Source organism: Flavobacterium sp. LB2P53, from assembly GCF_003970305.1.
Lineage (GTDB): Bacteria > Bacteroidota > Bacteroidia > Flavobacteriales > Flavobacteriaceae > Flavobacterium.
Map to the genome: position 1 here is coordinate 1 of NZ_RYDG01000005.1, position 57,671 is coordinate 57,671.

Genomic DNA, 57,671 nt, shown 5'->3' on the forward strand with positions numbered 1-57,671 from the left:
CGAATTCGACCTTTAGTGCTTAAAAATCAAAAAGATGCAATATAAAATTCCTTAACTTAATGACATTGCGCTCGCGCTAGCGGGGGAATTATGCAAATTATTTGAACGATTTTTTGTACAAATTATCTAACATAGAGAAAGGAGGTATTAGACAGTTTGACGTCCCAGCGCTTTGCGAGGTTGCGGACTAAATAAGCCTTAACTTTTAGGTTATTACTGAACTTTATTGATATGCCAAAACTTTGAATTAATCACTTACCCCGCAATCTTGCAAAACGCTTGTTATACCACGTTATACAAAAAAGTGAACTCCATAATTTATGAAATTCACTCTTTATTATAAGTTAAAATTCAGATTTAATCATTCAAAGTACATTTTGTGCAAGAACCAGCATCACAATATTTTGCACCCATAAATGATTTTTTTACACAACCAGAACCACTACTACAACTGCAAGTAACAGCTGCATCATCAATTTCAGAAATACCTAATTCTGTTGAAAAAGAATTTGATTTTACTGGAACCATTATTTCATTACCAAATAAATTAACTTTTGAAAATGAATAACCCGCAGGTGGATTTTTGTTTTCAGTAATAAAACTTGGTATATTTTTATCATAAATTACAGAATAAAATTCCAAAAGTGCTTTTTTAACTTCTGTTTTATTTAAAAAATGCTCTGAAATACTTTTAGAAATAATTTTGTTTTTCGATGAAGTTAAAAGACTTTTTGATTCAGATACAAAACTAACCCCCATATTATAATCAATTATTCCAAGAATTTTAATATTTTGTTTTGTTCCAATTCTAGCTGTTGACATCGTGCATGTTGTACAACCACTATTCATTACACAATAATATTCACCTTGAGCTTTTACAGGAGAACAACCTGAACCTTTTGTGCATGAACATGTAACACTTACATCAGAAATTTCAGCGATTGCTCGATGACTTGAATTACCATTTGAGTCTAATTCTGAAATTAAAAAGTAAAAATCTTTTGGCAAACGTATTTCAAAGTTATCTTCGGATTTTTTAAAAACTTTGCTACCTTCAGGAAATGGAATGCCTTCAGTTCCAGAATTTATAATATCTGCAATTCTTTTTGCATCTTTACTTGAGTCAAGTGTTTCTACTTTTATCTCATTTTCTTCATTGGAACAGCCAATAAAAAGAATAGATAATGCCATAATGATTACTAGATTTGTAAAATATTTTTTCATTTTTTATATAGTTTAAATTATTAATTTTAAAAGTATAAAATTTATTTGATTTGTTCGCAAGTAATTAAATTATAATTACTTGCGAAAATTCGGAAAGATTTTTTATCTTTTTTTCATAACGTTATTCAATAATGTGGTATAACGTCCCGCTAGTAGGCGATGGTCGGGCTAAATAAAGCTATTATTTCGGATAATCACTATTTTTCAAGTACAAAACCAACTTCAAATTAAGCCTAATTCCCGACTATTGCTTACTAGCTGTTAGCGGTAGTGCTTAGTTCTCTTTAAATTCTATTCCGTTAAATTTCGCCCCATTTTTTGTCATGTAACCTTCATATTTTTTTTATCTAAAACATCTTTAATATCACCATTTTCTCCAACTTCAACTATTGGTGGGCAATCACTACATTTATATTCAACAGCAACAAAACTCAATTTATTTCCATTCTTTTTAACCGCTCCTTTGTAACGATACATTTCACCAGTTTTTTTGAAAGCTGATTTTTCATCTGTTGTTATCGAAACTGAATTTCGTTCAACTATTACGCTATCATTTTTAAAAGTTAAATTTGTTTGAAAGTGCTGGTTTGCAGCATCAAAATATTCATCTTCCTCAAGTCCCGATAATGTTTTTCCATTGAGCGAGTTATTTTGACAAGACGATAAAACTAAACATAAAAAAGTCAAAATAATTTGGTGTGTTTTTTCCATAATAGTGTTTTTGCGTTATTTTTTCAGAGCATTACCGCTAACTTGTATATAGGCGATACAAACTTTCGCATATACACCCATATATGGGTAGATTGGCGAAGGTTTCTTTCGCTTTATTAATTTCCAAATATGTAAATAATTCTTTACAAATAATCAAATGCGTTTTTTATTTATTGTACGTTTTTTTGTAAACGTGTATTTGATCGCTACTCTTTTATGTATCGCAAAATCACTAGCCCCGACAGCAGCGGAAAGCCTATGCCGGTTGAAAAACATTTTTTTCTGGTGGTGGCAGAGCGACCAAAGGAAGCTACTGACAGCGGCTAGAAAAAGGGTTTGAAACCAAATAGCTTGCAGCGTAGGGCGGGAATGGCTCCAGAAATAAATTAAGAACAAAAAAAATTCCCCAACTACTTTCGTAATTGAGGAATTTAATTTTAAGGAATTGAAACGGTTTAGTTAACAATAACCCATTGTCCTGAAGCGATTAGGCTTTCGGCTTTTTTGTATTTCATTTCTTGAGTTTGTCCGTTGGCCACGTTCTGAATCGTAACAGTATCATTGCGATTAATTTTTGGCATATCTCTCACGATAGTTTCGGTAACTTGACGTTGTTGCGTTTGTCCCGCTTCACGATTTTGTGTTGCTAATTCATCAGAATTCAGCACCTCGTCTTTGCTCAATTGAAAGTCTTCTTTCTGACGTACTTCTTTTGCCTCCTGAATTTGTTGGTTTTCTTGAGCCGGTAAATCACCTTTGAACAAGAATGAAATTACTTCTTTATTTACATTGTCAATCATAGCTCTAAACAAATTGAAAGCCTCGAGTTTGTAAATTAGCAATGGATCTTTTTGTTCGTGAACCGCAAGTTGTACCGATTGTTTCAACTCATCCATTTTACGCAAGTGTTTTTTCCAAGCTTCATCAACAATAGATAATGTAATATTTTTTTCAAAATCAGCAACAAGTTGAGCTCCCTCAGTTTCGTAGGCTTTTTTCAAATCAGTAACTACATTCAACGATTTGATTCCATCTGTAAATGGAACAACAATGCGTTCAAATTGGTTGTTTTTGTCTTCGTAAACATTTTTTATAATAGGAAATGCTTCTCTGGCGCTTCGTACTGTTTTTTCGGTGTAATATTCTAATGTAGCTTTGTATACTTTACCTGTTAATTCCATTTCGCTGAGTTTTATGAACTCACTTTCAGTAACCGGTGATGTAATAGAGAAATAACGAATTAATTCGAATTCGAAGTTTTTGAAGTTATTTGCTGCTTTGTTTTGGTCCACAATCAATTCGCAAGTGTCATAAAGCATGTTGGCAATATCGAGTTTCAAACGCTCACCAAACAAAGCATGACGACGGCGTTTGTAAACCACTTCACGTTGTGCATTCATTACGTCATCATATTCCAATAAACGCTTCCGAACACCAAAGTTGTTTTCTTCTACCTTTTTCTGAGCACGTTCGATAGATTTGGTCATCATAGAATGCTGAATCACTTCGCCTTCCTGTAATCCCATTCTGTCCATCACTTTTGCCACTCTTTCAGAACCAAACAAACGCATGAGATTGTCTTCCAGAGAAACATAAAACTGAGAACTTCCCGGATCACCCTGACGTCCTGCACGACCACGCAACTGACGATCCACACGACGCGAATCATGACGTTCCGTACCTACAATTGCTAATCCACCTGCGGCTTTTACTTCGGCAGATAATTTAATATCGGTACCACGACCCGCCATGTTTGTTGCAATTGTTACCACACCAGGTTTCCCTGCTTCTTCAACGATTTGCGCTTCTTGTTTGTGCATTTTTGCATTCAAGACATTGTGTGCAACACCTCTCATTTTCAACATTCGGCTTAACAATTCTGAAATCTCTACTGAAGTTGTACCAATAAGAACCGGTCTCCCTGCTTTAGATAATTCTGAAACGTCTTCGATTACGGCATTGAATTTTTCACGAGTAGTTTTATAAATAAAATCTTCTTTATCTTTTCTGGCCATTGGTCTGTTCGTAGGAATTTCTACCACGTCCAGTTTGTATATTTGCCACAACTCACCTGCTTCAGTAGAGGCTGTTCCTGTCATTCCTCCCAGTTTGTTGTACATTCTGAAGTAATTCTGTAATGTAACTGTTGCAAATGTTTGTGTTGCTGCTTCAATTTTTACATTTTCTTTGGCTTCAATGGCTTGGTGTAAACCGTCAGAATACCGGCGACCGTCCATTATACGTCCCGTTTGCTCATCAACAATCATGATTTTGTTGTCCATGATTACATATTCTACATCTTTTTCGAATAAAGCGTATGCTTTCAAAAGTTGTGTCAGGGTGTGGATGCGCTCACTTTTGATTCCGAAATCTTGAAATAATTTTTCCTTCTCTTCCGCTTCTGCATCTTTATCAAGTTTTCTTTTTTCGATAGCGGCAATTTCGGTTCCAATGTCCGGAAGTACAAAAAAGTCAGAATCAGTATCTCCGGAAAGGAATTGGATACCATTGTCAGACAGTTCTACCTGATTGTTTTTTTCTTCAATAACAAAATACAATGCCTCATCAATCTTGTGCATTTCTCTTTTGTTATCCTGCATGTATTGATTTTCGGTTTTTTGAAGCAATTGTCTAATTCCTTCTTCACTCAAAAATTTAATCAATGCTTTATTTTTTGGTAATGCTCGGTAGGCTCTTAACAATTGGAATCCACCTTCTTTAGTGTTTCCTTCTTTTATTAATTTTTTAGCTTCAGATAGGAAGCCGTTTGCCAATTGACGTTGTAAACTAACCAAATTTTCAATTTTTGGTTTCAATTCATTAAACTCATGGCGATCTCCCTGAGGAACTGGACCTGAGATAATTAATGGTGTTCTTGCATCATCAATCAAAACAGAATCGACTTCATCGACAATCGCATAATTATGTTTTCTTTGCACTAAATCTTCTGGAGAATGTGCCATATTATCTCTCAAGTAGTCAAAACCAAACTCATTATTGGTTCCGTACGTGATATCAGCATCGTATGCTTTTTTTCTTCCTTCTGAGCTTGGTTGATAATTGTCAATACATTCTACTGACATACCATGAAATTCAAATAAAGGTGCTTTCCATGTACTATCTCTTTTTGCCAAATAATCGTTGACAGTCACTAGATGTACTCCGTTTCCTGTCAATGCATTTAAGTAAAGCGGCAAAGTTGCCACTAATGTTTTTCCTTCACCTGTTTGCATTTCTGCTACTTTTCCTTCATGTAAAACCATTCCGCCAATTAATTGTACGTCATAGTGAATCATGTCCCAAGTAATTTCTTTACCCGCAGCACTCCAAGAATTTGCCCAGATCGCAGTGTCTCCATCTAGAGTTATATAGCTTTTTGTTGCCGAAAGTTCACGGTCTTTTGCAGTGGCAGTTACAATTACTTGTGTACTGTCTTTGAAACGTCTAGCCGTTTCTTTGACTACAGCAAAAGCTTCCGGAAGAATTTCTAACAACGTTTTTTCCGAAATATCATAAGCCTCTTTTTCCAGCGCATCAATAGCGACGTAAATATCCTCTCGTTTGTCGATATCTTCAATACTTTCAACTTCTACTTTCAGAGCACTAATTTTAGCATCTTTTTCAGAACGGTCTTGTTTTATTTTTTCTTTGAAAAATGCAGTACGCGCTCTAAGCTCATCATTAGATAATGCCATTAGAGGAGTTTCAAAAGTTTTAATTTTGTTAAGATACGGCTGTAAAGCTTTCACATCTTTTTGAGATTTATCCCCAACAAAGACTTTGATAATACTATTTATAAAACTCATAATATGTTTTTATTTCTGTTTGTGTAATTCTGTAAATTTAAACAAAAAAAAAGCCTCTTTAGAGACTTTTTCTTGGTTTACTTTTTAATATTCATCCTCATTCCAAAGATAATCTTCGTCTGTAGGATAATCTGGCCAAATTTCTTCCATTGATTCATATATCTCGCCTTCATCTTCTATAGACTGAAGGTTTTCTACTACTTCTAATGGAGCTCCAGCTCTAATAGCGTAGTCAATAAGTTCGTCTTTGTTAGCAGGCCACGGTGCATCACTTAGATAGGATGCTAATTCTAATGTCCAATACATCTTGTTGTCTGTTTAGTTTTGTGCAAAAATAAATTTTTTACTGAAAAAGACAAGTAAAAAATCATTTATTTTAATAAAAAGTTAAGAACGTTTTTTTTGATTTAAATTTTGCGGTTAAAAAGTTTGCATTTTTTCACCATAAATACAACTGAAAAAGACCTTAAATGCTGCAAATTATTTTCTAGGAATCCATTGAACTTCCGTAGCTTTCAGATCATGAGACAACTTTCGTGCCAACACAAAAAGGTAGTCAGAAAGTCGGTTCAGGTACTTTATTGCGATTTCTGCAACCGGTTCGTTGTGGCTTAAATGAACTGCTAAACGCTCCGCTCTACGGCATACGCAACGTGCTATATGACAATATGACACGGTTGTATGTCCTCCAGGAAGTACGAAATGAGTCATGGGTGGTAAGGCTTCTTCCATAGCATCGATTTCATTTTCCAACAGTTCAATATCTGATTCAATTATTCCGAGTTTTTTTAATCGAAGTTCACCGTTTTTTAACACCTCTTTTTCTGGAGGAGTTGCTAATATTGCACCTACTGTAAACAAACGATCCTGAATCTCGATTAGAATTTCTTTGTAATGGGAATTCATTTCCTGATCGCGGATTAGTCCAATGTGAGAATTCAATTCGTCTACCGTACCATAACTTTCTATTCGTGCATGATCTTTTGGGACTCTGGTTCCGCCAAAAAGTGCCGTAGTTCCTTTATCTCCAGTCTTTGTATATACTTTCATCCAAGGTTTGTGTTAATTTATGATTTGTTTGATGGAAACAAATTTACTGTATTAATTCCACTATTGCCGTAACAAATCGTTCCAGTGAACCTTCACTTAAATTGAAATATAAATCAGGTTCAATGCATTCAATTTCCATTAAATAAAGTTCATTATCAATCAGTATCCCATCTACCCTGGCGTACAGTAAGTTCTCTTGAAAAGTATCAACAACTTTTTGTGCTTTTTCAATCAATTCTGAACTGGGATGTACCAAATTATAGATGCCACCAAATAGGGATTGTACTCTAAAATCTCCATTTACCGGCTTTTTGTTAACCGCATGAGAGAATTTTTTATTGAAAAAGATAAATGAAGTTTCACCTAGAGTCTGAATCTCCGGCATAAATTCCTGTAACAGCAAGTCTTTCTCTGCAGCTATGGTCGCATATTTCTGGTTTATTTCTTCACTATCTGATGTTTCAAAAACTTCAGTGAGATACGATCCTGCCGAAAATGCGGGTTTTATGACTGCTTTTTTCCAATGGGAAGGTAGGTGTTCAGCTAGATTCAGAGTGTCTGTTTTGTCAATAAATACGGTTGGTAATATTGTGATTCCTTGCTTTTGCATTTCACGCAAATAAAACTTGTGTATGTTTTGTTTGATTATTTCAATCGGGTTAAGTGTTTTGATACCCAGTTTTTCTATTTGGTGGAGCCAAATATTAAATTCGGTTTCTTTTTCGAAATAATCCCAAGTATTGCGAAAAATCAAGTAATCAAAATCAGTCCAGTTAATGGTTTTGTCACTCCAAATCACCGCTTTGGCGTTAATATTATATTTTGCTAGTGCAGGAATTATTTTTTGATCTTCAGGATTTAAATCGGGAAGTTTTTGGCAGGTTAGTATGGCGATATTCATTTTAGGTACTAGTTTTTATTTGGGGGTTTAAAAGATATTTGTGAGTGGGATTTTTTAGCCCGGATAGAAGCGGTATCCTCTTTCTTTTTTCTTTTTAAAAAAGAAAGAGATACAAGCGTATAGCCGGAAAAAGCTCCTAAAAAAAATTATTTGGTCGTATCGCTTTCAATAATTCCGTCACGCAAACGTATAATTCGATGCGCATACGCGGCAATTTCTTCTTCGTGCGTTACTAAAATAACGGTGTTCCCATTGGTATGGATGTCTCCAAAAAGTTTCATGATTTCAAGAGAGGTTTTGCTGTCTAAATTTCCTGTAGGTTCATCCGCTAAAATGATGGACGGCTTATTGACCAAGGCACGTGCAATTGCCACCCGCTGGCGTTGACCTCCTGAAAGTTGGTTGGGTTGGTGATCCATTCTGTCAGCAAGATTTACTTGTTCTAAAACTTCCGTGGCGCGTTTATTTCTATCAGATTTAGAGAAACCGGCATAAATCATGGGTAAAGCTACATTGTCTAGTGCGGTAGTTCTGGGTAAAAGATTGAAAGTTTGGAAAACAAATCCTATTTCTTTATTGCGAATTTCGGCTAATTCATCATCTTTCATCTGGCTGACATCCTTCCCATTCAGGATGTAACTGCCAGAAGTTGGCGTGTCTAAGCAACCTAATAAATTCATTAAGGTAGATTTTCCGGATCCTGAAGGTCCCATTAATGCTACGTATTCGCCTTTATTTATTTCTAAATCAATGCCTTTGAGAACATATACAATTTCATTTCCAAGCACAAAATCTCGTTTGATATTGGTTATTTTGATTAGCGGGTTTGCCATTAGAATGTATGATTTTTTGACCTTCGACGGTGCGTAGGGTGCTATTAAATTAGATTTTAAAAGTACAAAAGACTTTTGAATTATTAATAAGTAGATGTTTTTTAAATTTGTTACATTTTGAGCTTAGATTTATGCGGTCAGATAATTTTTTATTAATGAAGCACTTGCGTTTTTTTTCTATTTTCTTGGTAAATGTATTTTTTAATACGTTAAATCATTCTATTAAATTTTATGTTATTATAGTATAAATTTGTATAATTTACACTTTATTGGTATTTATTTCATAATTATTTTAATTATTTATAACATTTTTTGGTTATAATTGATAATATAATAATATTACTTATTTTTGTTAAAAGTATTAATCAAATCAAGAAGTTATGAAAAGTACAAAAATGGTGTTAGGAATAGCGGTAGTCGCTTTAGGATTTGCCTCCTGTAAAGATGAAAAAACAGAGCAAGCGGAGAAAATAGTGGATTCTTATGTGATGTATGTGGATTCATTAGGGAATGTTTCTTCCGAGAATGCTAAAGCAAACTGGCAAGGAATTGAAGCTACGTATCAATTAAAAAGTGGTAATGCAAAGGCAGCATTGGCAAATATGAAAGACAATGCGGAGGCGCAGAAATACCTTGATGAAGCAAATGCTAAATACGAGGCTTTGAAAGCAAAATACGAAGCCAAAATAGAGGCTCAAGATAAAGCCGCCGCTGCTGCAAACCCAAAACAACAAATGAGAAATACTTTATTTGGTGAAGGGAAAGTGGGTGAGGATATGAGTTTTGCTTGGGTGGATAAAGACAATATTCTTAGCGTGTACCAGCAATTTGTAGATGCAGTTGAAACGAACAAAGATAAGTATTCTCGTGAAGACTGGGACGAAATCAAATTGATGTATGAAGCATTGGACAGTAGAAAAAATACAGTTGAAAAAGAAGGACTTTCAGTGGATAATAACAGAAAAATTTCGGGTTTAAAATTAAAATTTGCACCAATTTATACGCTAAACAGGATGGGAGCAAAATCTGGAGAAATGAAAAAAGCTAAAGAATAAAAAGTAGTTATTCTATATTGAAAATGGCAGTCAGCAATGGCTGTCATTTTTTTTAGGTTCGAATCACAAAATGTTCTTTTGGTTGTTCTCTCCTAAAAAATACCAATCCCCACTGAAATGTGTCAATTGTTACCGTTACTTTGGGATGGTTTTTTATAATTTCCCAAGCTTGTTCCATTTCTGGCGACCAGTGAATGTCATCGAATATCCAAAGGGTTTCGTTCGTAATGGTAGGAAGTAATACTTCAAAATAGTCTAATGTTGCTTTCTTGGAGTGATTGCCGTCGAAGTAAATTAGGTTATGGGTTCTAGGCTTTAGGCTTTCGGTTTGTAAATAAGTACTGAACTCAGTTATTACACTTTCTACATTATTGCAATTGATTTTTTGCAATTGATTTTTTGCCAGTGCCATTGTATTAGGACATCCCTCAAGCGTTGTGATTGTTGCTTTTAAATTCCCTAAAGCTAGGGCAGAAGTCGCCAATCCCAATGAAGTTCCAATTTCTAAAATAGAGTCCGGTTGAAAATAATTGGTGATTCTAAAAAGTAATTCAGCTCGCTTGGGAGAAATCCCTGCTGTTTTGGCAATCTTGGCAATAACTCTGGAATTCGATTTAAACACTTTGGAACCCGCACCAAAATCAGTGACTTCAATGGTATTATTGTTTGCTAAAAGCGAGTTTCTATATTCTCTTAAAATCGTATATTCCGGTTTTGATTTTTTATCATAAAAGCATCTCGTCAATAAAGTAAACACAAATGGCGAATGCACCGCATGCTCATTTTTTGAGTGCCAAAGGAATTGTAAATACGATTTGATTTGAAACAGCATGGAACTTTTTTGTTACACAGAGATTCTCAAAGAGAAAACACGAAGATACACTGAGTTTTTCAATTTTGTGAATCTTTGCGGTTGCTTCGTGCATCTTGGTGAAAGAACATTGTGGGTGCGAAGATAGTAAGATAATAGTCGAAAGTCAAAATACAATTCTATCATCTTTGCGCTTCGACTTCCGACTGTATTGCTTCGAAACATTACGACTTTAAAAAGGCTATATTTGCAGCCTTGGAATTTACACAAGAATAGTATCCATTTTTTTTACGATGATGATTGAACAAATAGAACATAAAACTACGATAAGCTCTGAAGAAATTGACCGCTGCATCGCTATTTTAGCACAATTGAATACGGATACGGATCAAATATTTGATATTCCAAAAGAGCAACGCACCGCTTTAATCAAAGCGGCAGGTATGTTTTCCAGACCCGATCGTGACGAGCTTTCTCGGAGAAAAAAAGACGGTAAAGTGGCTGCTAAACGCAAAATGGAAAAGCGAGACCGAACCGCCCGTAAGGTAACCGGAATCCGCCATGCGCGTGAAGCAAGTGTTTTTATGGCGCCAAAACTTTTGGCTTACAATGATCTTGTGAACAAAGAACAATTGGAACTGGAAACTCCACGAAACTGTTACGTGTGTAAAACGGAGTTTACTAAAATGCACCATTTTTACGATACAATGTGTACCGATTGTGGCGATTTTAATTATGCCAAACGTTTTCAAACCGCAGATGTAAATGGGCAAGTTGCCGTTATCACAGGTTCTCGTCTAAAAATTGGATATCACATTACGTTGATGTTGTTGCGTGGTGGAGCAACCGTTATTGCAACAACTCGCTTTCCGGTGGATTCCGCATTGCGTTTTTCTAAGGAAGACGATTTCATGGATTGGGGACATCGTTTGAAAATTCACGGATTGGATTTGCGACACATTCCAAGTGTAGAGATTTTCTGCAATTTTATAGAGCAAAAATACGATCGTTTGGATATTCTGATTAATAATGCGGCGCAAACGGTGAGGCGTCCTGCGGGATTTTATACGCATCTAATGGAAAATGAGGAGCGTTCTATCGCTTCTTTGCCGGAACAAGCACAAGAATTATTGCTGGATCATACCAATTGTTTGGATGAATTAAAAGTGTTGACAGCAGGGGCTTCCTCCAATCAGAATATGCCGGTGACTTGGCACGGACCAGAACCTGGAATTGGGTTGCGGGCTTCCGCTAAATTGTCTCAAATTCCGTATTCGTTTGATAATGCTTTGGTGGCAAATGAAGTTTTCCCGGAAGGGGAACTTGATGCCGATTTACAGCAAGTCGATTTGAGAAAAACCAACAGCTGGCGTTTACGTTTGGGACAAATAGAAACCACAGAAATGATCGAAGTGCAACTGGTGAATTCCGTGGCGCCTTTTGTATTATGTAACCGCCTTTCAGAAGTGATGAAGAAAGAGAACACTGGGAAAAAGCACATCATTAATGTGTCGGCGATGGAAGGGAAGTTTCATCGCTTTTTCAAAGAAGACCGTCATCCACATACCAATATGGCCAAAGCTGCTTTGAATATGCTGACACATACTTCCTCAGGAACTTTAGCAAAAGACGGCATTTTTATGAATGCGGTTGATACCGGCTGGGTAACCGACGAAGATCCTGCAGAATTAGCCAAAAGAAAACAGGAAGAAGAGGATTTTCAACCGCCATTAGATATTGTGGATGGAGCAGCACGAGTGATGGATCCGTTGTTTGACGGTATTAATACAGGAAAACATTGGTGCGGGAAGTTTTTGAAAGATTACAATCCGATTCCTTGGTAGAAATCCCCCTAACCCCCGAAGGGGGAATTAAAAAAGGATATAGAATAAAACAACCACAGTAGAATTGGATTTTGCTGTGGTTGTTTTGTGACTACTATTGTGAGCGCAAAGTCAGAGACATTTGCGCAGCATAATCAAGAACTATTGTATGCTTTGAAGAGCGGGGCTGCTAAAAAAATAAGGAAAAAATCTGAAATTATATTTAAACCAGACTTTTTTTCAGGGTAATAAAATACTTAGAGCCTGTTTATATGAGCTAGGAAGGGAACTTTTGATTTTTATTAAAACTTTCGGATAGCTGTGAAAATAAAACTACAAAGCATCAAATGGACTTTTTATTAATTCTAATATTTCTTACTAATTTGTAATCACTGTTTTTCCTAAAAAACAAAACCCCAACATTTCTAGCGTTACCGCTAAAAGTGTTGGGGTTGTAAATAGTATGCTATGTTCACTTCTATTCCCCCTTCGGGGGTTAGGGGGATTTTATCCCTCAATCTTCGCACTCAGCTCAAACCAGCGTTCTTCTTTTTCTTCAATTTTATTGATGATGTTTTTCAATTCGTTCGCTTTTTTTTCAATATCAGTGTCAGCAATTTTCCCGTCTGAGAATAATTGCTCAATAGCTATTTTCTGAAACTCTAAGTCCTTGATTTCTTTCTCGGTTTTCTGAAATTCTTTTTGCTCGTTGAAAGTTAGGTTACCGGTTGGATTGTTTTGTTTCCAGTCTTTCTTATCCGCTTTGTTTTCCTCTTTTTGAGCAACATCAGCACTGTCTTCATAAGCTCTAAAATCAGAATAGTTTCCAGGAAAATCTTCCACTACACCTTGTCCTCTAAAAATGAATAAGTGATCCACAATTTTATCCATGAAATACCTGTCGTGAGAAACCACTAAAAGACAACCTGGATAGTCCAAAAGGAAACTTTCCAAAACATTCAGTGTCACAATATCCAAATCATTCGTCGGCTCATCCAGAATCAAGAAATTCGGATTCTGAATCAAAACCGTACACAAATATAACCGTTTCAATTCTCCACCGCTCAATCGATCCACAAAATCGTATTGTTTTTTGGCATCAAACAAGAAACGCTCTAACAACTGCGAAGCTGAAATCAATTTCCCTTTCATCAATGGAATGAATTCTCCGTATTCCTTAATTACATCAATCACACGTTGACCCGGTTTTGGGTTTATTCCGCTTTGCGTGTAGTAACCCACTTTTATCGTTTCGCCAATCACCACTTTACCGCTATCAAGCGAAACGTTTCCGGTCAATAAATTCAAGAAAGTAGATTTACCAGTTCCGTTTTTCCCAATGATTCCAATGCGTTCGCCACGTTGAAAATCAAAACTGAAATTATCCATAATGACATGATCCTTGAATTTCTTGGAAATTTTGTGAAGCTCGATAATCTTGCTTCCCATACGTTCCATGTTAATTTCAAGCTCTACTTTGTTTTCACGGCGGCGGCTTTGTGCTTTTTCTTTGATGTCATAGAAGTCATCCTGACGGGATTTAGATTTGGTCGTTCTCGCTTTTGGCTGACGACGCATCCATTCCAGTTCTTTTACAAAAAGGTTTTGCGCTTTATCCACACTCGAATTTTCTGATGCAATGCGTTCCTCTTTTTTCTCTAAATAATACGAGTAATTTCCTTTGTATTGGTATAATTTTCCGTTATCCAGTTCGATGATTTCGTTACAAACACGCTCCAAGAAGAAACGGTCGTGCGTCACCATAAACAACGTAATATTTTCTTTAGTAAAATAGCTTTCCAGCCATTCAATCATCTCTAAATCCAAGTGGTTGGTAGGCTCATCCAGAATTAATAAATCGGGACGATTGATCAAAATAATAGCTAATGAAAGTCTTTTTTTCTGTCCACCAGAAAGATTTTTTACTTTCAGTTTGAAATCTTCCAACTTCAGTTTGAACAGAATTTGCTTGTATTGTGTTTCAAAGTCCCACGCATTGTGCTGATCCATTCCGTCAAAAGCTTTTTGGTAGGCTTCTTCGTCTTCCGGATTTTCTAATGCTTTTTCATACGCTTCAATCACTTTCAAAGTCTCATTATCCGATGCGAAAATGCTTTCTTCAATCGTCAATTCTTCCTGCAAATTGTTATTTTGCGAAAGGAAGGCCATTTTGATACCTTTTCTGAGTACAACTTGTCCGGTATCTGATTCTTCCAAACCGTTAATGATGCTCATGATAGTCGTTTTTCCAGAGCCATTTTTGGCAATGAAGGCGATTTTTTGGTCTTTACTAATTCCAAAAGAAATGTTTTCAAAAAGTGTTCTTTCTCCAAAAGATTTAGAGATATTTTCGACAGATAAGTAATTCACTTTGTAGGGTATGAGTTATAAATTATAAGAGATGCATGCATTACTAAACATAACTTTTTTGCAAAAGTAATTCATTTATATTAGGTTTCAAGTTTTATCGTTTAAGTAATGTTAAAACTAAACATGATAACCTATTTTTCAGGAGCGAATGACTTGGTTTTAGTTGGAACTAAAGGTCCAGCTTTCATTCTAAATGAAATTCACTGAACACCGATGAAAATATTAACTTGGTGAAGTACTCTTTTAGTCCTTAAAGAAAGAACAAAAAAAATTTTTCCCTTCCTTCGGGGCTAGTGGAGAAACATGTTTTTTTTAATTTTCAATAAAATGACGTAAATTTGAGTGGTTAAAAATTTGTATCATGAAAACGGAGACTTTAAAAATCAGCATCACGCAAAGAATCTTAAGTATTAACGACAATAAGATTCTTAGTAAAATAGCAAAACTTCTTGATGAAGAAAATATAGTTGGTTATGACGCAGATGGAAACCCAATTTCTGAAAAAGAATATACTAAAGACATTCATGAGGCTTTACATCAATTGAATGAAGGAAAGTTAGAAACCTATTCTAGTGAAGATGTCAGAAAAAAAATTCTAGGTTAATGAGGGTGCTTTGGAGTAAAAAAGCATCAAATGAACTAGAAGCTATTTATAAGTACATAAAAAAAGAAAGTCCTCAAAATGCTATTTTAGTATTTAATGAAATTTATGATTTGGCAAATTCTCTGCCGAATTTTCCTTATAAATTTCCGGTTGAGCCAATAATTAATATCCAAAAAGTTAGATTTGTGGCCATTTGGAGTTTTAAAATTATCTATTCCGTAGAGAAAGAAAGTGTTGTAGTTTTGAGAATTTTCAACACGAAACAAAATCCCAAAAAACTAAAACAATAAGCTTTGCAACTATCTGTCATCATTCTCAATTACAACGTTCGCTATTTTCTGGAGCTCTGTGTTTTAAGCGTTCAAAACGCATTAGAAACCATTGACGGCGAAATTATTGTAATTGATAACAATTCTTCGGATGACAGTTGTGCAATGATGCAAAAGCTTTTTCCTAACGTAAAACTCATTCAAAACAAAGAAAATATTGGCTTTCCCAAAGGCAATAACATTGGGGTAGCCCAAGCGCAAGGCGAATACATTTGCGTTCTGAATCCCGATACTGTTGTTGCCGAAGATACGTTTATGAAAGTATTGGCTTTCGCCCAAAAACAATCGGATTTAGGAATTGTGGGTTGTAAACTCATCGATGGAACCGGAAGATTTCTGCCCGAAAGCAAACGTGGCGTTCCGACACCTTGGGTCGCTTTTACCAAAATCACAGGTTTATACAAATTATTTCCTGGAACATTCGGGAAGTATTATGCGCAACATTTAAGTGAAAACCAAACCGGAAAAGTAGCCATTCTTGTGGGTGCTTTTATGGTTATGAAAAGAGATTTGTATCTTGAAGTAGCCGGATTTGATGAAGATTGTTTCATGTATTCTGACGATATTGATTTGTCGTATCGAGTCCTGAAAGAAGGAAGATTCAATTATTATTTCCATGAAACGACCGCAATTCACTACAAAGGAGAAAGCACGGTTAAGGATGAAACGTATATGAAACGGTTTCAGGAAGCGATGAATTTCTTCTACAAAAAGCATTTTAAAAGTGTTTTATTTTTCTCCCTTTTTATGAAAATTGGGATTGTCTTTTTTTCTTTGGCGAAAATGTTTCAAGGGAAACCAGGAATAAAAATCATTCCAAAATCATATCTTTTGTATTCAGCTAACCAAAAATTAGCAGATAAGCTCCATTTGGTTTTGCAAAAAAAAGTCCTGTTTCACGATTTGAAAACAGAAAAAACAGTAATTTCGTCTTCTGTTAAAAGTAAAATAGGTGCAGAAATTATTTTAGATAACGAATTCATTTCTTTCAAAAAATGTATCGCAATTCTCGAATCTTCAAGGAATAAAGGATTTACCTTTAAAATTATACCAAAAAACGCTAATTTTTTAATAGGAAGTAATAATAGTAATGAGAGAGGTGAGATTATAGAAATAGAGTAAAAAATTACATTTAATGTAATTTATGTTTGAAATATTTAGTAATTTCGCAAACTGAAAATCAATATCACCTTTTAGGTTAACAATATGGCAAGATTTGAATTAAAACTTCCAAAAATGGGAGAAAGCGTTGCAGAAGCAACCATTACAAACTGGTTAAAAGAAGTTGGCGACAAAATTGAAGCGGATGAAGCAGTACTTGAAATTGCTACTGATAAAGTAGACAGTGAAGTGCCAAGCGAAGTTTCGGGAATTTTAGTAGAACAACTGTTTGGTAAAGATGATTTAGTTCAGGTAGGGCAAACTATTGCTATTATTGAGACTGAAGATGGAGCGCTTGTTCCAATTGTTAAAGAAGCTGTAGCTCCTGAGGTTATTGCTGAAGTAACAAAAATGGTTAATCCCGAAGCTTTAGGATCCAACGAAAGTGTTGCGACTCCGGTAGATTTGTCTTCCGATTACTCGGAATCTGAAAAATTCTTATCGCCTTTGGTAAAAAATATTGCTAAAGAAGAAGGGGTTTCTGTGGCTGAATTAGCAGCAATTTCGGGAACAGGAAAAGAGGGAAGAGTGACTAAAAATGATATTTTAGAGTATGTAAAAAACAGAACTAGTCAGCCTGTAGTTGCAGTTCCGGTGGCAGCAGTTCAAAAACCGGTTGCAGTGCCAGCAGCTCAAAAAGCAGCTCCGGTATCCGTAAGCGGTGGTGATGAAATTATAGAAATGGACAGAATGCGCAAGCTAATTGCGGGATACATGGTCGCTTCGGTACAAACTTCGGCTCACGTACAATCGTTTATCGAAGTCGATGTGACGAATATTGTGAAATGGAGAGAGAAAAATAAAGTTGCTTTCGAAAAAAGAGAAGGGGAGAAGTTGACGTATACGCCAATTTTCATGGAAGCGGTTGCTAAAGCGATAAAAGATTTTCCAGGAATGAATATTTCTGTGGATGGCGATTATATTATCAAGAAGAAAAACATCAACTTAGGAATGGCTGCTTCGTTACCAAACGGAAATTTAATTGTTCCCGTTATAAAAAATGCGGATCAGTTGAATTTAGTAGGAATGGCTAAAGCGGTCAATGATTTAGGAGGTCGTGCAAAAGCTGGAAAACTAAAACCGGACGATACTCAAGGCGGAACCTATACAGTTACTAATGTGGGAACTTTTGGAAGTGTTTTTGGTACGCCAATTTTAAATCAGCCTCAAGTGGGTATTTTAGCCCTTGGAGCAATCCGTAAAATGCCGGCAGTAATCGAAACCCCTGAAGGAGATTTTATCGGGATTCGTCAAAAAATGTTCTTATCACACAGCTATGATCATAGAGTGGTAGATGGAGCTTTAGGCGGTAGTTTTGTAAAAAGAGTCGCTGAATACTTAGAAGCATTTGATGTAAACAGAGATGTTTAAAAGCTAATATTTAGAATAAAAACCCGATTGATTTTTAAAAATCAATCGGGTTTTCTTTTTTTTGAGGTTTTCTGGAACTTTAAGTATTGAACTTTAAATGAAATTAAACCCAAATTTCTATATTTGCAGTCACACAAAATTTAAAAATGGAACTCAAACTCAATAAACCAATTTGCTTTTTCGATCTTGAAACCACAGGAATTGACATCGGAAAAGACAGAATTGTCGAAATCTCAGTTTTAAAAGTTTTTCCGAACGGAAATAAAGAAAGTAAAACGTGGTTGGTCAATCCAACAATCCCAATTCCACCTCAAACAACCGATGTTCATGGTATTACCGATGAAAAAGTGGCCAATGAACCTACTTTTAACGAACTGGCGACTCAAGTGTATAATATGATTAAAGACAGTGATTTGGCTGGATTTAATTCGGATCGTTTTGATATTCCGTTATTGGCTGAAGAAATGCTACGTGCCGGAGTAGATTTTGATATGAAAGGAAGGGTTTCTGTTGATGTGCAAACCGTTTTTCATAAAATGGAAGAGCGTACATTGAGCGCAGCTCACAAATTTTATTGTGGAAAAACACTTGAAAATGCACACTCTGCAGAAGCAGATACCATGGCAACTTACGAGATTCTGAAAGCGCAACTGGATCGCTATCCGGAACTTGAAAACGATATGAAATTATTGTCCAAGTTTACAACAAGAAAGAAAATTGCTGATTTCGCAGGAATGATTGCTTTTGATAAGGATGAGGAGGAGATTTTTACTTTTGGAAAACACAAAGGAGTCAAAGTGGGTAAAATTCTGGAAACAGAGCCCGGTTATTTCAGTTGGATTCAAAATGCCGATTTTCCGTTGTACACCAAGAAAGTTTTAACGGCAATTAAACTACGAAAACTGAATAATAAATTAAGTTAATTTTTGAATTTTTCAATCATTAAATTTTTTAATTAATAAAAAATGAAAATAATCTGTATCGGTAGGAATTATACCAATCACATAGAGGAATTACAAAACGAGCGGCCCACGGAACCTGTGGTTTTCATGAAACCGGATTCAGCCGTTTTATTAAAACAACATCCGTTTGTAATCCCGGAATTTTCGGAAGAGGTGCACCACGAAATCGAAATTATAGTCAAGATAAGTAAAGTAGGGAAATACATCGAGCCTAAATTTGCTCATAAATATTATGACGAAATTAGTGTGGGAATCGATTTTACCGCTCGGGATTTACAAGACAAATTAAAAGCAAAAGGGCTGCCTTGGGAAAAAGCCAAAGCATTTGATGGCTCGGCAGTTATAGGTGAATTTGTATCAAAAAATCAATTTAGTTCTGTAGAAAATATTACTTTTGAATTAAAGAAAAATAATGAAACGGTTCAAATGAGTAATTCGAGTTTGATGCTCTGGAAAATTGATGAGCTGATTTCATACGTTTCTCAGTTTTTCACATTAAAAATTGGCGATATCATTTTTACAGGAACCCCGGAAGGAGTGGCAGCGGTAAAGCCGGAGGACGTTTTAGAAGGATTTTTAGAAGGGCAACAACTATTTAGAATACAAGTAAAATAATGGCAATAAACTACAACCTGTCAAAAGTGTACGCACTGTCGGACAACGACCCTGAATTTGTAAATGAAATTCTGACTTTGTTTGTGACTGAAGTTCCGGCAGATCTAGAGCAAATTAAAGAAGGAATAAAAAAGAAAGACCACAAGCATGCCTATGCTTATGCACACAAAATAAAGCCAACCCTGGATTTGATGGGACTTAATGTTGCTTTTGAAGAAATTCTTCAAGTTGAAGCCTGGACAAAGACTGAAGGTAAAAAGAAAGAAATTAAAGAAACGTTTAAGAGTGTAAAAAATCAGGTGAAAGAAGCCATTAAAGAAATTAAAAAAGACTTTGATTTGTAAAATTTGGGCGTGACCACGCTTTCACTTACGTTAAAGCGTGGTCGGGCTATCCGTTGCAAACGAAGTTCACTGAACCCCTATTGAAATAATTGTTAGGTGAAGTAATCTTCCGAAAAAACGGAAGGATTTTCACTGTTATCCCTCACGCAAAAAAAGGAATCTGCCAATTTACACTTTCCTTTTTTAAATACAGTTTTACAAAATAAGCAGCACCAAAAAAAATGAAAGCAACCATAGTTACCATAGGTGACGAAATTTTAATAGGCCAAATTGTCGATACAAATTCTGGTTTTATAGCCAAATCGTTAGATAAAATTGGTGTTGAAATCAACGAAATGATTTCGATTAGTGATGATAAAAAACACATTTTTGATACGTTTACAGCACTTCAAAACAAAGTCGATTTGGTTATTATAACTGGAGGTCTAGGACCAACAAAAGATGATATTACCAAGAAAACATTTTGTGATTACTTTGAAGATGAATTAGTTGTTGATCAAAAAGTGTTAGCTCATGTCACGCAACTTATAGAAGGTTTTTATAAGCGAACCATTACGCAAATCAATAAAGATCAGGCGCTGGTTCCTTCGAAATGTACGGTACTTCACAATCAGGTAGGTACGGCACCAGGAATGTGGATGAAAAAGGAAAACACTGTTTTTATTTCGCTCCCTGGAGTTCCCTACGAGATGAAATATTTGGTTGAACATGAAATCATCCCAAAAGTAGTTCGGGAGTATGAGCGCCCTTATATAATTCATAAAACAATTCTGACCTATGGTCAGGGCGAAAGTCTGGTGGCAGAGCGCATCGAAGACTGGGAAAATAACCTTCCTGAATTTATTAAGCTGGCTTATTTGCCTGCTCCGGGACGCGTACGATTGCGTCTTTCGGCACGTGGTACAGATAAAGATAAATTAGAGGCTGCGCTACTTGAAAATGTAAACTTGCTGGACGCAATTATTCATGATATCATCGTTGGTTATGATGAAGACGAAACGATTGAAGTTGCAGTAGGGAAACTTTTGACCCAACAAAACAAAACCATAGCCACAGCCGAGAGTTGTACAGGAGGTAAAATAGCAACGCTTTTAAGTGCTGTTGCCGGTGCTTCCAATTATTTTGCAGGAAGTGTAGTTTCGTACTCAACCCAGGCTAAAATAGATGTTTTGGGTATTCCGGAAAGTCTGATAAAGGAATATTCCGTAGTCAGTAAGGAGGTGGCTTCTGCAATGGCTTTGAGTATAAAAAAGAGAATGAATACGGATTATGCAATTGCGACAACAGGAAATGCCGGACCAACAAAAGGCGACTCAGATGTAGAAATTGGCACTGTTTTTATTGCAATAGCAACACCAAAGGAAGTAATTGTTGAAGAATTCAATTTTGGTCAACCCCGTGAAAAAGTGATAGATAGAGCGGTAATAAAAAGTTTAGAACTAGTACAGAAAGAAATTTTAAAAAATGTGCAGTAAATATGTTGCTTAATAGGTTTATTTTTCTTTTCTTTGCACCCTGATTTTGAATAACGATAAAAGATAAGTATAATGTCAAGAGTTTGTGACCTTACAGGTAAAAGAGCGATGGTAGGAAATAACGTTTCTCACGCTATGAACAAAACTAAGAGAAAATTTTCTGTAAACTTAGTTAAAAAGCGTTTTTATCTTCCAGAAGAAGATAGATGGATTACTCTACGAGTAGCTGCATCTACGGTAAAAACAATTAATAAAAATGGAATCGCTGCAGTTTTGAAAAAAGCAAAAGCAGAAGGATTTATTAAATAATCCCTTCCAAAATAAAAAAATAGCAAGATGGCAAAGAAAGGTAATAGAATCCAGGTAATTTTAGAATGTACTGAACACAAAACATCAGGTGTTGCAGGGACTTCAAGATACATAACAACAAAGAACAAAAAAAATACTCCAGACAGATTAGAGATTAAAAAATTTAATCCAATCTTGAAAAGAGTAACTGTTCACAAAGAAATTAAATAATAATTAGAGATTTTAATAGAAATCTAGAAATGGTCACATTTAGAGATTTTATTTAAATTTAAATAACATTTGAATCATGGCAAAGAAAACCGTAGCATCGTTACAGACATCTTCTAAGAGATTATCAAAAGCCATCAAAATGGTGAAATCTCCAAAAACAGGTGCATATACATTCGTAGAATCTATTATGACTCCAGAATCAGTTGATGAATTCTTGAAAAAGAAATAATTTACAACAGCAGTATATAGAAAAGCTACTTTCATTCGGAAGTAGCTTTTTTATTTTCTATATTTACCATTAGAAATTGTATTTGTTCTTTGGACTTAAATACTTCATTCTTAATACTATTTACACAATGAGTTTTTTCAAAAGAATATTTTCAGCAGACAAAAAAGACCCGAGCCTAACCGAACAGGCGAAGCAAACATTAGATAAAGGTCTTGAAAAATCAAAAACAAATTTCTTTTCTAAGTTAACCAAAGCGGTTGCCGGAAAGTCAAAAGTGGATGAGGAAGTCCTGGATAATTTAGAAGAAATTCTGGTTGCTTCCGATGTTGGTGTCAATACGACTTTGAAAATCATTAAAAGAATAGAAAGTCGGGTAGCAGCAGATAAATATCTGGGAATTGAAGAACTCAATCTGATCCTCAGAGAAGAAATTGCGGCTTTATTATCAGAGACTAACTCCGGTGAAGCCACTGAGTTTGTAATTCCAACTCAGACTAAGCCGTATGTTTTGATGGTAGTGGGTGTAAATGGAGTTGGTAAAACTACTACTATTGGTAAATTAGCCTTTCAGTTTAAAAAACAAGGATACAACGTTGTGCTGGGCGCAGCTGATACTTTTCGGGCCGCTGCCATTGACCAGTTGCAAATTTGGGCGGATCGAGTAGGGGTTCCTATTGTTCGTCAGGATATGGGAAGTGATCCGGCTTCGGTGGCTTTTGATACCTTGCAATCCGCGGTGGCGCAAAATGCGGATATCGTTATCATTGATACCGCAGGTCGTTTGCATAATAAAATTAATTTAATGAACGAATTGACCAAAGTAAAACGAGTGATGCAAAAAATTGTTGGAGATGCGCCACATGATGTACTGCTAGTTTTGGATGGTTCAACGGGTCAGAATGCTTTTGAACAAGCCAAACAATTCACTGCCGCTACTGAGGTTACTTGTTTAGCGGTTACAAAACTTGACGGCACTGCCAAAGGCGGTGTGGTGATAGGAATTTCAGATCAGTTTAAAATTCCTGTAAAATATATTGGTGTTGGAGAAGGAATTGAGGATCTTCAGGTTTTTAATAAATATGAATTTGTAGATTCATTCTTTAAATAAAAGACAATTATGGATTTTTCTTCTTTAAAAAATGTACCACCACTATACCTTTATTTTGGGAGTATAGTTTCTTTTATAACGGCTAATCTTATTCGAGATATAAGTATCAGTCTGTATTATTTTTTGATACTTATGGGATTGGTTTTCTTTGTTTTAGGGTTTCTTAAACGTTTGAAAACCAAATAGATTTACTGATATAAAACACTAGTTTTCTGCTGTAATATTTCATCAAAATCAGATAAAGCTAAAGTTGGATTGTCAAGGTTTACCACCTCTCCCATTCTGATAACGACCATTTTCTTGCTCGGAATGACATAAATTTTTTGATCGTTTTTGCCTAAGGCCATAAACATGTCGGCAGGAGCTGTTGGTATTAAACTACCGTTGAATTCCAATTGGCGTGATGACCATTGAAATGATTTTCCATAACAATTCGGCCGTTGACAAGAATGATACTAGATTTTGTTACCCAAGTGGCGCCGGTTAGTGGAAGGAAATAGAGTGTATCTGTTGGAGTAGGCGTTGGTTCTGAAGTTTCAGAACTGTAGCTTATGCAAAATATTGTGAGGACGATACGGTAGATTATTTTTTACATTTCGCTCTAATTTAGTTCTAATTACCTTATGGTTAGTGATATATAAAATAGTTTAATGTGTTCTACTTTTTTTGTTTTCTGTGAATTTAATAAGAGTAACTTTGTTGTATGCAATTTAAGTATGGTTACTTCAAAATACCTAGCCCTGATTGAAGCGGAAATCCTTTTTTAGCCGTTTTTTCGGCGGATAAAAAGATTGAAGTGAAAAGCAGGAAATAGCTCCTAAAAATATTAATTATATGAAAAATACATTTAGCTTTCTTTTTATTGCATTCCTTTTTGTGGGATGCCAGCAAGAAATTATACCTGCTGATATTGCCAACATAAACGGCTATTGGGAAATTAAAAAGGTTGTTTTTGATAAGGGGGAAAACAAGGAGTATAAGATGAATGAAGTGTATGATTATTTTGAAGTTGACAAAAAGAATAAAGGGTTTCGAAAGAAAGTCATGCCACAACTAGACGGTACTTTTATGGTGAATGATGCGTATGAAAAGGTTTCAATTCGATTTGCAGATGACAAGGCGTTTGTGGATTATTCAACACCTTATATGAAATGGAGTGAGGAAATAATTGCAGTGTCAGCGGAAGAATTAGTATTACTGAACAAAGAAAAAACAGCATATCATTACAAGAAAGCAACACCAATAAATTTACTGGGCGATGGCAAAGAGACTAAATAATCAAAGTACGATAGGGGATGTTTTGAAACAAATTATCCAAGTAAATAAGCTGCAGCCCGGAATGGATCAAATGGACGTAAAATACGCTTGGAAAAACTTGATGGGTAACGGTGTGAACAGTTATACCAATAATGTAGTTTTGAAAGGAAGTACGTTGTATGTAGAGTTGACCTCGTCCGTTTTACGAGAGGAATTAAGTCATGGTAAATCAAAAATTGTGGCTATGATTAATGAGGAACTAAGACGAGATGTGGTGAAGGATGTGGTTTTAAGGTAATGATTTTAGATTGTTGATTAACGAATTTAGATTTCAGATTTTTGATATAAAAAAATCCCGTTTCAATTTTGAAACGGGATTTCTATTTTATTATAATTCGTAACTGTCAATTGCGACTGAAAACCGATACTAGAACTGCTCTCTTCCGGCAAAATGGAACGCACCTTCGATAGCTGCATTTTCATCGCTATCAGAACCGTGAACTGCATTTTCTCCAATAGAGGTTGCGTATGCTTTACGGATAGTTCCTTCAGCAGCGTCAGCTGGGTTTGTAGCTCCAATTAGAGTTCTGAAATCTTCAACAGCGTTGTCTTTTTCTAAAATAGCAGCAACAATTGGTCCTCTTGACATAAACTCTACTAATTCACCATAGAAAGGTCTTGCAGCGTGCACTTCGTAAAAAGCTTGTGCATCAGCAACAGTTAATTGTGTCAATTTTAAAGAAACGATTTTGAAACCTGCCGTAGTAATCATTGCAAGTATGTTTCCGATGTGTCCGTTAGCAACAGCATCCGGCTTGATCATGGTAAAAGTTCTATTAGTAGCCATTTTTATTTTTTTTAATTTTATGCAAAATTAGCATTTTTTTATTGAATATTTTTACAATTAAGACATTCAAATAATCGTAATCTGATTAAAGTACAATAATTTCAAATTTATTATCCAGCGGTTGGAGTTGTTTGACTAATGTAGGAATCAGATTGTCTCCGTATTCCAAATAAAATTCGGAAAAATTAGTTTGTCGTTCCTGTAAACTTTGGTTGGGAAACAGCTCATTTTGCAAGTAGGTGATGCGTTGTAAAACGTCACTTAGTTTTCTTTTTTGTGCTTTTAGCAATCGTTTTTCCAGATTTTCTAATCCTTTGTTTTGTTTTGTTTCCTGGGCTTTTACCGCTCCAATAAAAGATTTATCGGTTTTGGTCGCAACATCATAAAGCTCCTGAAATTGTTTTTCCAATTGGATTTTGAGATGCGTTAAATCAACTGGGAAATCTGATAATTCTTTGGTTTTAGTAGGTACTAAATTCGCCTGTTTCGAAAATAAATTTTCCCAATTCAATTCTAATTTGTCTGCTTTTTTAGCTTGCTTTTCGGTTGCTAATAGTACGGAATTTCTAAGCAAAAGTATTGGAAAAGTTACTTTTGCAGCGGCAAAAAACGATTGTAGTTCTAGCCAATAGGCAATCTCTCCTCCTCCGCCAATGTAGCATAAGTTGGGGAGAATCACTTCTTGATATAACGGACGCATAATCACGTTAGGACTGAATTTCTCTGGATGATTTTCTAAAAGGGATAGAATTTCTGTTTCAGAAAACTCAATTTTAGTATGGTTTACTTTGTATCGATCATTTTCAAAGATGATGCGTTCTCTGATACTATCTTCAATATAAAACAAATTGATTTCACGAGGATTCACTTGAATCGTATACTCTTTTAATTTTTCGGCAGTTTCTAGTACTAATTTATGCGAGGATTGGTGTAGTAATTCTTCTTTTGCAAAAGGAATAAAAGCTCTTTTTAAGTCTGAATTATCCGCATCTAAAATGACTAAACCATTTGCACCAAATAATGCATTTGCCAAAAATCGTGTGGCATCGGCTAAATTATCGTGATTCAGATAAGAGTCTTTGAATAATTTTTTTAGAGTATCTGCATTCGTACCGGAACCTAATTCCAGCGCATATACTTCTAGAAAATCGGATAAACCTTTAGTAGACAATCGTCCAACAGGACCTGTACTTTCTTTGTTCCAACGGAATTTTTTGCCTTTAAAATTAAAATAATTGATTTCTTCAAAATCATGGTCTTCGGTAGCCATCCAGTAAATTGGGACAAAATTATAGGTGGGATATTTCGCTTTTAATTCGGTTGTCAAATTAATTGTCGAAATAATCTTGTATAAAAAATATAAAGGTCCACTGAATAAATTTAGCTGATGGCCAGTGGTTACAGTAAATGTATTTGGAAGGGCTAAAGTTTCAATATTTTGTTTTGTTAAAACAGAAGTTGAAATAGCCGAATATTGTTTTTTTAAGACTGAAACTAAAATATTTCTTTTATTGTCATTGACAATTTTTTTATCCATTTCGACTCCCTCTCCTTCGGGGAGGGCTGGGGAGGGGAAGTTATTTTGCTTTTCAAGGATTTGCTTTTCAAAGTTTTCCAGCGTTGGAAATCTATTGTATAGAGAATGTAAATTATTTTTTTGATCTAAATAATCGTTCATCAAAGAAGAGAAATATCCTGAATTTTGATAGCTGATACAGTCGGTTGGCATATGGAATTTTATTTGAGGCTAAATTACCGAAAAATATTGGAACTATAATATTTGTTACTTTCGAAAAATAGTATCAATTTTATCAAAAAAAATTAACAATTTTATGAAAGATAATTTAAAGCTTACGAATAAAAATTCTTTAAAACATGTTCTTTTTGGCAGTTTAATTGGTACAACTATAGAGTTTTTTGATTTTTATATTTATGCTAATGCAGCAGTTTTAGTTTTTCCTCAATTGTTTTTTCCTTCAACAGATAATACTAATTCTGTTTTATTATCTCTTGCAACTTTTTCGATTGCTTTTCTTTCCCGACCTTTAGGTTCCGCAGTCTTTGGCCATTATGGTGATAAAATTGGACGTAAAACCACCTTAGTAATTGCATTATTAACAATGGGGATTTCAACTGTTTGTATTGGTTTTTTACCAAGTTATGCCAGTATTGGAATTACAGCTCCTTTATTACTTATGTTGTGTCGCTTTGGTCAAGGAGTTGGTTTAGGTGGCGAATGGGGTGGAGCGGTTTTATTGGCAATCGAAAATGCTCCGCCTAATAAGCGTGCTTGGTATGGTATGTTCCCGCAATTGGGAGCTCCAATAGGCTTGTTGCTTTCAGGTAGTACTTTCTTGATTTTGACAGACACAATGAGTGCCGAAGCTTTTCTGGACTACGGGTGGAGAATTCCGTTTATAGGGAGTTCGTTATTGGTTGTTGTAGGTTTCTATATCCGATTAAAAATTGATGAAACTCCTGCTTTCAAAAACTCTAAAAAAGAACAACAAGAGGTTAAAATTCCCTTTTTTACTTTATTAAAATTTTATAAAAACCAATTGATTTTTGGCACATTTGCGTCGATTACAACTTTCTTGGTTTTTTATCTCATGACGGTGTTCACGCTTAGCTGGGCAACGTCAGATTTGGGTTATTCCAAAAGGGATTTTCTATTGATGCAATTGTTTTCGGTATTGTTTTTTGCGCTTTTTATTCCTGTTTCTGCTTTAATTGCGGATTGTATTGGGCGTAGAAAAATGCTTATTTATGCAACGATAGCAATAGCTGTTTTTGGTTTTGCATTTTCATTTTTCTTAAATTCTGCCAGTTCGGTTCTTGTGACTTTGTTTTTATGTGTTGGAATGGCGCTGATGGGATTCACATATGGCCCATTGGGGACTTTTTTATCGGAACTGTTTCCTACAACGGTGCGTTATTCAGGGACCTCTTTGGCATTTAACATGGCAGGAATTATCGGAGCCGCTTTTGCCCCTATGATTGCGATTTGGTTAGCTACACAGTATAGCCTGACCTACGTTGGGTTTTACTTAAGTACGGCAGCCTGTGTCTCTTTATTTTCATTGTTGATGGTCAGCAAAAAAGAGCATAAGTTTTGATAATTTGCTATCGCTTCAAACTAAAATGACCTTTGTATTCATTTTCATCAGTTCTGGTTGCTGTATACCAATAATCACCTGATGGAAGTTGATGACCATTAAGACTTCCGTCACATGAACTATTTTTGAGTTAATTGTTTAATTCTTTGCTAGGTATATACCATCGCTTGCTTTCTTTAAATCGGCAGCAGCATCATCATTGCAACCACGTAGGTTTTTGGCACAATCAAAACATTGACTTTGCATTGTAAATGAAAAAGGAAAAATTCGCTTCAGAAGTAAGATTTACAGCAAGATAAATATAATTAAATACCTATATATTACGTTGAAACTAAAAATAGCTTTGTTTTATATTTGAATCCAAAGAATAAATAATAATATGGACTTTTACTTTGGTGATAAGAACAGAATTATCCCTTATTTTTGCACAAAACTTATTTCTTTTGAAAACCAAATTATTCATCATCACGCCTCCGTTTACCCAACTCAACACACCGTATCCGGCGACCGCTTATATTAAAGGGTTTCTGAATACCAAAAACATTGAGTCTGTTCAGGCGGATTTGGGTATTGAGGTGATTTTGGAATTGTTTTCTAAAGAAGGTTTGCAAAATGTGTTTGCTATTGCCACAGCTAGGACCCAAAAGCTAACACCCAACTCCCAAAGAATTCAAGCTTTGCAAGATGAATATGTAAAGACGATTGATCCCGTGATTGCTTTTCTGCAAGGAAAAAATCCAACATTGGCGCTTCAAATTTGTCAGGAAGATTTCTTGCCGGAAGCGTCCCGTTTTGCACAATTGGAAGAACTTGATTGGGCTTTCGGAACGATGGGAACACAGGACAAAGCCAAGCATTTAGCGACTTTGTATCTCGAAGATATTTCAGATTTTATTGTGGAATGTGTTGATGCTAATTTTGGTTTCAGCCGTTATGCAGAACGTTTGGGACGAAGTGCGAATTCTTTTGACGAATTGTATGAAGCCTTGCAACAGGAACCAACTTATATTGATACCGTTCTTCTTTCTATTTTAAAAGAAAAAATAGAAACTATAAAACCTACATTATTCTTGATTTCAGTTCCGTTTCCAGGAAATTTGTACGCGGCTTTTCGTTCGGCACAATGGGTTAAAAAGCATTATCCCAATATCAAGATTTCGATGGGTGGTGGTTTTCCAAATACAGAATTGCGTTCACTTTCTGACGCTCGTGTGTTTGAGTTTTTCGATTTTATTACTTTGGACGATGGGGAAATGCCAATAGAAGAATTAATCTCTAATATTGAATCCCGAAATTTCGGGACAGATTACAATTCTTATAAACGAACCTTTCTGTTGGAAGACGGAAAGGTAGTTTATAAAAATAATTCCCTGAAACACGATTACAAACAATCACAAGTAGGAACTCCGGATTATTCGGATTTATTTTTGGATAAATACATTTCGGTTATCGAAATTGTGAATCCCATGCACCGCATGTGGAGTGATGGGAGATGGAATAAACTTACCATGGCACATGGTTGTTACTGGGGGAAATGTACGTTTTGCGATATTTCTTTGGATTACATCAAAATTTACGAACCCGTGGCGGCCAATTTATTGTGCGACCGAATGGAGGAAATGATTGCCCAAACAGGTGAGAACGGATTTCATTTTGTAGATGAAGCGGCGCCACCGGCTTTGATGCGGGCTCTAGCTCTCGAAATTCTTCGTAGGAAAATAGCCGTGACGTGGTGGACGAACATTCGATTCGAAAAAAGTTTTACCAAAGACTTGTGTTTGCTACTTAAAGCTTCCGGTTGCATTGCGGTTTCTGGTGGTCTCGAAGTAGCTTCTGATCGATTATTAAAATTGATTGACAAAGGCGTTACGGTGGAGCAAGTGGCTAAAGTCACCAGAAATTTTACCGAAGCAGGAGTCATGGTTCATTCCTATTTGATGTACGGCTATCCTACGCAAACCATTCAGGAAACGATAGATAGTCTCGAAATGGTGCGTCAGTTATTTGAAGTTGGGGTATTACAATCGGGATTTTGGCATCAATTTGCTATGACGGCGCACAGTCCAGTAGGCTTGTATCCAGAGAAATTTGGTGTGACAAAAGAAACCGAAATCATTGGAACTTTTGCCAATAACGATATTAATTATACCGATGCAACAGGAATCGACCATGATAAATTCAGTTTTGGACTTAAGAAATCGTTGTTCAATTTCATGCACGGAATCTGTTTTGATTACGAATTGCAGGATTGGTTTGAATTTAAAATTCCAAAAACTAAAATTTCACCTGATTTTATTTTTGATGCTCTACAAGAAGACAATGATTTTAGCGTCAAACCCACTGCTAAAATCGTTTGGTTAGGCGGCAAACCATTTGTGGAACATTTTACCAAATCTAAAAAAGGAAATTCTTGGGAACTAATGACTTTGATATTTCATGATAAAAAAGAAAGTTTTAGTATTCAAACGAATAAAAGGGAGGGAGAATGGCTGGTAGAAATGCTACAGAAAATCGCTGTTTCGAATTCTAAAACTCACAGCTTTCAAGAAATAAAAATAGATTTCGAATCATATCTGGAGGACTTTGAATTGTTTTGGTACTCCAAACCAATTAAAACGCTGCGGGAATATGGGTTATTAGTATTATAATTTTATTTTTGATACCTATACTAAATTAGCATAAAACTTTCTTCATTGGTTTACGAAAACGTTTTCTTTTGCCTATTTTTACGACCATAAAATAAAAGCAAATGAGTATTGGTTATAAAGTTAATGTAAATGACACTTTTCATTTTGATTTAGAAAAGAAAAGTATTTCACAACTGGATGCAGTGCGTGTGGAAACGAATAAGTTTCATGTTTTGCACTCAAACACTCCTTATCAAGCGGAAATCATCACTTCTGATTTTCTTCAAAAAAGCTACACCGTAAAGGTAAACAATAACACCTACATAGTTGCCATTTCAAATCCTTTGGATGTTCTGATCAAGGAAATGGGATTCGAAGTAGGGCTTACCAAACAAGTCAATTTTATCAAAGCACCCATGCCAGGTTTAATTCTCGAAATAAGTGTGGTAGTAGGACAAACCGTCAAAGAGAATGACAATCTTATTATTTTAGGGGCCATGAAAATGGAAAATAGCTTTCTTTCTCCGCGTGATGGCGTTATCAAAACCATATCAGTAATGATGGGTGATGCCGTAGATAAAGGACAGTTGTTAATTGAATTTGAATAAAACACCACTAATTTAAAAGAGAATTTTAAATTATACAACGCAATTGATTGTGAGAGAATTAAAATTAACGAGTCTGCGGTTAAAAAATATAAAATGAAAAAATTATTAGTTGCCAATAGAGGTGAAATCGCCATAAGAGTGATGAAAACCGCAAAAAAAATGGGCATTAAAACTGTAGCAGTATATTCTACTGCCGACAGAAATGCACCGCACGTAAAATTTGCTGATGAAGCCGTTTGGATTGGCGAAGCTCCTTCTAATCAATCCTATTTATTGGGAAGTAAAATCATAGAGGTTGCGAAATCATTAAACGTAGATGCAATTCATCCCGGGTACGGATTCCTGAGTGAAAATGCTGATTTTGCCGAAGAAGCAGAGAAAAATAATATCATTTTTATTGGTCCAAAGTCGAAAGCGATCAAAATCATGGGAAGTAAATTAGCGGCGAAAGAGGCTGTTAAGCAATACAACATTCCAATGGTTCCGGGCTTTGACGAAGCCATAACGGATGTCGAAAAAGCGAAAGTGGTTGCCAAAAAAATTGGTTTTCCAATTCTGATTAAAGCCTCTGCAGGTGGTGGCGGAAAAGGAATGCGTGTGGTAGAGAGTGAAGCTGATTTCGAATCTCAAATGGATCGCGCCATCAGTGAAGCGATTTCCGCTTTTGGTGATGGTTCTGTTTTTATCGAAAAATATGTGGGTTCGCCAAGGCATATCGAAATTCAAGTTATGGCAGACAGCCACGGGAATGTGTTGTATTTATTCGAAAGAGAGTGCAGTATCCAGCGTCGTCACCAAAAAGTAATAGAAGAAGCGCCTTCTTCGGTTTTAACACCTGAATTGCGTAAAAAAATGGGTGAAGCCGCTGTTTTGGTAGCTAAATCATGTGATTATTTAGGAGCAGGAACTGTCGAATTTTTATTGGATGAAAATAATAATTTCTACTTTCTTGAAATGAATACTCGTTTGCAGGTAGAACATCCTGTTACGGAATGGATTACAGGAACTGATTTGGTTGAACTTCAAATCAGAGTGGCCAGGGGAGAAGCATTAGCATTAAAACAAGAAGATTTGAAAATAAAAGGGCATGCAATGGAATTACGTGTGTATGCCGAAGATCCGATGAATGATTTCTTGCCAAGTGTGGGAAATTTGGAGGTGTATCAATTGCCAGTTGGCCAGGGTATTCGTGTGGACAATGGTTTTGAACAAGGCATGGACATTCCTATTTATTACGATCCTATGTTAGCCAAATTAATTACGTACGGCGAAACCCGTGAAGAGGCCATTCAAATTATGCTCAAAGCCATTGAAGATTATCATGTGGAAGGCGTACAAACAACGTTGCCTTTTGGGAAATTTGTTTTTGAACACGAGGCATTTCGTTCCGGGAAATTTGACACGCATTTTGTAAAGAACTATTACAATATGGATGTATTGAAAAATCAAATGGAGCAAGAAGCCGAAATCGCTGCTTTGGTAGCGTTGAAACAGTATTTTGAAGATCAAAAAATCGTACGCTTACTAAACTCTTAAAACGTCAGTTCGAGTTGAGCAAAGGTTTTAAACAAAAAACCTTTGGGAAGTATCGAGAACTTTACATTTAACAAGGCTTCTCGATACAATTTTAAACATTAAAGCTATCGCATTACTGTTCAAAACCACTCGAAGTGACGAAATTTTAAAAAACAATAGTATCCAATTAAATAAAGTATGGAATCTAAAATAAAAACATTAAACGATAAAATTGCTGAAGCTCATTTGGGCGGCGGTAAAAAACGTATCGAAAAACAACATTCCAATAAAAAACTATCGGCAAGAGAGCGCGTCAATTATTTGATGGATGAAGGCTCTTTTGAAGAAATCGGGATGTTAGTTACCCATCGAACGTCTGATTTTGGAATGCAAAAAGAACTGTTTTTTGGAGATGGTGTCATTACCGGATACGGAACTATAAACGGTCGATTGGTCTATATTTTTGCGCAGGATTTTACCGTTTTTGGGGGATCATTATCTGAAACTCATGCCGAAAAAATTTGTAAAATTATGGATATGGCAGTCAAAATGGGCGCACCCATGATTGGCCTGAATGATTCTGGTGGGGCACGTATTCAGGAAGGTGTTCGTTCGTTGGGTGGTTATGCTGATATTTTTTATAGAAACGTACAAGCCAGTGGCGTAATTCCGCAAATCTCTGCAATTATGGGTCCCTGCGCTGGTGGAGCGGTATATTCACCAGCCATGACTGATTTTACGATGATGGTTGAAGATACCAGTTATATGTTTGTAACAGGCCCGAATGTCGTGAAAACAGTAACCAATGAAACGGTGACTTCAGAGGAATTGGGAGGGGCAAGCACGCATTCTACGAAATCCGGTGTGGCGCACATTACTTCTGCTAATGATGTGGAATGTCTGGAAGATTTGAAACGCTTGTTGAGTTATTTACCACAAAGCAACAAAGAAAAAACACACAGTGTACCGTATGAACTGAATGATGAGGTTCGTACCAAATTAGCGACTATTATTCCGGATAATCCCAATAAACCGTACGATATGCACGAGGTAATTAGCGGCATTATTGACGAAGATTCGTTTTATGAAATTCATAAAAACTATGCCGAAAATATCTTGGTGGGTTTTGCTCGATTGGGAGGAAAAAGCATTGGGATTATAGCCAACCAACCGATGATTTTAGCGGGTTGTCTGGATGTGAACAGCTCGAAAAAAGCAGCTCGATTTACTCGTTTTTGTGATTGTTTTAATATTCCGTTATTGGTTGTAGTGGATGTGCCGGGGTTTTTGCCGGGAACGGACCAAGAATGGAATGGAATTATCGTTCACGGAGCGAAATTATTGTACGCTTTAAGCGAAGCGACCGTGCCACGAGTTACGGTAATTACACGTAAAGCCTACGGTGGTGCGTATGATGTGATGAACTCGAAACACATTGGTGCCGACATGAATTTTGCTTGGCCCAGTGCCGAGATAGCTGTGATGGGAGCCAAAGGAGCCTCTGAAATTATTTTCAAGAAAGAAATCAATGAGGCCGAAGATCCTGCCGCTAAACTTTTGGAAAAAGAAGCTGAATATGCGAATTTGTTTGCGAATCCGTATACCGCAGCACAACGTGGTTTTGTGGATGAGGTAATCTTACCGGAAGACACCAGACGCAAACTGATAAAAGCCTTTAGCATGCTAGAAAATAAAGTTAGTGTTACTCCAGATAGAAAACACGGGAATATTCCGTTGTAGTATTTTTTTAAGAAATGAAAAAACCACCTGATTATTTTAGGTGGTTTTTTAGTTTTACATTTAATATCAAAAACTAGTTGGTGTTTTGGGGGATCATTTGACGTTTTAGTATCTTTCAATCGGACTATAAAAATTAAATTAGAATTTGGCTAAAAAAAACAACTAGATGAAATAGGACAGATGTGGAAAAAGTGATTTGTTACTGCCACAAATTTCTTTTTTATTCGAATCGTTTTGATCCGGAAACGCTATTGGAGGAAACCATGATGGCGCTGGATTACGCCGTACGAAGCGGAAAAGCATTGTATGTGGAAATTTCTAATTATACAGCAGCGCAAACTAAGGAAACTACTGAAATACTGAAACAATTGGAGACACCCTGCTTTATTCATCAAGTGAAATATTCCATGTTTGCGTGGCAACCAGAAGCGGGATTATAAGATGTTCTCGAAGACAAAGGAGTGGGTTGTGTTGCTTTTTCTCCTTTGGCACAAATGGCATTGACTTGGTTGCTAAAAGAGAACCGAATCAATTCTGTTTTGACAAGGAAAAAAAATAATCTTTTTTTAATTCTGAAAAAAAATGAAAAGTTGCCATTTAAAAGGGATTTAAGAAAGATTAGAATGCTTTTTTAAAAGTATACCGCTGATAAATAAGGTTTTATTATAAAAAAAATACTTAGTTTGAAGTGGCTTATTTTTTTTACTGATAAAAATGGTTAACTTGCGGCATAGAAAAAAACTGATATGTCTTACAAAAGTAGGCTGTGTTTTAGTTTTATTCGAGTGATTCCATGAAAAGATTGATTAGATTAAATACGTACTATAAACTACTGATGTTGATACTTTCGGCAAGTATTTTCTTTTTTGTAATTTACATCACCTTATATCTTTATACTATTCAGGAAGAACGAAATTTTTATAAAACCACTTACAATCAATACGATAAAGAAGTGAGATCTTTGTTTAGACTCAATTCTAAAACCACTACCGCCACCATTATTGATGTTACCCATTGGGATAATTTGGTTAGTTATACTATAACAAAAGATGCAAAATGGTATGATAAATATATTCTAAGCGAATTTGAATTTTATAATGCGGATTATGTTGGGGTGTATGGCCTTGACAAAAAAATAATAAATAAAACAGCTTCCTCTAAGATTAAAAGCCTTGACTTTATCCCAAAAGAGATGATGACAGTGCTTTATAAATCGAAACTAAAAAAATTCTATATTAAAATTCCAGAAGGAATTGTCGAGGTTTTTGGTGCAACGATTCATCCTTCAATAGATCCCAAAAAGAATAAAACAGCGCCGTCCGGTTACTTTTTTATAGCTAGACTTTTAGATAAGCCTTTTTTGAATTCTTTAGGAAATATAAGCAGTTCAAAAGTTAATTTAGTTCCAGCGCATCGTACGGTTCTTGAAGAAAGTGATTTTGTAATTGTAAGTTTAGATCTGAAAGACTGGAAAGATGACGTTGTGGCTACATTGCTTTTCAAAAGGCCGTTCAATTTGAATTATAAAAATTCAAAAGAAATTCTTTTTATTGTGGTGCTGGTTTCTTTATTGAACATTTTTATTTTTGTGTATTATACAAAACGATGGGTTTATAACCCACTAAAATTAGTCAAAAGTATTCTAGAAACAGGTAATATTAAAGCGATAGCTTCTTTAAGAAAATTCAAAGGAGAGTTTGGGTATATAGGGAATCTTTTTGAAGAGAACAGCAATCAAAGGAGACAATTAGAGATATCCAAACAAAAGGCGGAGGAAAGCGATACCTTAAAATCTTCTTTTTTGGCTAATTTATCGCATGAAATCAGAACTCCTATGAATGCCATAATGGGATTTAGTGATTTGCTAACGGATGCAAATTTGACAGAAAGTGAGAAATTGGAATATTTAAAAATAATAAAAAACAGTGGGAACAACCTGGTTTCAATAATTGAAGATCTTATTGAAATGTCTAAAATTGACGCCAAGCAAATTACACCTAATTATAAAGGATTAGACATTGAAAAATGTATGACAGAGTTGTATGATTCCATCAAAGTTACGATTCCTAAAGATAAAAATATTCAATTTTATATTCTTGAAAATTCAGCTAAAATTACAGAAAATATTCTTACTGATGAAACGAAACTGAAACAGATTATTGTGAATTTAATTACAAATGCGGTAAAATTTACCGATAATGGATTTGTTGCTTTTGGATACACAGTCCACAAAGAAAAAGGAATTTTAGCGTTTACTATTGAAGATTCAGGGATCGGTATGAGTACAAATCATCTGAAAGTAATATTTGATCGTTTCCGAAGAATTGAAGGGGACGGCACTACTGAATTAACGGGATTAGGTCTTGGTTTGTCCATCTCGAAGGCGTATGTAGAGATGCTGGGTGGGGAAATAACAGTGACATCTACAATTGGAGTAGGATCTGTTTTTACATTTTCGTTTCCATTAAAATTTGATCAGACTGAAAAAGACATTGTGTCAAGTAAGACGATATCTTTTTCAGGAAACCAGGAGAATGAAATAATTTTAATTGCTGAAGATGATACTATCAATTTCTTGTTGTTAAAGAAAATTATTGAGTCAAAAAACCATACAGTTTTGCGTGCTTTTAATGGTCAGGAAGCAGTTACTATTTGTACCGAAAATCCGGATATCAGTTTGGTTTTTATGGATATAAAAATGCCTATTTTGAGTGGTTATGAGGCTTTTGAAAAAATAAAGTTAATTAAACCGGGACTTCCGGTCATAGCCCAGACAGCGTATTCATCCGCAGAAGAGAGAGAAAAAATAGTTCAGTGCGGCTTTAATGACTACATTACAAAACCTTTGGACAAGGAAAAAGTCTTTGCGCTATTGGATGTTATTTTTATGGAAATTAATTCCTAGAATTATCTGAGGAGTTCCTCTTGTAACACTTTTTGGTTTTTTATTCTCAACCTCTAATGAAAGGCATAAGCCAAATTCTTTTGTCGGCTTTTTTTGGATTTTTACTAAATTTTCTTGTGGAAAAAATGTATTAATTCATGTGCTCGTCTGCTATTTTTAAAGCTTCAGAAATAATTGATAAACCTTCGTCAATTTCAGTTTCGTTAATCATTAATGGTGGTGCGATAAAAATATAACCCCAGCGAACAAAGGTATATAATCCTTGCTCTCTTAACTTGGCACTCACTTTGTTCATAACTTCCATTTCGACAGCATTAGCATTGAAAGGAGCCATTAGTTGATATGGTTTTTTACTTTTCACAATATCCAAACAACCCAATAATCCTTTGTTTCTAAAATCACCCATTGAAGGATGTTGGGCACGCATTTTGTTAATTTGTTTTTCCATGTAAGTACCCATTTTGACTGCGTTTTCTATCAAATGATCACTTTCGTAAATATTTATAACGGCAAGTGAAGCTGCGAGAGCCACTGGATGTGAATTATAAGTCAATCCCAACCACAAAGGGGAATCGTCATATTTTGCTGCAATTTTATCCGATACCATCAAACAACCTAAGGGTAAATAAGAAGAAGTCAGACCTTTGGCCATACAAATCATATCTGGAATGATGTCGCTATGTTGAAAACCAAACCATTTTCCGGTTCGACCAAAACCACTCATTACCTCATCGGCAATAAATAGAATTTCATATTTTTCGCACAAGGATTTAATCCCTTTTAGATAGCCTTTTGGATAATGCAAGCAACCTGATGACCCACTTTCGCCTTCAAAGACAAAGGCTGCAATCGTGTGCCCGCCTTCATACCGAATGATTCTTTCTACTGAATCAAGGCTCCATTTTAATTTCGTTTCTTCGTCTTGATCACTCAAACCATAAAAATCGTAGGGATCATCTAGGTGAAAAATATTAGTGGCTTGTTGGGCATCACTAAAAAGTTTTCTAGGATCTCCGCCTAAAGTCATACTGGCAGAAGAGTTTCCGTGGAATCCTCTATATCTTCCAAAAATTTTGTGCTTTCCAGTGTATAAACGAGCCAGTTTTATTGCATTTTCGATTGATGAAGCGCCACAAAGTGTAAAAAAAGCTTTGTTTAAATCACCGGGACAAATTTCGGCAAGTTTTTTTGCTAAACGCGCCCGGATTTCTGTAGTGCAAGATGGGGTCACATAACTCACTTTTTGCATTTGTTCGACAATTGCATCTGTGACCCGCTGGTCGCCGTGACCAATATTTACTGACATTAATCCGCTGGAGAAATCAATTATTTTTTTTCCTCCAACTTCATATAAATAAACGCCTTCGGCTCTTTCGATAGGGATTGGATTTACATTTTTTTGAGCAACCCAAGTAAACAAACTGAATTGTTTACTATCACTTATTATTTGTTCTTTACTTAACATTATATTTTAAATTTTAGTTTCAATTGGTTAGACAACAAAACCATAAAGTAGGACAGAATTTGCATCTTATAAATTTTGTTTGTCGATGTAAGCTTTGTGCAATTGTATTGTTTTGATATTAAATTGGACATGATTTGTTCATCTATGAATTTGTTCTTGCTTTTTAAAAAAGTATAGTTTTTCAAAATTCCTTCTTTTGTGAAACCTACACTTTTATATAGTTTTATGGCTTTCAAATTATGAGTGTCGACACTCAATTCAACTCTGGAAACAGATTTTATTTTACATATATTAATGATTTCTAACATCATTTTTTTCCAAATCCTTTTCCAAAATAATCAGGATGAATAGCTACTCCTCCCAGATACATAATGTGGCTATTTCTATGCTTTTGTCGGATGATTTTACACATTCCGACAGTTTTTGAATCTTATTTATGTAGATATAAAATTTCTTCTTTTAGCAAGTCATTAAATATAGGTCTAAAACTTTCCTAATCCATTATTTCGTAGAGCAAAAAAGGGTTTACTTCTGGATGCATGTAGCATTCATAAATGAATATAAAATCGGATGCTTTAACTTTTTCGATCATAATTATTTAACTCATCCAGTTGGTTCCAGCTTCAGGATTCCATTTGGTGGTTGTTTTCTTTTCTTTTGTAAAAAAGCCAATAGCGCTTTTCCCCGTAATATCTCCAGAACCAAATCTCGATTCATTCCATCCACCAAAACCAAAAGGTTCTCTGGGTACAGGAACTCCAATATTTACCCCGCACATTCCTGCTGAAGCATTTTCGGTTACATAATTTGCTAAACCGCCACTTTGTGTAAATACGGAACACGCATTTCCATAAGGATTGCCATTTTCAATTGCTAAAGCTTCATCAATTGTACTAACACGAACAATGGTTAGAACTGGTCCAAATATTTCCTCTTTTGCAATTTTCATATCAGCAGTTGCGTAGTCAATAATCGTTGGCCCGACATAAAAACCATTTTCTTTTCCCATAACTATCGTATTTCTGCCATCCAAAACGATTTTGGCACCTTGTTGTTCGGCTTCAGTGATATATAACTCAATCCTTTCTTTGGCTGCTTTCGAAATTACGGCACCTAATGTTGTACCACATTGAATTTTATTGGCGTCTTTAATTAATTTACCCAGTATCACATCGCAATTTCCAACAGCGATTAAAGTTGCAGCCGCCATACAACGCTGCCCGGCACAACCGCTCATAGAAGCTACAATATTAGAGGAAGCCATTTCGGGGTTTGCATCCGGTAATAAAATGATGTGGTTTTTTGCTCCGCCAAGTGCTAAAACCTGTTTCAAATTTTGACTTGCTCTTTGATATACTATTTTTGCTACTTTCGTGGAGCCGACAAAAGTTATGGCTTTAATATCCGGATGGTCGCAAAGATTTTCAACTGTAGATTGTGTACCATTAATGATATTGAATAAGCCATCAGGAAGTCCGGCTTCTTTCAAAAGTTTTGCTGTATATTGACTGCTGATTGGTACCGCTTCGGAGGGTTTCAAAATAAAAGCATTTCCAAGAGCCAAGGCATTTACAATAGTCCAATGCGGAACCATGCTTGGGAAATTAAAAGGAACGATAGAAGCAACGATCCCCAAAGGAACTCGGCTTGAGGAGCAATAAACACCTTTACTAACTTCCATGTTTTCTCCATTTACAAATTGAGGCAAAGCACAGGCAAATTCTGTAAGTTCGATGGCTTTATCAATTTCAGCTTTGGCTTCCCCATGAATTTTCCCGTTTTCGAGGTAAATGATTTCGGTCAGTTCCTCTATGTTTTTTTCTAATAATTGTTTGTATTTATAGAAAACCTGGACTCTTTCTTTTAAGGTAACTTTTTGCCAGGCTTTTTGAGCTTTTTGAGCAAAAGCGATAATTTCATTCAAATCATCCATGGTAGATTCTTTGAAAGTAGTTAATTCTTGACCATCTAAAGGGGAGATGACAGTATGAATTTTGCCTGATCTTCCTGATTTAAACGCTCCATTTATAAAGTTTTTTACTTCATTAAATATCATAATTAATTTATTTTAGTTTTTCAAATATACAATTTTAAATAAAAATTTAGTAATTTTATTGTTATTATATCTAAATTATGGTTAGATTTACAAAATAAACATATGTAAATTAATTTATTTACAACATTAGATTTTTTATTAATATCAAGTTTGAGTTTAAATATTAACCAATTTATATTATTTTCTATTAACCAAACCATAAAATCAATGAAATCAATCTCAACCATTATTGGAGTCGCCTTATTATTCCTGTCAGCCTTGTGTTATTTTATTAATTGGCATGCTTTAGTTCCTGCATTTACTGTATTAGGGATTGCTATTATAACCAGAAAAGCATTGGAGCCATTAATTATCGGATGTGCTTTGGGTTTTATTTTGTTAGCATCAAAAGGAGGATCTACAGAATTTTTTCCAGAGGGGAAAGGAATGATTTTTCCTTTAAATATGTTTGATGGTTTGTTCAGTTCGATATCAAGAGATGCGCATGATCAAGGTTTAATTTGGGTAATATTGGTATGTATTTTATATGGTGCTTTTGTGCAATTATTAGTTGCATCTGGCGGAATAAGAGCAGTTGCAACCTATTCTGAAAATCACGTAAAAACGAAACAGCAATCACTAATCATGACTTATTTTTTAAGTTTTTTCTTTTTCTTGGATGACTATTTAAGTGCTTTGTCTGTGGGAAATACGATGCGGCCAATAACAGATAAGTTTGGAGCTTCCAGAGCTAAATTAGCTTTGGTTCTGAGTTTTGTTTGTGTGCCCTTGACTGTAGTGTTTCCTATTTCTACCTGGACTATTTTTTACGGGACTCAATTGTCGGCCCTAGGAAATATTGGAGATGTGAGTGTGAGTCCAAGTGCAATTCAAGCATTTTTAGGAACAATTCCTTATAATTTTTCGGCTTGGATTTCCTTAATTTTGGGAGGTTTAGTGGTATTTAAAGTTGTTCCAGATTTAAAAGGGATAAGAGATGCCGAGGCTGAAGTAGTCATTCCAGAACCTAAAGAGGAAAAAATCAGAAAGAATCCTGCTAAAAAAGCTGGAAAATTATATTATTTTATCATGCCGTTACTTGTTTTGGTATGGTGTACCATTTTCCCTTATCCTTATGATATGGATTATTGGGGAAGTTTAACTTTTTCGTCTGATATGATTTTTGGAAGTATTGATGCTTTACGCGGAATTGCTACTGCGGTTGTCTTTACGTATCTCTATTTTCTTATTTTTAGAGTTATTAAATTTGATAAAATTTCCAGACATTTTGTAATGGGACTGGAAACGATCACTTTTGTATTAGCCGTTTTAGCTTTTACTTATTTGTTAAAAGATGTTCAAAATGCTTTAGGGTTTAATGAATTTGTAACGTCTCACTTGCAAGGAATTAGCTGGTTAAATAGATCGACCTTACCCTTTATTGTTTTTGCTTTGGTTTCATGGATCTGTTGGGCAACGGGGTCTAATTGGGGAATATACGCTATTTTAGTGCCAACGACAGCCTTATTGTCACATTCATTAGGCGCTAATTTCTGGCTTTCTCAGGGTGCTTTAGTATCTGGAACAGTTTGGGGAGCAGCGGCCTGTTTCTTCTCGGATAATAGAGTTCTTACCGCACAATCCTGTAAAGTAGATATGATGAAACATGGTATTTCACAATTTCCATATCAATTAATAATATTTGGAGTTTCGGCTGTGATGTATTTTATCTGTGGATTTATTATGTAAACTTTTTGCCTATGATTTATAAAAACATATTAAACAATCAGTTTTTCATCAGGAATGCTGTTCCGTCTGATGCGGATCATATGGAATATGTGCAGTTGCAGTGTTATCCCTCACTACATGAATCAGAGATTATGAATAGAAATCATTTTGCAAATCATATTAAGGTTTTCCCGGAAGGGCAATTAGTAGTTGAAAAAGAAGGGAAGTTAGTAGGTTCTGCAAGTGCCTTCAGATGTGATTTTCCGGAACATGACAGTACTTTTCTGGAGGAAACCGATAATTTATGGATTACCAATGTTCAAATTGCTCGTGGCGATTGGTTGTACGGAATCGATATGGGGATTTTGCCAGAATATCGAGGTTTGGGTCTTTCGACAGAAATGTACAAAGCCCGAACCGAAATCTGTAAAACCCTTGGGTTAAAAGGGCAAATTATTGCCGGAATGACCATTGGTTACGGAAGATTTAAAGATAAAATGACTATTGAAGACTATTGTTTGGCTTTGCAAATTAATAAATATACAGATCCTACAATCACCCCTCAAAGGAAAGCGGGATTTAGATGGATACGACCTTTGTATAACTATATTAATGATCCGGATTGTGGATATGCAAGCATGTTAATGTACCTTCCGGTAGACGAAAATTATAGTATTTAGGCCTGCGCCAAAAAACAAAAATAAACTAATCAATAAGAATGAATGGCTATCGGCGAATGCCTTTTGCCTTTAAAAATTAAAAAAAATGGGAACTCAAATTAAAAAAGTATCAGAAATACCTGGACCAAAAAGTAGAGAAATGTTAGCAAGAAGAACTGCTGCTTTGCCTGCTGGTTTGGGAAAATCTACTGAGGTCGTTGTTGAAAAAGCGGAAGGTGCTTTGGTGTGGGATGTAGATGGAAATCAATTAATAGATTTTGCAGGAGGAATTGGGATGGTAAATTTGGGACACCGACCAAAAGCAGTTGTTGATGCCATAAAAGATCAAATGGATAAATACCTTCATACCGGAGCGCTAGTCACTACATTCGAACCGTATTTAGAATTTGCAGAATTACTTAATAAAATTACACCAGGAGATTTTCCTAAAAAAACCTTACTAGCTTGTTCAGGATCTGAAGCAGTAGAAAATGCAGTCCAAATTGCACGATATTATACGAAGCGACCAGCTGTTATTTGCTTTGAAGGGGCATATCATGGGAGAACATTACTTACCTTAAGTTTGACCAGTAAATATGCTTTGTTCAAAAGAGGATTTGGTAGTTATTCACAAGATATCTATCGGTTTCATTCTCCAAATGTGTACCGTAAACCGGATAACTTCACTGAAGAAGAATACATCGATTTTTGCATCGAGCGTTTCGACCAGAATTTAATTTCACACGTAGATCCCTCTTCGGTTGCAGCAATTATTATCGAACCGGTTCAAGGCGAAGGGGGTTTTATTCCTGTGCCAAAACGTTTCTTAGAAAAGATCAGAAAAGTTTGTGATGAACATGGCATTGTTTTTATTGCTGATGAGGTTCAGTCCGGAGCTGGAAGAACAGGGAAATTCCTTTCTATCGAGCACAGCGAAGTAGTTCCTGATATGGTGACAATGGCAAAATCTATAGGTTCCGGATTGCCAATCAGTGCAGTAACGGGAAAAGCAGAAATGATGGATGCTCCTCATTTAGGTGGTGTGGGAGGAACGTATTCCGGAAGTCCAATTGCTGTGGTTGCTGCTCTTGAAACGGTAAAACAAATAAACACACCAGAATTTTTGGCAAAATCAGTTCATGTGGGAGAGATCATCAGAACGCGATTAGAAGTCATGAAAGAAAAATTTCCTTGTATCGGAGATGTTCGTGGTTTGGGCGCCATGCTCGTAGTTGAATTTGTAAAAGATAGAAAAACCAAAGAACCGGATATGGATATGGCCATGGCCGTCATTAAAAAATCAGTAGCTAACGGATTAATATTAATTCGAGCAGGATTGTACACGAACTGTATTCGTTTCTTGCCACCAATTGTAATCACTGATGAGCAATTGAACGAAGGATTGGATGTAATTGAAAATGCTATCCAAGAAGTGTTGAACGAAAGAAAATAATTTAGACGCAAGTCTCAAAGTCGAAAGTCATAAGACTAGTTCGATATTAGACTTTATAATAATAGACTTTATGACTTTTAAACTGATATATAATGCCAATATTATTACAATGGATGCTGCTTTTCCAAAAGCAGATTCCATGGTAATTAATAATTTTGGACATATTGAAGCCACTGGAAGTGTAACTGAATTGCGAAATCAATTTGGTTCTTTTTCCAATGAATTTGATTTTAGCGGACAAACGATTGTTCCGGGATTGAATGATGCGCATATTCATGTTTGGAAAATTGGGCATCTTAGAACGTATATGTTGGATGTTCGGGCTGTGAAATCTATAGTGGAATTCAAAAGATTGTTAAAAGAATTTGCTGAGAAAAACCCAAGTTCCGAATGGATTATGGCTCGTGGAATCAATGAAATGATTCTCGAAGAAAAACGATTACCGACCAAAGAAGATTTGGACGAAATTATTTCTGACCGACCTGTTTTTATAATTAGAACTTGTGCTCACATTGGAATTGCCAATTCAATAGCCATGGCAATTTCAGAAGTTGATGAAGCTACGGAAATTCCTTTTGGAGGAGAAATTCGCAAAAATAAAGATGGAAGTCTGCAAGGTATTTTTACTGAAAGAGCTTTGGGATTAATCATGAATAACATTCCAGCCTTTACTTTCGACGAATATAAAAACATGATTCTGGAAGGGCATAAGTATTTGTTGAGTTTAGGAATTACTAGTGCGACGGATCCGGCTGCAAATGAAGAATTATTGGCGGCTTACATTAAATTGGACCAAGAAGGATTGTTGAAAGTGAGAATGAACGTTTTTCCGCTTAGAATTCCGGATGGTAGTGACGAAATTCAGGTTTTACCGGAATTATATGAATCGGAATTCTTGCAAATAAAAACGGTAAAGTTTTTCTCTGATGGAGGTTTGAGTTCTGCTACAGCTGCCTTGAATGTTCCTTACAAAAATACCGAAGGATATAAAGGCGTTTTGAGATTGGATTATGACAAGTTTTTCGAAACGGCCAAAGAAGCTGTTGATAAAGGATTTTCTGTTGCAACTCATGCCATTGGTCATCAGGCGGTTGATTTGACTTTGAAAGTGTATCGAGATTTATTCAAAATCAACCCTAGTTTACGTCACCGAATTGAGCATGTTGGATTTTTATCAAATGAAAATATAAAAGATTTTAAAAATATGAAAATGACTGCAGCGATGCAGCCAATCTTCATTTACGAATTGGCAAATAATTTCAAAAGTACTTTGCCGGATGCATTATTGGATGTGGTTTATCCGTGTAAAACGGTTTTAGATAATGGAATTAACTTGGCCTTATCGACCGATGGTCCTGTGGTGAAAGAAATAAATCCTTGGCTCAATATGGAAACGGCGGTTACCCGAAAAGCGATGGATGGCTTTGTCATTGGCGAAAGCCAGAAAATAACTTTTGAGCAAGCATTACATGCCTATACGGTAGGAAGTGCGATTGCGGATCATTTAGAAAATATAAAGGGAAGTCTTTCTGTAGGGAAATATGCCGATTTTATTATACTGAATAAAAACCCGTTTAAATTAGACGATGTTTCTACCGTTGAAGTCAATGAAACATGGGTAAATGGAGAATTAAAATATAAAAAAATATAAAACAACTTTCTCAGACTCGGTTCCCTCTACTTTGGAGAGAGTTGGGGTGAGGAAAAACTACAAACGATGAGCGCATTAGATGATGAATTAGATTACCAAATATTGAAGCTGCTTCAAAAAGACGGGAGAATGTCGTTTACTGAAATTTCTAAAGAAATTAATGTGGCAGTGAGTACCATTAGACACCGTTATATTAACTTGATTGAAGATGGGACTTTGCAAATTATAGGAAGGGTTGATCCTAACAAAATTGGTTTTAATGCTTATGCAAGTGTTTTGATTTCCGTTAAACCAAAATCATATATGAAAACCATTTTTGAGGAATTAGGAAAGTTGCCTGAGATTAGTTTTTTGGCCTCTGTTTCAGGGGACTATGATATTGAAGCTAATATTATGTGTCGGGATATGGAGCATTTGAATGAATTATTAGGCGATAAAATTCATTCGATGGAAGGTGTTTTTGACACCAAAACGAATATGTATATGAAAATTTACAAATTCGCGCAACCCGATTTAGAATTAGCAAAATTATCAAGCAAGCAAGCAAAATGAATAATACAGACAAATTATACGAAAGAAGAAAGAAAAGTGTTCCAAACGCTTTAGGAATTTTTAATCCATCGAGCATTCAATCGGCTAAAGGTGCCATAATCATTGATGCCGATGGTAGAGAATTAATTGATTTCGCAGGAGGAATTGGTGTAAATAATGCCGGTCACGGTGTTCCTGAAATTATTGATGCGATTCAAAAACAAGCCGAAAAATTCATTCATGCCTCATTTAATGTTTCTGTTTATGAGCAATATTTAGACTTAACCGAGAAGTTATGTGAGATATTGCCACACGGGGAAGCTACAAAAGCAATGTTGACTTTATCCGGTGCAGAATCAGTAGAAAATGCGATCAAAATTGCTCGTGCAGTAACCGGAAAAGCGGGGATTATATGTTATGATGGTTCTTTTCATGGACGTACAATGATGGCGATGACTTTAACTTCAAATGTAAAATATAAAGAAGGAGCGGGACCTTATGCTCCTGAAGTATATCGTTTGGAATATCCGTATTACAAACCTTCGATGAATAAAAGAATGTCGAAAGCTGAATTCGATGATTTGATGATTATGAAGTTGCATAAAACTTTTTCAACAACCGTTTCAGTGAGTCAAACCGCTGCAATCATTTTGGAATTAGTACAAGGTGAGGGTGGTTTTACTGTTGCATCTAAAAAATACGTGCAGTATTTGCGTAAATTCTGCACTGAGAACAACATTTTATTGATTTTTGATGAGGTGCAATCTGGTTTTGGTCGTACCGGAAAATGGGCATCTTATGAGCATTATGGTGTAACTCCGGATTTGTCAACTTGGGCAAAATCTATGGGAGGCGGAATGCCTATTGGTGCCGTTATTGGAAAACAGGAAATTATGGATGCCGTTGAACCAGGACTTATTGGAGGAACCTATTTAGGGAATCCGTTGAGTTGTGTCGCGTCATTGGCGAGCATCAATTACATGCAAAAAAACAATATCAATGCCGCTGGTGAAAAAGTAGGTAAGCTAGTGCTAGAAAAATTCATTCAATGGCAGACTTTGTATCCACAAAACATTACTGATGTTCGTGGCCTAGGAGCAATGTTGGCCATCGAATTTTCGAATCCAACAACTGGAATGTCTGATGGTGTTTCTACGAAAGCCATTGTGGATAAATGTTTAGAGAAAGGATTGATTGTAATCACTTCTGGAGCTTACGGAAACTGTATCAGAATATTAAGTCCTTTATTTATAGAAGATGAAATTTTAGAAAAAGGCTTGTCAATTTTAGAAGAAACAATAAAAGAAATACTGTCATGAGAAAACAATATATAAACGGAGAATGGTGCGACGCCATAGATGGCAAAACCTGGGATGTACAAAGTCCTTCAACCGAAGAAATTTTAGATAAAGTTCCTTTTGGAAATGCTGCTGATTGCAAAAAAGCAATTGTTGCAGCTGATGCATCTTTTAAAGAATGGAAAAATACGACACCTTATTTTAGAGCTGAATTTTTAAAAAAAGCAGCTAATTACATGCGGGAAAATGTAGAGATTTTCGCCAAGGAAACAGCAATGGAAACAGGAAAACCTATGCTCGAATCTCGTGGTGAATGGCTGGTTTCGGCTAATCTTTTTGAGTGGTTTGCTGAAGAGGGAAAACGCAGTTATGGTCGAGTAATTCCTTCCAGCAGAATAGACAAACGTTCCATGGTCATTTATCAATCCTTAGGAGTGGTTGGTGTGATTACTGCTTGGAATTTTCCAGCGTACAATCCAGCTCGTGCTGTTGCAGCTGCTTTAGCTGCTGGCTGTAGCGTAGTAATGAGAGGGTCAGAGTTTACGCCTTTGTCTAGTTTTAATATGGCAAAAGCTTTACACGAAGCAGGAATTCCTAAAGGTGTTTTCAACTTAATCAATACCGAACCGGTTTCGACAGGAACAGAGATGATTGAAAATCCTTTATTGAAAAAAATAAGTTTTACTGGAAGCACTAGAGTAGGAAAAATTTTAATGGATGGCGCTTCTAAAACAGCAACTAAATTATCGCTTGAATTAGGCGGAAACGCACCAGTAATTATAGAAAAAGATGTAGATGTGGAAGCAATTGCACATCAATCCTTGGTTGCGAAACTAAGAAATTGCGGACAGGTTTGTGTGGCTCCCCAACGTTTTTATGTGCATTCGAATATTTTTAGCCAATTTGTTTCGATTGTCAAAGACGATATTTCGAAATTAAAAACAGGAATTAATGGTGGCGCTATTGATTTTGTGGGACCATTAATAAATAAAACACAGCAAAAGCATATTGTGACAATGATTGAAAAAGCCAAAGCCGATGGAGCAACCATTCATATTGGTGGTGAAATTTCGGAAAAAGGATTTTTTGTACATCCGGCTTTGATTGAAGCCAGACAAACTCAAGAATTCATCAAAACTGAGGTTTTTGGACCATTGATGATTGTGATTCCTTTCGATACTAAAGAACAAGTGTTGGAATGGGCGAATGATACCGAATACGGTTTGGCTTCTTATGTGTTTACGAATCATATTAAGACTGCTAATTTCTATGCGGAAAACCTAGAATTTGGAATGGTAGGAATCAATGAATGGGCGGCGCATGGAACGGAATTGCCTTTCATAGGAATAAAAAGTAGCGGAATCGGTCACGAATCAGGTTCTGAAGGGTTGACAGAATACATGGAATTGAAATTGATCAGTTATGGAAATATGTCATAGATGTTTTTAAAGTCGAAAGTCATAAATATTATTACTCTTTCAAATTTTAAATCTTTCAATCATTTAATTATAAATATATGAAAAAAGAAATTTTAGGTAAATACATTTTGCGAACAGCTACTCCTGAATATGCCAAACAAGAAGCTGAACTTCAAAAAATTGTTTTTCCAACTTTGTCTGAAGAAGAGTTGATGACTGAAGCACAATACATACGTCACATGGAGATTTTTCCTGAAGGACAAATGGTTGTTTTAGATGGCGATAGAGTTATTGCCGCAACAACAACTTTGCTGCAAAATTACCACGAAGGAAATCATACTTTCTTGGAAATTTCGGATAATTTATGGTTGGGAACACACGATCCAAAAGCGGAATGGCTTTACGGATTAGACGTTTCAGTTCATCCGGATTATCAAGGGAAAGGTATTGGTAAAGAAATTTACAATGCACGTCAGGAGGTAGCTAGAGCATTGGGAACCAAAGGGCAAATGACCGCAGGAATGCCTATTGGGTTTGATAATGTTAAAGATCAAATGACTATTGCTGAATATTGTGATAAATTAATTAAAGGAGAAATTATTGACCCCACTGTTACCGCTCAAACTAAATGTGGTTTTATTTTAGTGGAACCTTTATTCGATTATTTAGATGATCCCAGAAGCGGTAATTGTTCGGTTTTGATGTATTGGCCTTTGGATCCAAATACGAAATTAAGTGAAAACCATTAAAAAAGTGGTCAGTTCGAAGTATTCAGTGTTCAGTCACAATGGAGTTCTGTCAAGGAACTTTAAGCGTACAACATTAAATTTTAAACCAAAAAAATTATGATATTCAAATCAATAAATCCATTTTCAAGAGAAATCATCACGGAGCATGAAGTGTTGACGAACGCACAATTGAATCAGAAATTGGAAATGTCAGAAAGAGTTTTTAAAAATTGGCGAAATACGTCTTTTCAGGAAAGAGGAGATAAAATGAAAAAACTGGCTAACATTTTGAGAGCTAAGAAGGATGAGTTGGGTTTATTAATTACTAATGAAATGGGTAAAATTTTATCCGAAGGAATTTCTGAAGTTGAAAAATCAGCAGGAAATTGCGATTTTTATGCCGAGAATGCTGAGAGAATGCTGAAAGACGAAAAGTACGACACCCCTTTTACAAGCATGTCGGTTTACGACCCAATGGGAGCCGTTTTTGCAATTATGCCTTGGAATTATCCCTTTTGGCAGGTGTTGCGTTATGCTGCTCCTACAATTATGGCGGGAAATGTAACTCTTTTAAAACATGCACCAAATGTTATAGGCTGTGCCAAAGCTATAGAAAAGGCCTTTTTGGAAGCCGGTTTTCCAGAAGGAGTTTTCCAACAAATAACAATTGATATACCGCAGGTAGAAGCAGTAATTGCTTCGGATATTGTTCATGGAGTTACCTTGACAGGAAGTGAAATGGCCGGTTCTTCGGTAGCATCATTAGCCGGGAAATACATCAAAAAATCGGTTATGGAATTGGGAGGTTCGGATGCATTCATAGTTTTGAATGATGCCGATATTGAAAAAGCGGCGACTGTTGCCACTCAATCCAGAATGCTCAATGCAGGCCAGGCTTGTATTTGTGCCAAACGATTTATCGTTACCGAAAAAGTAGCGGATGAATTTGCGGCTCTTTTTGCCCAAAAAGTATGCGTTTTAAGTCAAGGAAATCCTGTACAAGATGGAATTAATATGGGACCATTAGCTCGTTTGGATTTGGCCGAAAAACTAAGCCATCAATTAGAAAAAGCATTGCAACAAGGTGCGAAATTAATAGTAGGAGGAGATCGTGAAAATTGTAATTTTCAGCCTACATTAATAGATTTTGTAGATTCTAATAATATTGCTTTCCAAGAAGAAACTTTTGGGCCATTAGCCACCATTGTGCGTGCTAAAGATGAAAATGATGCTATTGCTATCGCTAATAATCATCGTTATGGCTTGGCTTCTGCAATTTGGACAGAAGATCGAGAAAAGGCATATAAACTAGCCAGAAAAATTGAAGCAGGAAATGTTTTTGTAAATTCTTTAGTGCGTTCTGATTCTCGTGTTCCTTTTGGAGGAATCAAAAAGTCGGGTTATGGGCGAGAATTATCTCAAGTTGGAATCAAAGAATTTATGAATATGAAATCCTTAGTTATTGAATAAAAACATGCTAGCTGTTTTTATGTGTGAAATTAATTAGAATATTGAATTCATGAAGATAACAGATGCTAATTTACATCTTTATTAAAGAAGTTTGAACTTAGGCTAAGAACCTAAAAAATAGATTAACCTAACCATCCAAATTAATAATGAAAACCAATTTAAACATGAAAAATCTAATCGTTTTTTTAGCATTAATGCTAAGCAGTTCCTTAATTTTTGCTCAAGAAAAAGTTTCAGACACAACCAAAACCGAAAAGAAATGGGATATAAATCTCGATATCGCCAGTAGATACATTTGGAGAGGACAATCTTGGGGAGGAAATTATCCTGTAGTTCAGTTGTATGGAAATTATAATGTAACTGATAAACTTTCTCTGGGTTTGTGGGCAACTCATAATTTCAAAAAACAATATTATGATGCAAATGGCGCTTCAAAAGGGTATCGAGAGTTAGATTTTGTTATTAATTACGCAGTTACTGATTATTTAACCGTTTCATTACAAGATTATTATTGGCCTTCCACAGACAAACAAGAAGGGGTTTCTAATGATTTTTTTAATTTTGGAAATGATGGTTCACAATCTATTGATTTACAGTTTTTATTTGATTTTTCTGAAAAAGGAGTGCCTATTTGGTTTACTCTGAGTACTTTGGTTGCTGGGAATGATTTTAGATATAAAGATGAGAATGATTTAAAAGGCAAACAAAATTTTACTACTTACATGGAAGTGGGCTATAGTTTTGAAGTTCCTTTGGGCATAAGTTTGTCTCCTGTTGTAGGAGCAGTTCTTAATAACAAAGCGGGCTATTATACCTTTGGTGATTATGATAAACTTTCGTTCGTAAACTTGGGGTGCAAAGCATCAAAAGATATTAAATTAAGTGAAAGCGTAACAATGCCTATTTGGTTAAATTATACCTATAATGCTGCATCAAACAAAGCTAATTTAGAACCATTTGGAAAGCAATTTTTAGTAGCAGGAGTTACTTTTTCATATTAAAAAATGAATTGAGTGTATTTAAAAAAAGCTGTTATCTAAAATTTGGACTACAGCTTTTTTGCATGGTATAAATTTTCTTTTTAAAAACGATTCCTTAATACGTATAAGTAATTGCTTTTATATCGTTAGGTGTATTGGATAGAATAACAATAAATGGATATCCTTTGCGAGCAGCATTCTCTTTTAATCGCTTTTCTCCTCCATGTATAAAGGAGGTATTAGTTTCTCCTTTTGCTTTTCCATAAAAACTAGTGATGACCCCGGATTTTTTTAGACCAATTGTCTGAAAGTCTTTTAAGACGATTACTTTTTTATAATCTGATTTTGCAAGGACATTGATTTTTTCCGAAACTAGTTTTGAATCGGCAGCTGATTTTTCATTTAATTGAGCAACGGCATATTGGCTGATTTTTTTTTCTTCACTACTGCCTGGTACTGCAAAATAAACCAGATTATTCTCCATTTTGATGAAGTTTACATCCATTTTTTTGTTGTCATGCGTAATGATTTCGTGAGTTTGTGCAACTAATGCAACATTGAATAAAATTGTGAATAATATAAATAGATTTTTCATGTGTTCAGATATTAAGGGATTGTTTGCTTTTGCTGTTTTGCCAACTTCTTTAATTTAATTACAGCGCTTTACTTTCAGCTAATAAAAAAATACTAGAGTACAGTTCATTGCTATCGATAGTAAATCATATCTCAAGTGTGTAATGGCTTTATATGGGTATAGCTCCTTTTGGTGTATTAGGAAACATATAATAAAATCAAGCGATGCCCTCCGGAGGTGGAGTTGAATTTTTTAAATGCGACTCTTTTGCTTTGAATAAATCCAAAGCGTTTATTCTGTTTGGAACAATGGAATCGTATGCTAATGCATTTGGGAGGGCTACGGTACCTATGAAAAGCGTTTTTAGTTTATTCTCGAAATTGCTTTCTTCCGTATTATTTTCAAACACTTCGTACACTTCGTATTTCCTATCATTGACAAGAACAGCAACTGCCTCATTAATCCATGTAACGGAAAAAGCAACAAAAAGGACTTGAAGATTTAATTTAATTAGGCTACGAATCATGGTATAAATTTAATACAATTGAATGGGAGTTACCATTAAAATTTTCATAAAAGAAAAAATAGAAAAAACGGTTTTTGTTACTGTTTAATTCTCATTAGAACTCGTTTCTTAGACTTAAAAAAAAAGGATAATTTTTTGTGTTACACAACGCAGAACTATAAAAAACAAAATTATTTAAATTTTGTATAAAATATTTAATTTTTTTTAACTGTCTTTTTTATAGGGGTTGTTGTTATTTACAGTGTTTATTTATTGATAATATTATATTTTTTGCACTTTAAATTTATTTTAATCAAAAAAAAGTGGAGTGTGTTGTAAAATTTAATTATTGAATTTTTAAAATACTTTCGTAAAAATATGGAATAATGATTTTTTTTTATTGATTTTTCGTTATTGATAATTCTTTTCTAAACAAGATAAAAAAGTGGGAAATAGTAATTTAAGTGGAGTAAAAGTTAATAAATTCGCTTTAGGATTAGGGAAAAATTCACACCAAAAGCAGCATAAAATAATGTTTTTAGCAATTATTTTAGTTCTGATTTTTTTAAATAGTAACCAAAACCAAATAATTACCAAGCTGTATTATTAATTAAAACACCTTAAAGATGAAAAAAACAGTAACTATTTTAGCAGTATTGCTAACCACAACTTTTATATTTGCACAAGAAAGCTCTGCGGTTCCAGGAACAACTTTTGCGGGATCTGCAGATGCATATTACAAATATGATTTTTCCGGAATAGACAACAGTTTGACAAGTTTTACTAATTCTCATAACTCGTTTGAACTAGGAATGGTTTCTATTGAAGCATCACATAAAAGGGGTAAAGGTTCTGTTTTTGTAGATTTAGGTTTTGGTAACAGAGCCGCTCAGTTTACTTATAATGATACCAATGCAACTTTTATGATTAAGCAATTAAATTTCACATATGAATTTTCAGATAAGTTCAAAGTTACTGCTGGTAGTTTTGGAACTCATCTGGGATATGAATTATTGGATGCTGTTGATAATAAAAACTACAGTATGTCCTATGCCTTTACTTACGGACCCTTTTTTAATACAGGGGTAAAAGCACAATATACTACTGGAAAATTCAGTTTTATGGCGGGAGTTACTAATCCTACAGATTTTAAATCTACTATTGATGCAGGCTCAACTCAAAAAACGTTTATAGGGCAACTTGCGTTTCTGGGCGACACAGGTAGCGCCTTTTTTAATGTAACATCTGGTAGTAGTAATCCAGCTTCTGATGAAAATAAGACGCAGTTTGATTTCGTTGGAACAAAGAAACTTAGTGACGCATTTTCCTTAGGGTTTAATGGTACGTATGCAATGACTGATAACGACTTTGACAGTTCATTGGATGGAGAGTGGTTTGCATTAGTAGGCTATGCAAATGTTGCTATAAAAGAATCTCTAAGTCTGACATACAGATTGGAATATTTAGATGCAAAAGAGGCAGCTCCTGCGCTGGGATTGCTTGCTGGAACTAGTGTTATAGGGAATACATTGTCATTAAACTACAAGGTTGGTAACTTGACTATCATTCCGGAATTCAGACTTGACTCCGCCTCTGAAGCTATTTTTTCAAATAATGATGCTGCTCCAAAAGTCTTGACCGCATTTGCACTGCTCGCTACAACCTATTCATTCTAGTATTTAAAACAATATTTTTTTTGCTGCCAGGATACTCTTTTGTATTTTGGCAGTTTTTTTGTTTAAAATTTCCTAAAGTACCCGTTGGGTGTAATTAGTTTTTGATGGAAATTTTCGTCAGTTCGAGTGATTCCGCTTTTGGGCGGGATTATATCAAGAACTAGAAAATTAGTATTAAAAACAGTTCTCGATACACGTCACTTCAAGTGCGAAGGATATCGAGAAGCTTTGTTCCGTTTTACTCCACAAAAAACACTCGGACTGACGTTTTGAACAATTGCACCCAACGAGTGCCAATGTATGACTAAAAACTAATGCCGATTTTGGTTTTACTTCAGTACTCATTAATAATTTCGGCAGTGGTTTGGAGAAATATTAATTATTCAATTTTGGACACAAAAAACGGCTCTTTGAAAATTCAAAAAACCGTTTAGGATTGTTTTAGGGGCTTTTGCTATTGTTGTTTGTAAATAGAATAAATGGTATTTCTTGTTTTCTCATCTAAAACATCAGTAACTTCATCTTGAATATAATGAAGTTTAAAAGCAATAATAGCAGCAGATATGTTTTTAGTGTCATACCCAATAATTCGTAATCCCTGATCGACATTAAAATCAAAAGGAGCTGTTTGTAGAAATTCATCAGGCCAAATTCCAAAACCTTTTTCGGCTAAAATTTTCCAAGGAAATAAGGCGCTGGGATCTTTTTTTCTGGTTGGGGCAATATCCGCATGACCTAAAATGTTTTGAGCAGGAATGTTATAATCTTTTTTTAACTTAGTTAGAAGGGCTAATAAGCTATTGATTTGTGATTCTGAAAACACTTCGGATCCGTTATTGTCGAGTTCAATTCCTATAGAAGCTGAATTAATATCCGTATTTTTTCCCCAAGAACCATTTCCGGCATGCCAGGCTCTTAGGTAGTCATTCAGCATTTGCACGACTTTACCATCATCTGAAATTACATAATGGGAACTTACCTGAGTTTCTGTTTTTGTAAATGTATTTATGGTTTGTTGCAATGAATCTTGCGCTGTATGATGAATAATGATGAAATTAGGCTTGCGTAAATTAAAATTGACGGTACCAATCCATTTTGTATTGATTCCATTCTCCAAAAACGTAGATCCCATTTTGAAAATAGTATCCTTATAGGTATGTAATTGCTGCGTGTATAATGTATCTCTGTTTAATTCAACCGGAGGAACAACCGGAAGGGGTTTAGGATCCTTATTAGAAATCGTTTTTTTTAATGTTTTGAGTTTGGTGTCATATACCTTTTCAGTTTTCTTGTATGGATTTGTGGAGCAAGCAGCAATAGCAAGGGCGAAAAATAGGGTATAAAAAATATTTCTCATTAGGATTTGAGTTTTATAATGAAATAAAAAAACGATTATTTCGATTTCTTTTTAGACTTTGATTTTTTTGGATTTTTCTGCTCTTTTTTTAAAATAATGAATTTTTCCTTCTGATCTTCATTTAATAATGCCATTAATTTTCTATCGGTAACTTCAGATAGTGCCTCGATGTTTTTAATTTTATCTTCCTGACTGGTTTCTGCCTTTAGAAGCATTCCTTGAGTTCT

The 57,671-nt window shown here is 35.4% G+C and carries 52 protein-coding genes and 3 pseudogenes (1 of these 55 running past the window's edge); 34 read left to right on the forward strand and 21 right to left on the reverse strand.

What is annotated here, in order from left to right; genetic code table 11:
- Positions 1 to 357: 357 nt before the first annotated feature.
- The 7 genes from EKL95_RS07550 to EKL95_RS07580 form a co-directional block, all read right to left on the reverse strand.
- Positions 358 to 1,224, reverse strand: coding sequence for a hypothetical protein (locus EKL95_RS07550; RefSeq protein ID WP_126563886.1), 867 nt, complete (start codon positions 1,222 to 1,224; stop codon positions 358 to 360).
- A gap of 321 nt (positions 1,225 to 1,545) precedes the next feature.
- A complete protein-coding gene (locus tag EKL95_RS07555; RefSeq protein WP_126563887.1) occupies positions 1,546 to 1,935 on the reverse strand; it encodes a hypothetical protein in 390 nt (129 codons plus the stop codon).
- Between the two features lie 455 nt (positions 1,936 to 2,390).
- A complete protein-coding gene (gene secA / locus EKL95_RS07560) occupies positions 2,391 to 5,741 on the reverse strand; it encodes a preprotein translocase subunit SecA (protein ID WP_126563888.1) in 3,351 nt (1,116 codons plus the stop codon).
- 84 nt (positions 5,742 to 5,825) lie between these two features.
- Positions 5,826 to 6,047, reverse strand: a complete 222-nt coding sequence (locus EKL95_RS07565; RefSeq protein WP_007138072.1) for a DUF2795 domain-containing protein — start codon at positions 6,045 to 6,047, stop codon at positions 5,826 to 5,828.
- Between the two features lie 174 nt (positions 6,048 to 6,221).
- Positions 6,222 to 6,791, reverse strand: coding sequence for a cob(I)yrinic acid a,c-diamide adenosyltransferase (locus EKL95_RS07570; protein ID WP_126563889.1), 570 nt, complete (start codon positions 6,789 to 6,791; stop codon positions 6,222 to 6,224).
- 43 nt (positions 6,792 to 6,834) lie between these two features.
- Positions 6,835 to 7,692 carry a RimK family alpha-L-glutamate ligase gene (locus EKL95_RS07575; RefSeq protein ID WP_126563890.1) on the reverse strand — a complete coding sequence of 286 codons (858 nt, stop codon included), beginning with the start codon at positions 7,690 to 7,692 and terminating at the stop codon, positions 6,835 to 6,837.
- A 146-nt stretch (positions 7,693 to 7,838) separates the two neighbouring features.
- Positions 7,839 to 8,525: an ABC transporter ATP-binding protein gene (locus EKL95_RS07580; RefSeq protein WP_126455103.1), complete on the reverse strand. Its 687-nt coding sequence runs from the start codon at positions 8,523 to 8,525 to the stop codon at positions 7,839 to 7,841.
- Between the two features lie 380 nt (positions 8,526 to 8,905).
- Between EKL95_RS07580 and EKL95_RS07585 the strand changes: the two genes are divergently transcribed.
- Positions 8,906 to 9,580, forward strand: a complete 675-nt coding sequence (locus EKL95_RS07585) for a DUF6565 domain-containing protein (RefSeq protein ID WP_126563891.1) — start codon at positions 8,906 to 8,908, stop codon at positions 9,578 to 9,580.
- A 52-nt stretch (positions 9,581 to 9,632) separates the two neighbouring features.
- Here EKL95_RS07585 and EKL95_RS07590 read toward each other — a convergent pair whose 3' ends face one another.
- Positions 9,633 to 10,412, reverse strand: coding sequence for an O-methyltransferase (locus tag EKL95_RS07590; protein WP_126563892.1), 780 nt, complete (start codon positions 10,410 to 10,412; stop codon positions 9,633 to 9,635).
- 272 nt (positions 10,413 to 10,684) lie between these two features.
- Between EKL95_RS07590 and EKL95_RS07595 the strand changes: the two genes are divergently transcribed.
- Entirely contained in the window at positions 10,685 to 12,235 is a 1,551-nt protein-coding gene (locus EKL95_RS07595; protein ID WP_126563893.1) for an SDR family NAD(P)-dependent oxidoreductase, read from the forward strand.
- 486 nt (positions 12,236 to 12,721) lie between these two features.
- Here the strand turns inward: EKL95_RS07595 and EKL95_RS07600 are convergent, their stop codons facing one another.
- The gene (locus EKL95_RS07600; protein ID WP_126455095.1) at positions 12,722 to 14,584 is read right to left on the reverse strand and encodes an ABC-F family ATP-binding cassette domain-containing protein; all 1,863 of its coding nucleotides are present in this window, start codon (positions 14,582 to 14,584) and stop codon (positions 12,722 to 12,724) included.
- Positions 14,585 to 14,945: 361 nt separating this feature from the next.
- Here EKL95_RS07600 and EKL95_RS07605 point away from each other — a divergent pair, with 361 nt between their 5' ends.
- The 12 genes from EKL95_RS07605 (at position 14,946) to ftsY (ending at position 23,301) form a co-directional block, all read left to right on the forward strand.
- Positions 14,946 to 15,188, forward strand: a complete 243-nt coding sequence (locus EKL95_RS07605; RefSeq protein WP_126455093.1) for a hypothetical protein — start codon at positions 14,946 to 14,948, stop codon at positions 15,186 to 15,188.
- Positions 15,188 to 15,478 (forward strand): type II toxin-antitoxin system RelE/ParE family toxin, encoded by a 291-nt coding sequence (locus EKL95_RS07610; RefSeq protein WP_126455091.1) that lies wholly within the window; start codon positions 15,188 to 15,190, stop codon positions 15,476 to 15,478. The genes EKL95_RS07605 and EKL95_RS07610 overlap by 1 nt, the downstream gene beginning before the upstream one ends.
- Positions 15,479 to 15,481: 3 nt before the next feature.
- A complete protein-coding gene (locus EKL95_RS07615) occupies positions 15,482 to 16,639 on the forward strand; it encodes a glycosyltransferase family 2 protein (RefSeq protein ID WP_126460310.1) in 1,158 nt (385 codons plus the stop codon).
- A gap of 84 nt (positions 16,640 to 16,723) precedes the next feature.
- Entirely contained in the window at positions 16,724 to 18,049 is a 1,326-nt protein-coding gene (locus EKL95_RS07620) for a dihydrolipoamide acetyltransferase family protein (RefSeq protein ID WP_126554368.1), read from the forward strand.
- Between the two features lie 146 nt (positions 18,050 to 18,195).
- Positions 18,196 to 18,972, forward strand: coding sequence for a 3'-5' exonuclease (locus EKL95_RS07625; protein WP_126563894.1), 777 nt, complete (start codon positions 18,196 to 18,198; stop codon positions 18,970 to 18,972).
- A gap of 42 nt (positions 18,973 to 19,014) precedes the next feature.
- Positions 19,015 to 19,626 (forward strand): fumarylacetoacetate hydrolase family protein, encoded by a 612-nt coding sequence (locus EKL95_RS07630; protein ID WP_126563895.1) that lies wholly within the window; start codon positions 19,015 to 19,017, stop codon positions 19,624 to 19,626.
- A complete protein-coding gene (locus tag EKL95_RS07635; RefSeq protein ID WP_126455081.1) occupies positions 19,626 to 19,970 on the forward strand; it encodes an Hpt domain-containing protein in 345 nt (114 codons plus the stop codon). Before EKL95_RS07630 ends, EKL95_RS07635 begins: the two co-directional genes overlap by 1 nt.
- A 221-nt stretch (positions 19,971 to 20,191) precedes the next feature.
- Positions 20,192 to 21,445 (forward strand): CinA family nicotinamide mononucleotide deamidase-related protein, encoded by a 1,254-nt coding sequence (locus EKL95_RS07640; protein ID WP_126563896.1) that lies wholly within the window; start codon positions 20,192 to 20,194, stop codon positions 21,443 to 21,445.
- Between the two features lie 72 nt (positions 21,446 to 21,517).
- Positions 21,518 to 21,754, forward strand: a complete 237-nt coding sequence (gene rpmB / locus EKL95_RS07645; protein WP_126455077.1) for a 50S ribosomal protein L28 — start codon at positions 21,518 to 21,520, stop codon at positions 21,752 to 21,754.
- Positions 21,755 to 21,781: 27 nt separating this feature from the next.
- Positions 21,782 to 21,964: a 50S ribosomal protein L33 gene (rpmG, locus tag EKL95_RS07650; RefSeq protein ID WP_017495179.1), complete on the forward strand. Its 183-nt coding sequence runs from the start codon at positions 21,782 to 21,784 to the stop codon at positions 21,962 to 21,964.
- Between the two features lie 76 nt (positions 21,965 to 22,040).
- On the forward strand, positions 22,041 to 22,193 hold the full coding sequence (locus tag EKL95_RS07655; RefSeq protein ID WP_091205215.1) for a DUF4295 domain-containing protein: 153 nt from the start codon (positions 22,041 to 22,043) through the stop codon (positions 22,191 to 22,193).
- A 127-nt stretch (positions 22,194 to 22,320) separates the two neighbouring features.
- Entirely contained in the window at positions 22,321 to 23,301 is a 981-nt protein-coding gene (ftsY, locus tag EKL95_RS07660) for a signal recognition particle-docking protein FtsY (RefSeq protein WP_126563897.1), read from the forward strand.
- A 188-nt stretch (positions 23,302 to 23,489) separates the two neighbouring features.
- On the opposite strand, the pseudogene EKL95_RS07665 reads toward ftsY, so the two are convergent.
- A pseudogene (locus EKL95_RS07665) lies at positions 23,490 to 23,699 on the reverse strand (serine hydrolase); the annotation flags it as partial.
- A gap of 436 nt (positions 23,700 to 24,135) precedes the next feature.
- Between EKL95_RS07665 and EKL95_RS07670 the strand changes: the two are divergent.
- Entirely contained in the window at positions 24,136 to 24,579 is a 444-nt protein-coding gene (locus EKL95_RS07670) for a hypothetical protein (RefSeq protein ID WP_126455073.1), read from the forward strand.
- Entirely contained in the window at positions 24,560 to 24,856 is a 297-nt protein-coding gene (locus EKL95_RS07675; RefSeq protein ID WP_126460325.1) for a DUF721 domain-containing protein, read from the forward strand. Before EKL95_RS07670 ends, EKL95_RS07675 begins: the two co-directional genes overlap by 20 nt.
- Positions 24,857 to 24,985: 129 nt before the next feature.
- On the opposite strand, the gene EKL95_RS07680 is transcribed toward EKL95_RS07675, so the two are convergent.
- Entirely contained in the window at positions 24,986 to 25,405 is a 420-nt protein-coding gene (locus EKL95_RS07680) for a nucleoside-diphosphate kinase (protein WP_126460327.1), read from the reverse strand.
- 85 nt (positions 25,406 to 25,490) lie between these two features.
- Positions 25,491 to 27,134 (reverse strand): bacillithiol biosynthesis cysteine-adding enzyme BshC, encoded by a 1,644-nt coding sequence (bshC, locus tag EKL95_RS07685; protein ID WP_126563898.1) that lies wholly within the window; start codon positions 27,132 to 27,134, stop codon positions 25,491 to 25,493.
- 103 nt (positions 27,135 to 27,237) lie between these two features.
- Here bshC and EKL95_RS07690 point away from each other — a divergent pair, with 103 nt between their 5' ends.
- Positions 27,238 to 28,521, forward strand: a complete 1,284-nt coding sequence (locus tag EKL95_RS07690) for an MFS transporter (protein ID WP_126563899.1) — start codon at positions 27,238 to 27,240, stop codon at positions 28,519 to 28,521.
- Positions 28,522 to 28,528: 7 nt separating this feature from the next.
- On the opposite strand, the pseudogene EKL95_RS15295 reads toward EKL95_RS07690, so the two are convergent.
- Positions 28,529 to 28,633: pseudogene (locus tag EKL95_RS15295) on the reverse strand (T9SS type B sorting domain-containing protein); the annotation flags it as partial.
- A 331-nt stretch (positions 28,634 to 28,964) separates the two neighbouring features.
- Between EKL95_RS15295 and EKL95_RS07700 the strand changes: the two are divergent.
- The 6 genes and pseudogenes from EKL95_RS07700 to EKL95_RS07725 all read left to right on the forward strand — a co-directional run bounded on the left by EKL95_RS07700 (position 28,965) and on the right by EKL95_RS07725 (position 37,916).
- A complete protein-coding gene (locus EKL95_RS07700; RefSeq protein ID WP_126554378.1) occupies positions 28,965 to 31,169 on the forward strand; it encodes a B12-binding domain-containing radical SAM protein in 2,205 nt (734 codons plus the stop codon).
- A gap of 101 nt (positions 31,170 to 31,270) precedes the next feature.
- A complete protein-coding gene (locus EKL95_RS07705; protein WP_126455060.1) occupies positions 31,271 to 31,756 on the forward strand; it encodes an acetyl-CoA carboxylase biotin carboxyl carrier protein subunit in 486 nt (161 codons plus the stop codon).
- A 93-nt stretch (positions 31,757 to 31,849) separates the two neighbouring features.
- Positions 31,850 to 33,292, forward strand: a complete 1,443-nt coding sequence (accC, locus tag EKL95_RS07710; protein ID WP_126563900.1) for an acetyl-CoA carboxylase biotin carboxylase subunit — start codon at positions 31,850 to 31,852, stop codon at positions 33,290 to 33,292.
- Positions 33,293 to 33,469: 177 nt separating this feature from the next.
- Positions 33,470 to 35,011 (forward strand): acyl-CoA carboxylase subunit beta, encoded by a 1,542-nt coding sequence (locus EKL95_RS07715; RefSeq protein ID WP_126455056.1) that lies wholly within the window; start codon positions 33,470 to 33,472, stop codon positions 35,009 to 35,011.
- A 215-nt stretch (positions 35,012 to 35,226) separates the two neighbouring features.
- Positions 35,227 to 35,517, forward strand: a pseudogene (locus EKL95_RS15035) (aldo/keto reductase); the annotation flags it as partial.
- Between the two features lie 287 nt (positions 35,518 to 35,804).
- Positions 35,805 to 37,916 carry an ATP-binding protein gene (locus tag EKL95_RS07725; RefSeq protein WP_126563901.1) on the forward strand — a complete coding sequence of 704 codons (2,112 nt, stop codon included), beginning with the start codon at positions 35,805 to 35,807 and terminating at the stop codon, positions 37,914 to 37,916.
- 130 nt (positions 37,917 to 38,046) lie between these two features.
- Here EKL95_RS07725 and EKL95_RS07730 read toward each other — a convergent pair whose 3' ends face one another.
- The 4 genes from EKL95_RS07730 to mmsA all read right to left on the reverse strand — a co-directional run bounded on the left by EKL95_RS07730 (position 38,047) and on the right by mmsA (position 41,437).
- On the reverse strand, positions 38,047 to 39,381 hold the full coding sequence (locus tag EKL95_RS07730; protein ID WP_126563902.1) for an aminotransferase class III-fold pyridoxal phosphate-dependent enzyme: 1,335 nt from the start codon (positions 39,379 to 39,381) through the stop codon (positions 38,047 to 38,049).
- Positions 39,381 to 39,692 carry a GNAT family N-acetyltransferase gene (locus tag EKL95_RS15405; RefSeq protein WP_126515558.1) on the reverse strand — a complete coding sequence of 104 codons (312 nt, stop codon included), beginning with the start codon at positions 39,690 to 39,692 and terminating at the stop codon, positions 39,381 to 39,383. Before EKL95_RS15405 ends, EKL95_RS07730 begins: the two co-directional genes overlap by 1 nt.
- Positions 39,689 to 39,793, reverse strand: a complete 105-nt coding sequence (locus EKL95_RS15410) for a hypothetical protein (RefSeq protein WP_410503650.1) — start codon at positions 39,791 to 39,793, stop codon at positions 39,689 to 39,691. Before EKL95_RS15410 ends, EKL95_RS15405 begins: the two co-directional genes overlap by 4 nt.
- A 186-nt stretch (positions 39,794 to 39,979) precedes the next feature.
- Entirely contained in the window at positions 39,980 to 41,437 is a 1,458-nt protein-coding gene (mmsA, locus tag EKL95_RS07735) for a CoA-acylating methylmalonate-semialdehyde dehydrogenase (protein ID WP_126563903.1), read from the reverse strand.
- A 207-nt stretch (positions 41,438 to 41,644) separates the two neighbouring features.
- Between mmsA and EKL95_RS07740 the strand changes: the two genes are divergently transcribed.
- From EKL95_RS07740 to EKL95_RS07785, 10 genes are all read left to right on the forward strand, one after another.
- Positions 41,645 to 43,165: a Na+/H+ antiporter NhaC family protein gene (locus EKL95_RS07740; RefSeq protein ID WP_126563904.1), complete on the forward strand. Its 1,521-nt coding sequence runs from the start codon at positions 41,645 to 41,647 to the stop codon at positions 43,163 to 43,165.
- A gap of 11 nt (positions 43,166 to 43,176) precedes the next feature.
- Positions 43,177 to 43,824 (forward strand): GNAT family N-acetyltransferase, encoded by a 648-nt coding sequence (locus EKL95_RS07745; RefSeq protein ID WP_126563905.1) that lies wholly within the window; start codon positions 43,177 to 43,179, stop codon positions 43,822 to 43,824.
- Positions 43,825 to 43,909: 85 nt separating this feature from the next.
- Complete coding sequence (locus EKL95_RS07750; RefSeq protein ID WP_126563906.1) at positions 43,910 to 45,256, forward strand: aspartate aminotransferase family protein; 1,347 nt, start codon at positions 43,910 to 43,912, stop codon at positions 45,254 to 45,256.
- Positions 45,257 to 45,326: 70 nt separating this feature from the next.
- Positions 45,327 to 46,907 carry an amidohydrolase gene (locus tag EKL95_RS07755; RefSeq protein ID WP_126563907.1) on the forward strand — a complete coding sequence of 527 codons (1,581 nt, stop codon included), beginning with the start codon at positions 45,327 to 45,329 and terminating at the stop codon, positions 46,905 to 46,907.
- Positions 46,908 to 46,973: 66 nt separating this feature from the next.
- Complete coding sequence (locus EKL95_RS07760) at positions 46,974 to 47,459, forward strand: Lrp/AsnC family transcriptional regulator (protein WP_126563908.1); 486 nt, start codon at positions 46,974 to 46,976, stop codon at positions 47,457 to 47,459.
- Positions 47,456 to 48,757 carry an aspartate aminotransferase family protein gene (locus tag EKL95_RS07765; protein WP_126563909.1) on the forward strand — a complete coding sequence of 434 codons (1,302 nt, stop codon included), beginning with the start codon at positions 47,456 to 47,458 and terminating at the stop codon, positions 48,755 to 48,757. The genes EKL95_RS07760 and EKL95_RS07765 overlap by 4 nt, the downstream gene beginning before the upstream one ends.
- Positions 48,754 to 50,175, forward strand: a complete 1,422-nt coding sequence (locus EKL95_RS07770; RefSeq protein WP_126563910.1) for an aldehyde dehydrogenase family protein — start codon at positions 48,754 to 48,756, stop codon at positions 50,173 to 50,175. Before EKL95_RS07765 ends, EKL95_RS07770 begins: the two co-directional genes overlap by 4 nt.
- A 77-nt stretch (positions 50,176 to 50,252) precedes the next feature.
- Complete coding sequence (locus tag EKL95_RS07775) at positions 50,253 to 50,903, forward strand: GNAT family N-acetyltransferase (protein ID WP_126563911.1); 651 nt, start codon at positions 50,253 to 50,255, stop codon at positions 50,901 to 50,903.
- A gap of 96 nt (positions 50,904 to 50,999) precedes the next feature.
- A complete protein-coding gene (locus tag EKL95_RS07780; RefSeq protein ID WP_126563912.1) occupies positions 51,000 to 52,352 on the forward strand; it encodes an NAD-dependent succinate-semialdehyde dehydrogenase in 1,353 nt (450 codons plus the stop codon).
- Positions 52,353 to 52,516: 164 nt separating this feature from the next.
- On the forward strand, positions 52,517 to 53,353 hold the full coding sequence (locus EKL95_RS07785; protein WP_126515547.1) for a hypothetical protein: 837 nt from the start codon (positions 52,517 to 52,519) through the stop codon (positions 53,351 to 53,353).
- A gap of 94 nt (positions 53,354 to 53,447) precedes the next feature.
- Here the strand turns inward: EKL95_RS07785 and EKL95_RS07790 are convergent, their stop codons facing one another.
- Entirely contained in the window at positions 53,448 to 53,927 is a 480-nt protein-coding gene (locus EKL95_RS07790) for a hypothetical protein (protein WP_126563913.1), read from the reverse strand.
- Positions 53,928 to 54,123: 196 nt separating this feature from the next.
- Positions 54,124 to 54,432, reverse strand: a complete 309-nt coding sequence (locus EKL95_RS07795; protein WP_126563914.1) for a hypothetical protein — start codon at positions 54,430 to 54,432, stop codon at positions 54,124 to 54,126.
- Between the two features lie 605 nt (positions 54,433 to 55,037).
- On the opposite strand from EKL95_RS07795, the gene EKL95_RS07800 reads away from it, so the two are divergent.
- Positions 55,038 to 56,087: an outer membrane beta-barrel protein gene (locus EKL95_RS07800; RefSeq protein WP_126563915.1), complete on the forward strand. Its 1,050-nt coding sequence runs from the start codon at positions 55,038 to 55,040 to the stop codon at positions 56,085 to 56,087.
- Between the two features lie 454 nt (positions 56,088 to 56,541).
- Here EKL95_RS07800 and EKL95_RS07805 read toward each other — a convergent pair whose 3' ends face one another.
- Positions 56,542 to 57,444 carry an N-acetylmuramoyl-L-alanine amidase gene (locus EKL95_RS07805; protein WP_126554391.1) on the reverse strand — a complete coding sequence of 301 codons (903 nt, stop codon included), beginning with the start codon at positions 57,442 to 57,444 and terminating at the stop codon, positions 56,542 to 56,544.
- A 35-nt stretch (positions 57,445 to 57,479) separates the two neighbouring features.
- Positions 57,480 to 57,671, reverse strand: the 3' portion of a protein-coding gene (locus tag EKL95_RS07810) for a hypothetical protein (protein ID WP_126460371.1). 288 nt of this gene lie beyond the right edge of the window; only the last 192 of its 480 coding nucleotides appear in the window; the start codon falls outside the window, past its right edge; its stop codon occupies positions 57,480 to 57,482.

Coding starts and splice junctions, on each gene's coding strand:
- EKL95_RS07795 (WP_126563914.1), bottom strand. CDS start 54,432: ATGATTCGTAGCCTAATTAAATTAAATCTTCAAGTCCTTTTTGTTGCT.
- rpmG (WP_017495179.1), top strand. CDS start 21,782: ATGGCAAAGAAAGGTAATAGAATCCAGGTAATTTTAGAATGTACTGAA.
- rpmB (WP_126455077.1), top strand. CDS start 21,518: ATGTCAAGAGTTTGTGACCTTACAGGTAAAAGAGCGATGGTAGGAAAT.
- EKL95_RS07730 (WP_126563902.1), bottom strand. CDS start 39,381: ATGTTAAGTAAAGAACAAATAATAAGTGATAGTAAACAATTCAGTTTG.
- EKL95_RS07620 (WP_126554368.1), top strand. CDS start 16,724: ATGGCAAGATTTGAATTAAAACTTCCAAAAATGGGAGAAAGCGTTGCA.
- EKL95_RS07765 (WP_126563909.1), top strand. CDS start 47,456: ATGAATAATACAGACAAATTATACGAAAGAAGAAAGAAAAGTGTTCCA.
- EKL95_RS07675 (WP_126460325.1), top strand. CDS start 24,560: ATGGCAAAGAGACTAAATAATCAAAGTACGATAGGGGATGTTTTGAAA.
- EKL95_RS07680 (WP_126460327.1), bottom strand. CDS start 25,405: ATGGCTACTAATAGAACTTTTACCATGATCAAGCCGGATGCTGTTGCT.
- EKL95_RS07590 (WP_126563892.1), bottom strand. CDS start 10,412: ATGCTGTTTCAAATCAAATCGTATTTACAATTCCTTTGGCACTCAAAA.
- EKL95_RS07670 (WP_126455073.1), top strand. CDS start 24,136: ATGAAAAATACATTTAGCTTTCTTTTTATTGCATTCCTTTTTGTGGGA.
- EKL95_RS07570 (WP_126563889.1), bottom strand. CDS start 6,791: ATGAAAGTATATACAAAGACTGGAGATAAAGGAACTACGGCACTTTTT.
- EKL95_RS07760 (WP_126563908.1), top strand. CDS start 46,974: ATGAGCGCATTAGATGATGAATTAGATTACCAAATATTGAAGCTGCTT.
- bshC (WP_126563898.1), bottom strand. CDS start 27,134: ATGCCAACCGACTGTATCAGCTATCAAAATTCAGGATATTTCTCTTCT.
- EKL95_RS07750 (WP_126563906.1), top strand. CDS start 43,910: ATGGGAACTCAAATTAAAAAAGTATCAGAAATACCTGGACCAAAAAGT.
- EKL95_RS07715 (WP_126455056.1), top strand. CDS start 33,470: ATGGAATCTAAAATAAAAACATTAAACGATAAAATTGCTGAAGCTCAT.
- EKL95_RS07625 (WP_126563894.1), top strand. CDS start 18,196: ATGGAACTCAAACTCAATAAACCAATTTGCTTTTTCGATCTTGAAACC.
- EKL95_RS07740 (WP_126563904.1), top strand. CDS start 41,645: ATGAAATCAATCTCAACCATTATTGGAGTCGCCTTATTATTCCTGTCA.
- EKL95_RS07550 (WP_126563886.1), bottom strand. CDS start 1,224: ATGAAAAAATATTTTACAAATCTAGTAATCATTATGGCATTATCTATT.
- EKL95_RS07585 (WP_126563891.1), top strand. CDS start 8,906: ATGAAAAGTACAAAAATGGTGTTAGGAATAGCGGTAGTCGCTTTAGGA.
- EKL95_RS07565 (WP_007138072.1), bottom strand. CDS start 6,047: ATGTATTGGACATTAGAATTAGCATCCTATCTAAGTGATGCACCGTGG.
- EKL95_RS07630 (WP_126563895.1), top strand. CDS start 19,015: ATGAAAATAATCTGTATCGGTAGGAATTATACCAATCACATAGAGGAA.
- EKL95_RS07800 (WP_126563915.1), top strand. CDS start 55,038: ATGAAAAAAACAGTAACTATTTTAGCAGTATTGCTAACCACAACTTTT.
- EKL95_RS07635 (WP_126455081.1), top strand. CDS start 19,626: ATGGCAATAAACTACAACCTGTCAAAAGTGTACGCACTGTCGGACAAC.
- EKL95_RS15405 (WP_126515558.1), bottom strand. CDS start 39,692: ATGATGTTAGAAATCATTAATATATGTAAAATAAAATCTGTTTCCAGA.
- mmsA (WP_126563903.1), bottom strand. CDS start 41,437: ATGATATTTAATGAAGTAAAAAACTTTATAAATGGAGCGTTTAAATCA.
- ftsY (WP_126563897.1), top strand. CDS start 22,321: ATGAGTTTTTTCAAAAGAATATTTTCAGCAGACAAAAAAGACCCGAGC.
- EKL95_RS07780 (WP_126563912.1), top strand. CDS start 51,000: ATGATATTCAAATCAATAAATCCATTTTCAAGAGAAATCATCACGGAG.
- EKL95_RS07610 (WP_126455091.1), top strand. CDS start 15,188: ATGAGGGTGCTTTGGAGTAAAAAAGCATCAAATGAACTAGAAGCTATT.
- EKL95_RS07640 (WP_126563896.1), top strand. CDS start 20,192: ATGAAAGCAACCATAGTTACCATAGGTGACGAAATTTTAATAGGCCAA.
- secA (WP_126563888.1), bottom strand. CDS start 5,741: ATGAGTTTTATAAATAGTATTATCAAAGTCTTTGTTGGGGATAAATCT.
- EKL95_RS07725 (WP_126563901.1), top strand. CDS start 35,805: ATGAAAAGATTGATTAGATTAAATACGTACTATAAACTACTGATGTTG.
- EKL95_RS07575 (WP_126563890.1), bottom strand. CDS start 7,692: ATGAATATCGCCATACTAACCTGCCAAAAACTTCCCGATTTAAATCCT.
- EKL95_RS07605 (WP_126455093.1), top strand. CDS start 14,946: ATGAAAACGGAGACTTTAAAAATCAGCATCACGCAAAGAATCTTAAGT.
- EKL95_RS07755 (WP_126563907.1), top strand. CDS start 45,327: ATGACTTTTAAACTGATATATAATGCCAATATTATTACAATGGATGCT.
- EKL95_RS07805 (WP_126554391.1), bottom strand. CDS start 57,444: ATGAGAAATATTTTTTATACCCTATTTTTCGCCCTTGCTATTGCTGCT.
- EKL95_RS07785 (WP_126515547.1), top strand. CDS start 52,517: ATGAAAAATCTAATCGTTTTTTTAGCATTAATGCTAAGCAGTTCCTTA.
- EKL95_RS07705 (WP_126455060.1), top strand. CDS start 31,271: ATGAGTATTGGTTATAAAGTTAATGTAAATGACACTTTTCATTTTGAT.
- EKL95_RS07690 (WP_126563899.1), top strand. CDS start 27,238: ATGAAAGATAATTTAAAGCTTACGAATAAAAATTCTTTAAAACATGTT.
- EKL95_RS07745 (WP_126563905.1), top strand. CDS start 43,177: ATGATTTATAAAAACATATTAAACAATCAGTTTTTCATCAGGAATGCT.
- EKL95_RS07580 (WP_126455103.1), bottom strand. CDS start 8,525: ATGGCAAACCCGCTAATCAAAATAACCAATATCAAACGAGATTTTGTG.
- EKL95_RS07770 (WP_126563910.1), top strand. CDS start 48,754: ATGAGAAAACAATATATAAACGGAGAATGGTGCGACGCCATAGATGGC.
- EKL95_RS07790 (WP_126563913.1), bottom strand. CDS start 53,927: ATGAAAAATCTATTTATATTATTCACAATTTTATTCAATGTTGCATTA.
- EKL95_RS07555 (WP_126563887.1), bottom strand. CDS start 1,935: ATGGAAAAAACACACCAAATTATTTTGACTTTTTTATGTTTAGTTTTA.
- EKL95_RS07595 (WP_126563893.1), top strand. CDS start 10,685: ATGATGATTGAACAAATAGAACATAAAACTACGATAAGCTCTGAAGAA.
- EKL95_RS07655 (WP_091205215.1), top strand. CDS start 22,041: ATGGCAAAGAAAACCGTAGCATCGTTACAGACATCTTCTAAGAGATTA.
- EKL95_RS15410 (WP_410503650.1), bottom strand. CDS start 39,793: ATGTGTAAAATCATCCGACAAAAGCATAGAAATAGCCACATTATGTAT.
- accC (WP_126563900.1), top strand. CDS start 31,850: ATGAAAAAATTATTAGTTGCCAATAGAGGTGAAATCGCCATAAGAGTG.
- EKL95_RS07775 (WP_126563911.1), top strand. CDS start 50,253: ATGAAAAAAGAAATTTTAGGTAAATACATTTTGCGAACAGCTACTCCT.